This window comes from Flavobacterium sp. (genome assembly GCF_965277525.1).
GTDB lineage: Bacteria > Bacteroidota > Bacteroidia > Flavobacteriales > Flavobacteriaceae > Flavobacterium.
On the sequence record NZ_CBDIDC010000011.1, the window covers coordinates 173015 to 230685 of the forward strand.

General features: G+C 36.0%; 49 protein-coding genes (1 of these 49 cut by a window edge). 30 read left to right on the top strand and 19 right to left on the bottom strand.

What is annotated here, in order from left to right; translation table 11 throughout:
- Positions 1-41: 41 nt before the first annotated feature.
- Complete coding sequence (locus ACQY44_RS21665; protein ID WP_428232354.1) at positions 42-1985, top strand: metallophosphoesterase; 1944 nt, start codon at positions 42-44, stop codon at positions 1983-1985.
- A gap of 248 nt (positions 1986-2233) precedes the next feature.
- On the opposite strand, the gene ACQY44_RS21670 is transcribed toward ACQY44_RS21665, so the two are convergent.
- Entirely contained in the window at positions 2234-3295 is a 1062-nt protein-coding gene (locus tag ACQY44_RS21670) for a phosphatidylinositol-specific phospholipase C1-like protein (RefSeq protein WP_428232355.1), read from the bottom strand.
- 265 nt (positions 3296-3560) lie between these two features.
- Here ACQY44_RS21670 and ACQY44_RS21675 point away from each other — a divergent pair, with 265 nt between their 5' ends.
- From ACQY44_RS21675 to ACQY44_RS21700, 6 genes are all read left to right on the top strand, one after another.
- Positions 3561-4085, top strand: a complete 525-nt coding sequence (locus tag ACQY44_RS21675; RefSeq protein ID WP_428232356.1) for an RNA polymerase sigma-70 factor — start codon at positions 3561-3563, stop codon at positions 4083-4085.
- An 83-nt stretch (positions 4086-4168) separates the two neighbouring features.
- Positions 4169-5092: a FecR family protein gene (locus tag ACQY44_RS21680; protein WP_428232357.1), complete on the top strand. Its 924-nt coding sequence runs from the start codon at positions 4169-4171 to the stop codon at positions 5090-5092.
- A 72-nt stretch (positions 5093-5164) separates the two neighbouring features.
- Positions 5165-8449 (top strand): SusC/RagA family TonB-linked outer membrane protein, encoded by a 3285-nt coding sequence (locus ACQY44_RS21685; protein ID WP_428232358.1) that lies wholly within the window; start codon positions 5165-5167, stop codon positions 8447-8449.
- 3 nt (positions 8450-8452) lie between these two features.
- Entirely contained in the window at positions 8453-10225 is a 1773-nt protein-coding gene (locus tag ACQY44_RS21690) for a RagB/SusD family nutrient uptake outer membrane protein (protein WP_428232359.1), read from the top strand.
- Between the two features lie 547 nt (positions 10226-10772).
- A complete protein-coding gene (locus ACQY44_RS21695) occupies positions 10773-11147 on the top strand; it encodes an STAS/SEC14 domain-containing protein (protein ID WP_428232360.1) in 375 nt (124 codons plus the stop codon).
- 114 nt (positions 11148-11261) lie between these two features.
- On the top strand, positions 11262-11663 hold the full coding sequence (locus ACQY44_RS21700) for a hypothetical protein (RefSeq protein WP_428232361.1): 402 nt from the start codon (positions 11262-11264) through the stop codon (positions 11661-11663).
- Between the two features lie 178 nt (positions 11664-11841).
- Here the strand turns inward: ACQY44_RS21700 and ACQY44_RS21705 are convergent, their stop codons facing one another.
- The 4 genes from ACQY44_RS21705 to ACQY44_RS21720 all read right to left on the bottom strand — a co-directional run bounded on the left by ACQY44_RS21705 (position 11842) and on the right by ACQY44_RS21720 (position 13278).
- On the bottom strand, positions 11842-12123 hold the full coding sequence (locus tag ACQY44_RS21705; protein ID WP_428232362.1) for a PrgI family protein: 282 nt from the start codon (positions 12121-12123) through the stop codon (positions 11842-11844).
- A 29-nt stretch (positions 12124-12152) separates the two neighbouring features.
- On the bottom strand, positions 12153-12551 hold the full coding sequence (locus tag ACQY44_RS21710) for a hypothetical protein (protein ID WP_428232363.1): 399 nt from the start codon (positions 12549-12551) through the stop codon (positions 12153-12155).
- Between the two features lie 192 nt (positions 12552-12743).
- A complete protein-coding gene (locus ACQY44_RS21715; RefSeq protein WP_428232364.1) occupies positions 12744-13109 on the bottom strand; it encodes a hypothetical protein in 366 nt (121 codons plus the stop codon).
- A 22-nt stretch (positions 13110-13131) separates the two neighbouring features.
- Entirely contained in the window at positions 13132-13278 is a 147-nt protein-coding gene (locus tag ACQY44_RS21720; RefSeq protein WP_428232365.1) for a hypothetical protein, read from the bottom strand.
- 373 nt (positions 13279-13651) lie between these two features.
- Here ACQY44_RS21720 and ACQY44_RS21725 point away from each other — a divergent pair, with 373 nt between their 5' ends.
- The 3 genes from ACQY44_RS21725 to ACQY44_RS21735 all read left to right on the top strand — a co-directional run bounded on the left by ACQY44_RS21725 (position 13652) and on the right by ACQY44_RS21735 (position 17417).
- The gene (locus ACQY44_RS21725) at positions 13652-14308 is read left to right on the top strand and encodes a DUF6766 family protein (RefSeq protein ID WP_428232366.1); all 657 of its coding nucleotides are present in this window, start codon (positions 13652-13654) and stop codon (positions 14306-14308) included.
- A gap of 219 nt (positions 14309-14527) precedes the next feature.
- Positions 14528-15139, top strand: a complete 612-nt coding sequence (locus tag ACQY44_RS21730) for a biliverdin-producing heme oxygenase (RefSeq protein WP_428232367.1) — start codon at positions 14528-14530, stop codon at positions 15137-15139.
- Positions 15129-17417: an ATP-binding protein gene (locus tag ACQY44_RS21735; RefSeq protein ID WP_428232368.1), complete on the top strand. Its 2289-nt coding sequence runs from the start codon at positions 15129-15131 to the stop codon at positions 17415-17417. The genes ACQY44_RS21730 and ACQY44_RS21735 overlap by 11 nt, the downstream gene beginning before the upstream one ends.
- On the opposite strand, the gene ACQY44_RS21740 is transcribed toward ACQY44_RS21735, so the two are convergent.
- Positions 17395-17841: a DUF6326 family protein gene (locus ACQY44_RS21740; protein ID WP_428232369.1), complete on the bottom strand. Its 447-nt coding sequence runs from the start codon at positions 17839-17841 to the stop codon at positions 17395-17397. The genes ACQY44_RS21735 and ACQY44_RS21740 overlap by 23 nt on opposite strands.
- 142 nt (positions 17842-17983) lie before the next feature.
- Between ACQY44_RS21740 and ACQY44_RS21745 the strand changes: the two genes are divergently transcribed.
- From ACQY44_RS21745 to ACQY44_RS21755, 3 genes are all read left to right on the top strand, one after another.
- Entirely contained in the window at positions 17984-18382 is a 399-nt protein-coding gene (locus tag ACQY44_RS21745) for a hypothetical protein (protein WP_428232370.1), read from the top strand.
- Between the two features lie 182 nt (positions 18383-18564).
- On the top strand, positions 18565-19044 hold the full coding sequence (locus ACQY44_RS21750) for a TlpA disulfide reductase family protein (protein WP_428232371.1): 480 nt from the start codon (positions 18565-18567) through the stop codon (positions 19042-19044).
- Between the two features lie 3 nt (positions 19045-19047).
- Entirely contained in the window at positions 19048-19662 is a 615-nt protein-coding gene (locus ACQY44_RS21755) for a thioredoxin family protein (protein WP_428232372.1), read from the top strand.
- Positions 19663-19716: 54 nt separating this feature from the next.
- On the opposite strand, the gene ACQY44_RS21760 is transcribed toward ACQY44_RS21755, so the two are convergent.
- From ACQY44_RS21760 to ACQY44_RS21770, 3 genes are read right to left on the bottom strand one after another with little or no spacing between them, the layout of a single operon-like run.
- Positions 19717-20010 (bottom strand): DUF3861 domain-containing protein, encoded by a 294-nt coding sequence (locus ACQY44_RS21760; protein WP_428232373.1) that lies wholly within the window; start codon positions 20008-20010, stop codon positions 19717-19719.
- A gap of 17 nt (positions 20011-20027) precedes the next feature.
- A complete protein-coding gene (locus tag ACQY44_RS21765) occupies positions 20028-20759 on the bottom strand; it encodes a LytR/AlgR family response regulator transcription factor (RefSeq protein ID WP_428232374.1) in 732 nt (243 codons plus the stop codon).
- Positions 20756-21805, bottom strand: coding sequence for a sensor histidine kinase (locus ACQY44_RS21770; protein ID WP_428232375.1), 1050 nt, complete (start codon positions 21803-21805; stop codon positions 20756-20758). Before ACQY44_RS21770 ends, ACQY44_RS21765 begins: the two co-directional genes overlap by 4 nt.
- 264 nt (positions 21806-22069) lie before the next feature.
- On the opposite strand from ACQY44_RS21770, the gene ACQY44_RS21775 reads away from it, so the two are divergent.
- The 6 genes from ACQY44_RS21775 (at position 22070) to ACQY44_RS21800 (ending at position 31157) form a co-directional block, all read left to right on the top strand.
- The gene (locus ACQY44_RS21775; protein WP_428232376.1) at positions 22070-23230 is read left to right on the top strand and encodes an efflux RND transporter periplasmic adaptor subunit; all 1161 of its coding nucleotides are present in this window, start codon (positions 22070-22072) and stop codon (positions 23228-23230) included.
- 7 nt (positions 23231-23237) lie between these two features.
- The gene (locus ACQY44_RS21780; RefSeq protein ID WP_428232377.1) at positions 23238-26405 is read left to right on the top strand and encodes an efflux RND transporter permease subunit; all 3168 of its coding nucleotides are present in this window, start codon (positions 23238-23240) and stop codon (positions 26403-26405) included.
- Between the two features lie 18 nt (positions 26406-26423).
- Positions 26424-27827, top strand: coding sequence for an efflux transporter outer membrane subunit (locus ACQY44_RS21785; RefSeq protein ID WP_428232378.1), 1404 nt, complete (start codon positions 26424-26426; stop codon positions 27825-27827).
- Between the two features lie 209 nt (positions 27828-28036).
- Positions 28037-28543 (top strand): hypothetical protein, encoded by a 507-nt coding sequence (locus ACQY44_RS21790; protein WP_428232379.1) that lies wholly within the window; start codon positions 28037-28039, stop codon positions 28541-28543.
- A 291-nt stretch (positions 28544-28834) separates the two neighbouring features.
- Positions 28835-29353, top strand: a complete 519-nt coding sequence (locus ACQY44_RS21795) for an MEKHLA domain-containing protein (RefSeq protein ID WP_428232380.1) — start codon at positions 28835-28837, stop codon at positions 29351-29353.
- Positions 29354-29447: 94 nt separating this feature from the next.
- Positions 29448-31157 carry a thiamine pyrophosphate-dependent enzyme gene (locus tag ACQY44_RS21800; RefSeq protein ID WP_428232381.1) on the top strand — a complete coding sequence of 570 codons (1710 nt, stop codon included), beginning with the start codon at positions 29448-29450 and terminating at the stop codon, positions 31155-31157.
- A 450-nt stretch (positions 31158-31607) separates the two neighbouring features.
- On the opposite strand, the gene ACQY44_RS21805 is transcribed toward ACQY44_RS21800, so the two are convergent.
- The gene (locus tag ACQY44_RS21805; protein WP_428232813.1) at positions 31608-32354 is read right to left on the bottom strand and encodes an NUDIX hydrolase; all 747 of its coding nucleotides are present in this window, start codon (positions 32352-32354) and stop codon (positions 31608-31610) included.
- Between the two features lie 389 nt (positions 32355-32743).
- Between ACQY44_RS21805 and ACQY44_RS21810 the strand changes: the two genes are divergently transcribed.
- The 4 genes from ACQY44_RS21810 (at position 32744) to ACQY44_RS21825 (ending at position 40953) form a co-directional block, all read left to right on the top strand.
- Positions 32744-35002 carry a TonB-dependent receptor gene (locus ACQY44_RS21810; protein WP_428232382.1) on the top strand — a complete coding sequence of 753 codons (2259 nt, stop codon included), beginning with the start codon at positions 32744-32746 and terminating at the stop codon, positions 35000-35002.
- Positions 35003-35014: 12 nt separating this feature from the next.
- Complete coding sequence (locus tag ACQY44_RS21815) at positions 35015-37327, top strand: glycoside hydrolase family 3 N-terminal domain-containing protein (protein WP_428232383.1); 2313 nt, start codon at positions 35015-35017, stop codon at positions 37325-37327.
- Between the two features lie 260 nt (positions 37328-37587).
- Positions 37588-38475: an alpha/beta hydrolase gene (locus ACQY44_RS21820; RefSeq protein ID WP_428232384.1), complete on the top strand. Its 888-nt coding sequence runs from the start codon at positions 37588-37590 to the stop codon at positions 38473-38475.
- 27 nt (positions 38476-38502) lie between these two features.
- Positions 38503-40953, top strand: a complete 2451-nt coding sequence (locus ACQY44_RS21825) for a glycoside hydrolase family 3 C-terminal domain-containing protein (protein WP_428232385.1) — start codon at positions 38503-38505, stop codon at positions 40951-40953.
- Between the two features lie 83 nt (positions 40954-41036).
- On the opposite strand, the gene ACQY44_RS21830 is transcribed toward ACQY44_RS21825, so the two are convergent.
- Complete coding sequence (locus ACQY44_RS21830) at positions 41037-41909, bottom strand: LysR substrate-binding domain-containing protein (RefSeq protein WP_428232386.1); 873 nt, start codon at positions 41907-41909, stop codon at positions 41037-41039.
- A gap of 110 nt (positions 41910-42019) precedes the next feature.
- On the opposite strand from ACQY44_RS21830, the gene ACQY44_RS21835 reads away from it, so the two are divergent.
- Positions 42020-43261, top strand: a complete 1242-nt coding sequence (locus ACQY44_RS21835) for an MFS transporter (RefSeq protein ID WP_428232387.1) — start codon at positions 42020-42022, stop codon at positions 43259-43261.
- Between the two features lie 11 nt (positions 43262-43272).
- Positions 43273-44010 carry an MBL fold metallo-hydrolase gene (locus tag ACQY44_RS21840; protein WP_428232388.1) on the top strand — a complete coding sequence of 246 codons (738 nt, stop codon included), beginning with the start codon at positions 43273-43275 and terminating at the stop codon, positions 44008-44010.
- A 278-nt stretch (positions 44011-44288) separates the two neighbouring features.
- On the opposite strand, the gene fucP is transcribed toward ACQY44_RS21840, so the two are convergent.
- From fucP to ACQY44_RS21875, 7 genes are all read right to left on the bottom strand, one after another.
- Positions 44289-45590 (bottom strand): L-fucose:H+ symporter permease, encoded by a 1302-nt coding sequence (gene fucP / locus ACQY44_RS21845; RefSeq protein WP_428232389.1) that lies wholly within the window; start codon positions 45588-45590, stop codon positions 44289-44291.
- A 93-nt stretch (positions 45591-45683) separates the two neighbouring features.
- Positions 45684-46160, bottom strand: a complete 477-nt coding sequence (locus ACQY44_RS21850; protein WP_428232390.1) for a MaoC/PaaZ C-terminal domain-containing protein — start codon at positions 46158-46160, stop codon at positions 45684-45686.
- A gap of 298 nt (positions 46161-46458) precedes the next feature.
- Positions 46459-47526 carry a Gfo/Idh/MocA family protein gene (locus tag ACQY44_RS21855; protein ID WP_428232391.1) on the bottom strand — a complete coding sequence of 356 codons (1068 nt, stop codon included), beginning with the start codon at positions 47524-47526 and terminating at the stop codon, positions 46459-46461.
- 113 nt (positions 47527-47639) lie between these two features.
- Complete coding sequence (locus ACQY44_RS21860; RefSeq protein WP_428232392.1) at positions 47640-48866, bottom strand: extracellular solute-binding protein; 1227 nt, start codon at positions 48864-48866, stop codon at positions 47640-47642.
- Positions 48866-50005 carry a CaiB/BaiF CoA transferase family protein gene (locus ACQY44_RS21865; protein WP_428232393.1) on the bottom strand — a complete coding sequence of 380 codons (1140 nt, stop codon included), beginning with the start codon at positions 50003-50005 and terminating at the stop codon, positions 48866-48868. Before ACQY44_RS21865 ends, ACQY44_RS21860 begins: the two co-directional genes overlap by 1 nt.
- Complete coding sequence (locus ACQY44_RS21870) at positions 50002-51150, bottom strand: CaiB/BaiF CoA transferase family protein (protein ID WP_428232394.1); 1149 nt, start codon at positions 51148-51150, stop codon at positions 50002-50004. The genes ACQY44_RS21865 and ACQY44_RS21870 overlap by 4 nt, the downstream gene beginning before the upstream one ends.
- The gene (locus tag ACQY44_RS21875; RefSeq protein WP_428232395.1) at positions 51147-52295 is read right to left on the bottom strand and encodes an ABC transporter substrate-binding protein; all 1149 of its coding nucleotides are present in this window, start codon (positions 52293-52295) and stop codon (positions 51147-51149) included. The genes ACQY44_RS21870 and ACQY44_RS21875 overlap by 4 nt, the downstream gene beginning before the upstream one ends.
- Positions 52296-52622: 327 nt before the next feature.
- Here ACQY44_RS21875 and ACQY44_RS21880 point away from each other — a divergent pair, with 327 nt between their 5' ends.
- The 5 genes from ACQY44_RS21880 to ACQY44_RS21900 all read left to right on the top strand — a co-directional run bounded on the left by ACQY44_RS21880 (position 52623) and on the right by ACQY44_RS21900 (position 57423).
- Complete coding sequence (locus ACQY44_RS21880; protein WP_428232396.1) at positions 52623-53387, top strand: SDR family NAD(P)-dependent oxidoreductase; 765 nt, start codon at positions 52623-52625, stop codon at positions 53385-53387.
- Between the two features lie 139 nt (positions 53388-53526).
- Positions 53527-54381 carry a fumarylacetoacetate hydrolase family protein gene (locus ACQY44_RS21885; RefSeq protein ID WP_428232397.1) on the top strand — a complete coding sequence of 285 codons (855 nt, stop codon included), beginning with the start codon at positions 53527-53529 and terminating at the stop codon, positions 54379-54381.
- A gap of 207 nt (positions 54382-54588) precedes the next feature.
- Positions 54589-55602, top strand: coding sequence for a zinc-binding alcohol dehydrogenase family protein (locus tag ACQY44_RS21890; RefSeq protein WP_428232398.1), 1014 nt, complete (start codon positions 54589-54591; stop codon positions 55600-55602).
- A 187-nt stretch (positions 55603-55789) separates the two neighbouring features.
- Positions 55790-56587, top strand: coding sequence for an SDR family oxidoreductase (locus ACQY44_RS21895; protein ID WP_428232399.1), 798 nt, complete (start codon positions 55790-55792; stop codon positions 56585-56587).
- A gap of 5 nt (positions 56588-56592) precedes the next feature.
- Positions 56593-57423: an amidohydrolase family protein gene (locus ACQY44_RS21900; protein ID WP_428232400.1), complete on the top strand. Its 831-nt coding sequence runs from the start codon at positions 56593-56595 to the stop codon at positions 57421-57423.
- Positions 57424-57615: 192 nt separating this feature from the next.
- Here ACQY44_RS21900 and ACQY44_RS21905 read toward each other — a convergent pair whose 3' ends face one another.
- Positions 57616-57671, bottom strand: partial view of a glycoside hydrolase family 28 protein gene (locus ACQY44_RS21905; protein WP_428232401.1) — the 3' portion only. 1633 nt of this gene lie beyond the right edge of the window; the window shows 56 of its 1689 coding nt (coding positions 1634-1689); its start codon lies beyond the right edge, outside the window; it ends in the stop codon at positions 57616-57618.

Genomic DNA, 57671 nt, shown 5'->3' on the forward strand with positions numbered 1-57671 from the left:
AATTGCAACTTCTCTAAATCCCATTTGCAAAAGCTTAACCTATGATTTCTAAAATTAATTTTGCCTATAAATATTGTTTAGCTATTTTATTTTCCATTTTTTTCAGTTGTACTATTTCAGCACAAAAACAAAAGAAACTGGAAGGAACTCAAATTGCTTTTTTATCTGATGTTCATTTGCAGGATTTATTCGGAACATTTTCTGATAATGATTATAAAGGTATTTTAAATACTAAATCCGGAAAATATACGTTAATGAGAACAATGGCGTCTCAGTTGCATTCGACCCGGATTTTCAATGAAAACTATTTTGCTTTTATTGCGGCTTTAGAAGATATCGCAAAAAGAAAGATAAAATATGTAGCACTTCCGGGAGATTATACAGATGATGGTCAGCCGATTCATGTAAAAGGATTGGAGAAAATTTTAGCTGAATACAGAAAAAAATACAATATCAAGTTTTTCATTACCACAGGAAATCACGATCCCGTTGGACCTTTTGCCCAGGAATCCGGTAAAGAAGATTTTTTAGGAAAGGACGGAAAAAGCCAACCCATTTATAGCAAAGAAGGCCTTTATAAGCCAAATTTAACCATCGAACAGCCCGTTGTTGTAACCGCCGATATTGCTAAAATGGGTTATTTGGGGATTACCGATAATCTGAGAGATTTTGGTTTTTATCCCAATAAAAAATACAAATTCTGGGCAACACCATTTTCAACCTATACGGCTCAAAATTATACTTTCGAAAAAGCCTCTCAGGCCGCATTATTATCCAATAGAGTTTATAATGTAGGGGTGGGTTATGAAGTTCCGGATGTGAGTTATGTTGTTGAACCTGTTGAAGGACTTTGGTTAATGGCGATTGATGGTAACGTTTATATTCCGAAGAAAAACGATGGAGATCCTAAAGATTCTAAAAGTTATGCCGAAGCGAGTACGGGATATAACAATGTACTTTCGAACAAAAAACATCTGATAAAATGGGTGGAAGAAATTGCGGCGGAAGCCAAAAAACAAGGCAAAACTTTGATAGCTTTTAGTCATTTCCCGATGATTGATTTTAATGATGACGCTTCTGCGGAAATAAAAGAATTACTTGGGCCAAACAAATGGCAATTGAATCGCGTTCCGGTTGAAGAAGTAGCGCAGGTTTTTGCAGATGCAGGACTGAAGATTCATTTTGGCGGACACATGCATATTAATGATACAGGAACCAGAACCACTGCAAAAGGAAATACTTTGGTGAATATTCAAACGCCATCGTTGGCAGCGTATATTCCGGCTTATAAATTATTGACGATCAAGAAAGATAATCTGGTCGATATTCAAACCATCACCATTGATGAGGTTCCCGGATATGACGAACTTTTTGATTTATACAAAATGGAATATCAATTCCTGGAAAGCCAAAATACAAAAGACATCTGGAATATTGATATTTTAAAAACTAAAAACTATCATGATTTCACTGATTTTCATCTGAAAGAATTAGTGCGCCTAAGATTCCTTGCCGATGATTGGCCTTCTGCTTTTAAAAATTTTATTCTGAATGTTTCGGCAGAAGATTTATTGGTTTTAGCCAATATTCAATCTGATAAAGATTTTGATGCGATCCTGAAGAATAAAGAAAATTTTAAAAAAGAATGGGCGGAAGCAGAAAATAAAACAGATAAAATCTTAACCGAAAACAATCTCAAAAAGCAAGATTTTAACTGGACAGGTTATGATCTTCTGGTAGATTTTTACCGTTTCAGAAGTGCCGATGAATTGGCTTTGATTGATGTTGGAATAACAAGGGCGAAACAATATAAAGTATTATCCCAGTTATTTTTTGAGAATCACAAAGAAGACACATCAAAAGAAAAACCTTTGCAAAACCAGATGCGATTGTTTCTAATCATCTTTAATAAATTCATGCAAGAAGTTCCGGCAGATCATTTTAGTGTTGATTTGAAAACGGGAGAAATTAAGAACGAAAAATAGTTTCAGGTTTATTTTTGTTTCAGGTTTAAAGTTTTGTTGGAGCGTAATTTAGAACTTGAATTTAACCGCAAAGAACGCAAAGTTTCTTTACATGCAACTTTTATATAAAAACGCAAAGTTCGCAAAGCTAATTGATAAAGCTTTGCGAACTTTGCATTTACTAACCGCAATCTAAAACAAAAAACCTTGCGTTCTTTGCGGTTTAATTTTATCCGCCCCAACCTGAAAACTGAGACTGAGACTGAAAACTACTCAACTCCAGTCACAGGATTCACTCTCACATAACTGCCATCATCATATTTTATCTGATAAGGAGAATTGAAGAATGTACTTGGCAAATAATAATCAGTTGTAATGACTTGAGCCCCGGATTTTTTGGCAGCTTCAAAATGCGTGTAATCATTTTTGCGGGCTTCTTTAGTGTCAGAATCTGCTCTTGTACGGATAATATATCCTTTTTTGACTAAATCCGCAATTTTTAGATCTTCAGAATTGCCTATCATTAATGTGGCAGCTTCTGGTTTTCCCGGTTCTGCGCATATGAAAGCGGCGCGCCCTTTTAACGAAGGATGATTCAAAGCATACATATCTCTTTTGGCTCCGTTGTTATCCAAAATAAATAAAAATTTACCTTTTGCTTTTTTCAGCGTTGGCCAATTGTTGTTTAAAACAGCTTCTTCTAAGGTTTTATATTTTCCACGAACCATATCCGGCGTGATTAGCTTATTGCCTAATCCTTTGCGAAGTTCTTTGTCTAAAGCATCAAATAATTCAGGCGTAAATTTCTCCGCTTTTGTACCTAAGAAACTGTCATCATCTTTTGGTTCCAGCGTAATAAAAACCGGAATGTGATCCGGATTGGCGTCAGACCATTTTTTTAATTCGGCAAGAGCAATTTGTAAAGTATAACAAGAAGTTCTAAAATCAATATCGATCATATGAAAAACTTTAAACCCCGGTTTTTTCATTTCTCCATTCGGATCATAAGCTTCTTGGGATTTTGCCAGGTCCAATCCTTTTGGGTGTGCATATTTTCCGCCTTTAATATCGCCCTGAACATCAATTTCAAGATTTCTTAAGCCTTTATTCAATTGTTCTGTAAGCGGAATATGTGTGTATTGCAGACCTTTTAGGGAACGCGAAGTATCTTTTGCCTGAATCAGATTGTAGAGATCCGGTTCAATATTATGGCGGTAGCTATTGTGCGATCCTATTACCTGTATCTGATTGATTTTTAGATTGTCGTTTTGGGCCTGGGCAGTGTTGTGTATTGCGCCAGCAAGGAATAAGGTAAACAGAATTTGTTTCATGTTTTTGAAAGTGTAATTTTTATTAATACTGAGGACGCAGCACAAGAAAATCACTTTTTTTAGAAAAGACTAAAGTAAAAACCAGATTTGATTTTTATGTTATTTAAAAAAAAAGAAATCGCAATCTGATTATCAATATTGCCTGAAAATAGTAGTATTTCTACATCAAAATAATTCTTTATTTAATTTAAAGATAACGTTCAGGAAAAAAACTTTGGTATTACATTTTATTATTTTACATCACCAAACAGTCCCAAAATAAGTTATGAAAAACCCTGAAAATTTTGAAAAAGCGTATACTGATTACTGGAAAAAGCTCAATGCCTTTTCGTATACGATGACTCAGGATAAAGACTTGGCACAGAATATTGTTCAGGATGTCTTTATTGATTTATGGGAACGAAAAGACGATTTGAATATCAATGCCATCGAACCTTATTTGTTCAGAGCGGTAAAAAATCAGGTTTTCAAACATTATCAAAATAACCGGTTCGATAAGACAATTCTCGAAGATAAATTCGAAGATTATATTATTGATAATTTCAGCTCGATTGATAGTGAAGTAACAGATTTACTTTATTCCTTATTAGACAAACTTCCGGAGAAACGAAAAGAAGTTTTACTGATGTATAAATTTCAGGACATGTCAATTGATCAGATTGCAGATGAACTGGGAATTTCGAAACAAACGGTAAAAAATCAAATTTCATCGGCCTTAAAACAATTGCGCGAAGGCTTAAAAGACCTTGCCTGGCTTGCTCCATTCATTATTTTGAACCAAAAGTTTTAAGATAACTTTCTGTTAATGGTTTCATAATATTTCCCGATAGTACGATTTTACAATTAGGGTACTTACTAGTAATAACAAGTATTATGGTAAAAAGAATCAAACATAGTTTAGAACGTCTTATCGATAAAAGTTCCCGACATAAAACTTCACGAGCAGAAGAAGATCTGCTGAATAATTTTGTTTTAAACGAATATCAAAACTCAAACTGGGAGGAAACTTCAATGGGAAATTCAGATGAAGTTTCTCAAAATATATACGAAAATATTCAACTTAGAATAGGGAAGAAGAAAACCTTCAACCCTTATTTACAATATATGGCAGCTGCCAGTATTCTTTTTCTGGTGGGTTTAGGAATTTTCTATAAACCAAACATTACGGCCGAAAAGCAATTATCATTTAAAACGTCAGATACCCCCAAATCTATCGAATTAAGTGATGGCTCGAAAATTTATCTGGCAGCAAATTCATTATTTCAATATCCTGAAAAATTTAAGGGAGAAGAAAGAAAGGTTTCACTTTTAAAAGGAAATGCATTTTTTGAAATTGCCAAAGACAAAACGCATCCTTTTATTATTACTTCCGGTGAGATTAAAACCAGAGTGGTAGGAACATCATTTCACATTCAGCTTTCAAAATCAAAATGCGAAGTCATAGTCGTAACCGGAAAAGTAAATGTTTCTACAAATGGTCAAAGCATTGATTTGATCCCTAATGAAGAAGCGTTGTTTGAAGCGCAAAAACTGAGTAAACAAATGGCTGATAAATCATTTTTGGTCAATTGGTACAATACAGATGTGACACTGAACCAAACTACCTTAAAACAAGTCATCACCATTTTACAATATAAATACGGAGTTTCATTTCAATATAATAATGAACATGTATTAGCAATGCCATTAACGGTATTCATCAAGAAGGACGCATCATTAGAGAATGTTTTAGAACAAATTAATTACATCACAAACCTAAAATTTAAAGTTTATGGCGAAATAGTAAAAGTAAATTAAAAACAAAAAAGCAGTTGCTGAGAACAACTGCCATTTATAATTAAGTATCGTAAAAAACCAATAACTTAAATCATGTATTTTAAACTTACCTATTTAAATCTAAAGAGAATTGTCTTTTTAGTACTAGCGTTACTGGCCGTGCAAAGTGGCTACAGTAAAACTAATTTCCCTGAAGAACCAAATGTAAAAAATAAAATAGAAAAAGCGACACTTGTTTCTATTTTTTCAAAATTAAGTGCCCAAACTGACTATAAATTCAGTTACGGACAAGCTATTATTGCTGACAATACCATTTACACAGTAAATTATACCAATGAGTCTATCGCTTTGATTTTAAGTGATCTGTCTAAAAAAGCCAATTTCAATTATAACATAAACGGCAAATTAGTTTTAATTCAAAAAACAATAGCGCCTAAAACAGTTACAAATAAAGTAGTTGAAAGAGTGAAGGTAAAAGGAAAAATTCTTGACGAAAACAAAGTACCAATTCCGGGAGCAACCGTTATGGAAACGAGTTCTTCAAACTCAACTGTTACTAATTTTGACGGAGAATTTGAAATCACGGTTGGTGAAGGTAAAACTATCGAAGTTTCGTACATGGGCTATAAAACGAAAACAGTTGCGATTCAAAATAGTTTTATGACAATCCAGTTAGAACCTAATACAGCTGAATTAAATGAGGTTTTGGTGGTGGGTTATGGTAAGCAGTCTAAAAAAGATGTTACCGGAGCTGTTACACAACTTGAAGCGGCAAATTTTAAACAGGGAGTTACTATTTCGCCTGATAATTTATTGCAGGGAAAAGTGGCTGGTGTTCGTGTGGTAAGTACAAGTGGAGAACCGGGAGCAGGAGTAAATGTGACTATACGTGGAGTTGGATCGATCAGAAGCGGAAGTACCCCTTTGTTCGTTGTAGATGGTGTTCCGTTGGCAAATGATGACGTGAGCCCTTCGGGAAGTAATGTAGGTTTTGGATCTTCATCTGCAAAAAATCCTTTGAACTTCCTGAACAGTAGTGATATAGAATCGATTACAGTCTTGAAAGATGCTTCTGCTGCAGCAATTTATGGGGCAAGAGGATCAAATGGAGTAGTATTGGTTACCACAAAAAAAGGATCGAAGGGAGAAGGAACTTTGACTTTTGATACCTATACAGGACTTTCTACTGTGGCTAATAAACTGGATGTTTTAAGTGCAGGCCAATATAGAGGCGCAATTAAGGAACCTGCTTTTGATCATGGCGGAAATACAGATTGGCAAGACGTGATTTACAGAACGGCGGTGACAAAAAACAATGCATTGTCTTTCTCTAAACAAACAGAATCCGGAAACTACTACGCTTCTGTAGCGCAAATGGATCAGGAAGGTATTATCCGCAACAGTAATTTCAAACGTATGTCAGGTAGAATCAATGCTGCCGAATCATTTTTGGATAACAAACGTTTGAAAGTAAAAGTAAATCTTACGGCTAGTGAAACCAAAGATGATGGGGTTCCTACCAGTGATGACGGAGGTTCAAACGGTCAGTTGATTGTACATACTTTGATGGCAAACCCAACGAGATCTGTTTATGATGCTAACGGAAAGTTTACTAATTTCAATATGAACGCGCATTACAATCCGGCTTATTTATTGAGTATCTATGAGGATCAGACGCGTACACTAAGAGTTTTAGGAAATCTTGAAGCTTCTTTAAGAATTGTTGACGGCTTAGAATATAAATTAAACATTGGTATCGATCGTTCTACAGCAGAAAGAAACACAACAATTTACCCAAACGTAACTGATTTAAATCCAAAAGGGAAATATGTTCAAAACAATTTAGATTCGAAAAACTCTTTGATCGAGCATTATCTGACTTATAATTTAGCGCTGGATAAACATAAATTTGAGGTTCTGGGAGGTTTCTCTTATCAAAAATTTGAAAGATCAGGAACAAGTTTTAGTATTGATGGAATCGCTGCACAAGGAGTTGGAATTAAACCGTCTATTAATCCTGGTTTTACAGGAACACAATCCGGAACTACAGGTTATGCCCAGGAAAATGAATTGCAATCTTATTTTGGAAGAATCAATTATACCTTCAATAATAAATACCTTCTGACAGCTTCGATGAGAGCAGATGGTTCGACTCGTTTTGGTGATAATAACAAATACGGTTACTTCCCGTCAGCTGCGTTAGGATGGAATATTTCTAAAGAAAGTTTCTTGGAAAATGTAAGTGCCATAAATAACTTAAAGTTGAGAGCGAGCTGGGGACAAACGGGAAATCAGGAAGTGCAAAACAAATTGACTAAGGCAAGTTATTCCCTATCTGGTCCTGATGGATATTATCTGTATGATGATTTGACTCTGGTAAACGGAGTTTCTGTAACCAGAACAGCAAATCCTGATTTAAAATGGGAAGTAGTTACACAATACAATTTAGGTTTAGACTTCAATTTATGGGGTGATAAATTGTACGGAACTCTTGATTATTTCAATAAAACCACTACAGATGCGATCTTAAACGTTCCGTCAAGTCCTTTAAAACCAACAACAACTGTGTGGACAAATATTGATGGAAAAATTGTCAACAAAGGTTTTGAGTTTATGTTAGGTTCAAAGATAGTAGACACTAAAAATTTTAGCTGGAATATCGATATGAACGGAGCAACCCTAAAAAATAAAATCGAAGACTTACCGGTTTCAGAAATCTTAACAGGAACGATTTCAGGGCCTGGACAATCCGGAGTAAATGCTAACATTTACAAAAGTGGTTACGCGGCAGGTTCATTCTATTTATTAGAACATATTGGGTTTGACAGCAAAGGAGGCAATATTTTTAAAGATCAAAACGGAGACGGTAAAATTGATAACAGTGACAGAATTATTATCGAAGGAGCACTGCCTACTTTTTACTATGGTTTTAATAGCGATATGAGATATAAAAACTTTACATTCTCATTCTCTATCATTGGGCAAACGGGAGGTTATTTGTTGAATAATACAGGATTGAACGCCTTAAACATAAACAACTTAGCTTCTGATCGAAATGTAGCTACAGGGTATTATGAATCTGGTGCAAACCCGACAAATTCACCAATTTTATCGACATTATTCTTAGAAAAATCAGATTTCATCAGATTGAATACAGCTCGTATTGGTTATAATTTTGATCTGAAAGGAGTAAACTGGTTAAACGGACTGACTCTTTATGTTACAGGTCAGAACTTAATTACAATTACGAATTACACAGGTTACGATCCGTTAATCAACAGCCCGAAATCAAGCGGAGGAAACCAATCTATTGGTATCGATTACGCGAGTTATCCAACTTCTAGAACGTTCAGTTTCGGAGCAACTTTAAAATTATAAATCATGAAGACAAAGACATTTTTTAGCATAAAAATTATAACAATATTCTCTTTTATTTTTCTTCTAAACAGCTGTACAGACCTGGACGAAGTAGTATTAGATGAAAAATTAGGAACTGACGCTACAGATCCTGCCGGTGCACTTGCTGCTGCTTATGACAGACTGGGAGACGGAACTTTTACAGATCACGGAGCTGTTTTTGCCATGCAGGAATATACTACAGATGAAGCCATTTTACCAACTCGCGGTAGTGACTGGGGAGATGGTGGAAAATGGAGAGACATGCATGAATTTACATGGAGCTCAAGTAACGCGATTATAGTGGATAACTGGAATTTACTGACGAACGGGATAACACGTTCTTTGACGGCAATTAAGTCAGCACAAGAAAGTACCTTTCCGGAAAAGGCATTATTTTTGGCAGAATCAAAAGCACTTTTAGCCTATTATACTTATACGACATTAGATCTGTACGGACAAGCACCATTTAGAGATCCGCTGAATGTAGATGCACCTTTGCAAATTTTAAAAGCAGAGACTGAAATTGACAAATTAATCACTGATGTTGAAGCTTTGCTGCCAAATCTGGCTGACATTGGCACACAACGAACACACCACGGAAGATTCACCAAACAAGCTGCTTATGCTTTTTTAAGCACCATGTATCTGAATCGTGCCGTATTCAAAGACCGTTACAATGCCACATCTAATTTTAATTTTAATGAACCAGCAGTAACGGGCAGCACAGGAACAGATATGGACCGTGTTATTTATTACACATCATTACTAATCGATTCAGGAAAATATAGTTTAGAAAGTGATTTTTTCAAAAACTTCGCAAGGGACAACGAGAATGGTAAAGAGCTTATTTTTGCTATTTCTCAAAAGATAGATTATATCCGTAACGGTTCTAATAGTTTTGCTTATGTGTGTATGGAGCGTAACCAGCGAACATCTGCTGCAAACAGGGGAACAAATGCTACGTGTACCACTCCTGAGTTTTATGCATCATGGGAAGGTAATCATGATGACCCAAGATTTGAACAACATTATCAATATGCTGATGGCACATGGTTTATGAATGATGGTACTGATGTAAGTGTTCCTGCAACAGACATTGTACCTAAAAGCAGCCCAGCGTTGCCTTGGTTCCATTTTAACAGAGGAATTCAGGCCGGGCTTCAATACGGGCCAATATTATTAGCTTCAGGATCTCTTGAAATGGTAGGTAATCGTATCAAAGTTTCTCCATTAGTTATGGAAAAAAGTACGACTACCAGAATGAATTTTACACCATCATTAACGTTTGCTGATCCTACTAAATCTGTTTTCGCTCAAAACGAAATCAATCAGGGAGCCCGTGTTTTTAAATATGAATTTGATCCTGAAGGAGGAAATGGTAACAGTAATGTGGATATTTCGTTGTTCCGTTTAGGAGGAATTTATGCCATGAGAGCTGAAGCCTATTTTAGAAAAGGAAGCGCAGGTTTAGCGATGATCGATCTTAATAAACTGCGTACCAGCAGAAAAAGAGAATCGTTATTTGCTAATGCTCCGGGAAAAGTCATTACTTCTTTAGACTCAGAGCAATTATATAAAGAATTAGGTTTTGAATTGTATTGGGAATTACAAAGAAGACCACAAAGTATTCGTTTTGGAAAATTTGATTTACCAGGAACTGCAAAACCTGCTTCTCAACCCTTTAGAAGAGCATTTCCAATTCCGCAAACGGTTATCGATCAAAAGGTATTCAAACAAAATGAAGGTTACAATTAAGTTTTTGTGTTAGTTTATTTTTTTTACAAAGAACCTGTTTCGAAAGAGACAGGTTTTTTTTATGTTGAGAATCTTTGAACCTTTGCAACTCTAAACCTTTATTGATTAAAAATAGGGGCGTGCCACCCTCCCGATAAGAGGGCAAAATTACCGTATATATATAGGCCCTCTTATCGGGAGGGTGTCGGGCTTTCGCTGCTACTTCGGTAGCTTAGCTCTATCCCTCACGCAAGCCTCTGTTCGTTTGATACGTTTAGTCAAATTCTACTAGCGATTAGATGTACACAAACTAATCAAAGAAACGCAAAGCGCTGCATCTCCCGTATAATAGGCATACGCCTAATAATGAACCTTTGTCCCTTTGCCACTTTGTTCCTTTGCCCCTTTGTCCCTTTCAAAAAAACCTTTAAATTCTATAAAAACGGAGTGAGATGATATAAGGCTTCACATAGATTCTATGCCTAAATTTGAGAGTGGTTTTTATATTAAATATTGAAAATCAATTGAATAAGAAAAAGCAAATAGCAACAATTCAAAAAAAAATAAAATGATACACCAAATTGATACAACAGACAATATCGTAGCTTTTAGAGCTTTAGCAGAAGTAACCAAAGACGATTTTCTAACAGCAGTTGTTCCGGCTGTAGAACATTTGGTAAAGCAAACCAATGAAATCAACTTTTTATTGGTTTTGGATACCGATATTCAGAATTTTACGGCCGGAGCATGGCTGCAGGATGCATTACTTGGCTTAAAACATCTGGGAAAATGGAAACGAGCTGCCATAGTTACAGACTCTGACGAAATAATCACTTTCACTAACGGATTTAGTTTTGTTGTTCCGGGAGAATTTAAAGGTTTTAAAAAACTGGATTTCAATAAAGCCCTGAACTGGGCCGAAGGAAATATAGAAGTAAAATAATCAACTAACAGACGTTTATAAATTGATTTTGATTGAAGTACCTTAATTCAGATGTCGACTTTAAATTGAGATTGGTTTATGAAATACCCCCTTTATTAATTTAAAATCTATATTATGAAAAATTTATTATTAGTCTGTGTTATGATCCTTTTTGCAGGAACTGTCATGGCGCAGCAAACGCCACAAAAAAAGAATACTACAAAAATAGTGTCAGATCCAACAGCGAATCCGGTACGTTTGGACACCGTTAAAAATACTGCAGCATCTAAGAAAAGTACTGCTCAAAAAGTAGGAAGCGGGAAAAAACAGCCCTACAATACCACAAAAATAGTGTCAGATCCTACAGCAAATCCGGTACGATTAGATACCGTTCAAAATCGTGGGGCTGCTAAGAAAAGTAAAGCTCAAAAAGTAGGAAGCGGGAAAAAACAACAATCCAATACGACAAAAATAGTATCAGATCCTACAGCAGATCCTGTTCATTTGGATACCATAAAAAATCCGGTTAAAAAGTAAAAGTTAGGTCAAACAGTCAGATTACAAAAAAAGTCTATAAAATTAACTATAGACTTTTTTATTTTAAAAATAAGCCACGAATTCACAAATCTTTTATAGCTGATGATGTAGCATAATTCGTGAATTCGTGGCGAACCAATATTTCGTTGATTGTTTCTTTAAAAAAGAAAACACTAAGTTAGTGATTGTATTCGATACCACTACTATCCGTAAGCTCTTTTTTTGCTTTAGATACTTTCGTAAATTGCTTGTAAACTGCTGAGGCTAAAAATGGTAAGGCAAGACCTCCGATAAGAGCAGCAGCTTTATTTTGTCCGGCTTTTTTTAAAACTGCACCCACTATAAGAGAACTTACTCCGGCACAAGCTAATTGTTTAGCAGAAAGATTAGGTATTTTGTTGTTTACTTTTTCGGGTGTAATTCCGTGCAATAATGGATCTATAAAATTTAAATTTTCCATGAGTTTTAATTTATTTAGTTGTACTTTTTTTATGTTAATAGCTTCTCACTATCTGTTTCGTTCTCTATTTTTTCGATTTCTACTTTTTCTTTTTTAATAGCTTGTCGTAATAAGGCAAAAAGACTCATATACACATTAGCCATAAAAACAAGCGAAAATCCTGCCAAAATGTAGCCACGCCAATCATTTAGCAAAAGTTTATAATTACAAAGGATTAAGAAGGCAATTGTAACGTAGTGGCTAAAACAATATTCACACGTAAAGAGATAAAAAACCTTTCGCGATAGAAGGGTTCTGTCGTTTTTAGAATGTTTTACACACCATTCACGAGGTTCTTTAAATATTTCTTCATGCGTGACGGTCCAGCTGATGCAGGCTATGGGAATAGCCAGAACAAATAACCAGACGAGTTGAATTGTGATATCCATGATACAAATACATTTTCTTAATCGTTTTTAATTTGTTTAAAACCAATAATTTAAAATTACTTCATTCACAGTTAGAAAAATTATATAGTTTTGATTTTTTATTATAAAATTTCATATCAGACCTCAATTTACAAAAAATAACCGTTAAGTTCAAATCTTTAACGGTTATCTAAATAAAATATAGTGTAAGAACTAGAAATTTCCGGGATTCGTACTCGGAAAAGGATCATGTGAAACCTCATCTAAATCTTCCTCAATATCTTTCAGATCTTCTTCATCTTCATCATCCGGATCTTTGTCTTTTTCAATAGAATCATCTAAATCTTCCTGATCTTCATCGTTTGTAATTTGATCTTCTCCATTAAGAATAGGCTCTTCGCCCGGATTAGATTCATTTCGGTTATAGTCGTTCGTCTGATGATTGACATCATCTATAAACTCTTCCTGATTTTGATACTTACTATCCTGATTGGCATTTTCTTTATCAATAAGAGTATCTAAGTCCTGATTAAAATCACGATTTTGATGATCGTAATTTTGATTGTTTTGATTTTCCATAGTTAGTATACTTTAGCATTAATTATTTTTTTGCCGAAGGCTTCTTATCATCTTTCGGATTATGTTGTACCTCTCTTTTAGGAGATGTTTCTTTTTTGTCTATTTTTTTATCCACTGACTTTGCACCTGAAGTTGCGGTACTGCTGTTTTTTTGATCTGTATTTTTCATGATACTCAATTTTTAATGGTTTATAATACAAAGCTACTGCCTTACACTGCTAAACTCCTTACAGAAAAATAGGATCTAATTGTATAATTAACAGCAATTTATAATGTAAGTTTTGCTTGTAATACTATAACCAGTATCTACAGAGCAAATTTTATTTTTTCGAATTAAAATTAATGAATTATAACTGACTATCAAATGTTTAAATGATATAACCTTTCAATTAAATCATGTAAGCACTTGGTTGTATTGTCAGCTACATTTGTTGGGCTGGTTAGAGATAATAATTCTCCCCGAATGTTCAATCGTGAATTAAAAGAGAATTAAAAAACTGTTTTTTTTAAACATTTAAAAATCCTGAACAACTATTAAAAAAATGAAAAAATTTCTATATCAAAACAGTTTATCAATTGTGTTTCTGTTGCTTTTTATCGGAGCCTTTTTAGGTCAGATAATTTTTGGTATTGAAGAATATAATAAAGAGCTTATAGAAAACGGTGGTCATGCGGTTACGATGAGTAATTATCTGACCACCGGACATTTTATTGAAGCCACTTTTGAGAATTGGGAAAGTGAGTTTTTGCAAATGGCTTTGTTGGTATGGCTGACTATTTTTCTCAAACAAAAAGGATCCTCAGAATCCAAGGGTTTTGATGGAGAAGAGGAAGTTGACCGGGAACCTTCTCCGCAACGAAAGGACGCTCCATGGCCTGTTAGAAAAGGCGGGATATGGTTGTGGCTTTATGAAAATTCACTCACAATAAGTTTGTTCGTGTTGTTTTTTGCTTCTTTTTGTCTTCATTTTTATGGAAGTTTTAAAGATGAAAATACAGCCAATATTCTAAAAGGAGCTCCAGAACTTTCTTTGTCAGATTATTTTGCCCAATCCCGTTTTTGGTTTGAATCTTTTCAAAACTGGCAAAGCGAATTTCTTTCCGTTTTTGCCATAATCGTATTGTCTATATTTTTACGCCAAAAAGGTTCTTCACAATCTAAACCCGTAGATGCGCCGCACAATCAGACGGGAGAATAATAAAGCGCTTTAAAAAAAGTATTTAGTATAAATCATTTAGTTTCTTTTCTGATAGAAACATGCAATTAAAACAAAGTTTTAATAAGACGATGAAAATTTTTTCCAATTAAAAAAGCTATATTTACCATTATGCCAAATGCTGTTTTTTAGAATTTGTTTAAAATCAGTAAGTAAGAGCATATTGCCTCAATATTAATTTTTATTTACCAGAACCTTACAATGACTAAAAATTTGGATCCTATAACATCCTTTGATTTTTTAGACAGATTAAAAAGTCAAACAACAGCGGCGCACAGAAAACTCGAAAGCCTTCCGCTTTCAGCATCTATACTTTCTCCAAAAATGAAGTTAGAAGAGTATTGCCATTATTTATCTCTTATGTATGACGTGCATTATAGTACTCAGGAAATAATTTTTCCTCTGTTAAAAGACCTTATTCCGGATCTAAAAGAAAGAGAAAAAACACAATTGATTGAGGAGGACCTTTCTTTTCTGAATTGTAAAAAAAGCAAAACGACATCAGTTTTTATAAATCAGGATATTACTATTCCATTTGCACTCGGCATTTTTTACGTGGTCGAAGGATCTTCACTTGGCGGTCGCTTTATCTTAAAAAATTTAGAGACCATTCCGGGATTGGATCAGCAAAAAGGAGTTTCGTATTTTACAGGATACGGGAATAAAACAGGAAGTTATTGGAAAAATTTTCTCAACATTCTGTCGGTCTACAACGAACAGCATAATGCCGAAGACGAAATCATTGAAGGAGCTGTATATGCTTTTGAATGCATCTACAACCATTTTTTGAATACGGTGAGGAATGAAAATTAAAGACATTGTTAATCGCGACAGGGTCACACTAACAAATTGTGAACACGAGCCCATTCACATTCCGGGAAGCATCCAGCCTCACGGTTTTTTACTGGGAATTACACTAGATTGGAAAATTGATTTTTGTACCGCTAATATTGCTGTATTTCTTGATTTGGTTTATGATAAAGTTTTAGGTCATAAATTCAGTGAAATTTTTGGAACAGCAGCACAAAAGCAATTATACGATTATGTGCACAATCATAAAGTCCAAATTGTATTTCCTCTTGAAATAGAACTTAAAGGAACATCGTTTCAGATTAACATACATAAAAAAGGGGATGTTTATATTCTTGAGGCAGAACCGCAATCCAATGGAAAAGAACAATTAGCCAATATATATTCGCAAACCATTCAGTTTGTGTCTAATATGAATAATACGCGTTCGCTAAAGGAACTATGTGCACTTGTTGCCGAAGGAACCCGTGAAATAACCGGTTATGATCGTGTTATGATTTATCGTTTTGATGCGGATTATAATGGGGAAGTCTATGCTGAAAATTGTAGGGAAGATTTAGAACCTTTTTTGGGACTTCACTATCCGCATAGCGATATTCCTATTCAGGCGAGGGAGTTGTACATGAAAAATCAATTGCGATTAATTGTAGACATTGGTTATGAGCCCGTGCCTATTTATACCATTGATGATAAAGAGAATAAAAATCTGGATTTAAGTCTTTCCACGCTTAGAAGTACCTCGCCAATTCATGTCGAATACCTTAAAAATATGGGTGTTGGGGCAACGCTTACCATATCGCTGATTCACCACGATCGTTTGTGGGGACTTATTGCCTGTCATCATTATTCGCCTAAAAATATCTCTCCGGAAATAAGACTGGCAGCCAAGCTTCAGGGACAATTTATTACTTCTCAGATCGATTTAAGGCAGTCGAATGATGAATATGAGATTGCACGTAAAACCAGTAGGGCACTTGAGCGATTAACGGCTTTGAATCTTGCCCTGGAACATGATTCTTTTGATATTATTTGCAGTAATCCGGAGTTATTAAACCTGTGTAATGCGACCGGAGTATCAATTGCTATTGGAGATAAAATTTATAAAAACGGACTTACACCTTCAAACCAAAAGATCGAAAAAATCATTTCGAATATGGATGCTTATGAATATGGGAGAACATTCAATACCCATAAATTAAGCAATTTTGTTCCTGATTTAGACGGATACGAAGAGGTGTCTGGTATTATTTACCATTCGCTGGGCAATGGTAATAACATAATTTGGTACAGACCGGAAACCATTGCAGAGATCAATTGGGGAGGAGATCCTGAAAAGGCCATTATTATTGATCAAAACGGATTGCATCCCAGAAATTCATTTAATTTATGGAAACAAATTATAAAAAATCAAAGTAAAATTTGGCTCCAGCCTGAATTAAATGCAGCAGCAAGTTATGCACATGCGCTACAGAACCAAATTATCATGCTGTTATTGAGTGAAGAAGAAGAAAAATATCGAAATCTAAGTGATGTATTACGCGAGACAAATCTGGAGCTTGAGAACATCAACTGGATCAGTACGCACGATTTACAGGAACCTTTGCGCAAGATTCAGTTTATTGCTTCAAAAGTACTTTCGGATACGAATGAAATTCCTTCGGTAGCGATTATTGATTCCTTGCAGCGCGTAACAAAATCAGCCAACAGAATGCAGAATTTATTGGTTGACATTCTCAAATATACCCGAATAAAGCATACCAAAGATTCGCTTCAAAAAGTTAGTCTTAATTATATTTTGGAAGAAACCTTACAGGATATGAAAGAGATCATTTTGGAGAACAAAGCGACTTTAGAGTGCGAAAATTTACCTGATGTTCATGCAGTTCCGTTTTTGATGAAACAATTGTTTTCTAATATTATGCAAAATTCATTAAAATATGCAGCGTTAGAAAGGCTTCCCGTCATTAAAATTACAGCTTCAAAAGAACCGGAAATAAATGAATACTCTAATAAAGTATATTGTCACTGGGTAACTTTTAGTGATAACGGTATTGGTTTTGAACAAGAATATGCAGAATCTATTTTTAAAATATTCACCAGATTACATACTCTTGAAAAATACGACGGATCAGGAGTGGGACTGGCATTGTGTAAAAAAATAATGCAAACCTGTCACGGAAATATAAGAGCAGTTGGCACCTTGAATGAAGGAACAGAAATTACCATCTATTTTCCTTGTGATCCTATGGATTCACTTATTAGTTCATCTTCTTCTCACTAAAATTTTTAGGCCATTTCCACGCATAAAGTACAATTAAACCCGTAATTATACTTTCGACCACAGCCAGAAAAACATAAAAACTTTTCCAGGGTGTAAGGGAAGTTAAGGCGATTAAAAGCATAATTGCAGTAAAGAATAATCCAAACGAAATGTTTAACAACTTATTGAGTTTGGGTTTTAGGATGATAGAAAGAAATACCATAACCGCAGGAATAGCCAGTAAAACTGCTGCAGAAAGCAGTTTTAAGGGACTATTAAGCAAATTATCGCCACTGATGAGTCCTGCAGTTTTTCGGGGGACATACAATTCAAAATAATCTCCGTATAAATAACACAAAGTTACAGATACCCAAAGAAAGGCAAGTTTAATTTTGATATTCACTTCAAAATCTTTTAAGCTCATGGTATTTTGTTCTGCAGACATGGTAGTGTTTTTTTTTTATAGGTAGCTATTTTTTAATTTTTGTTACAGTTAAAGATATTCTATTGGTCAATTAAATAGTATTTTTGTAAGAAGAAAACTTTCAAAAATAAGTATCAAACAACATTATTAAACCATAAAAATTATGAAAAAGCTATTTTTAATTTTACTGTTGCTATTGCAAATCCCTACAATCTTTGGAAACAACCAGACTCAAGATTCTTCATCAAAAAAAATTGTTGGAACCTGGTATAATGATGCAAACAGAAATACAAGATGGGTATTCACTGCAGATGGAAAAGTTTACAATTATGACAAAGATACTTTTAAGGTAATGTATCGATATACTATTTCACATAGTTGTGGAAATAATTCAGATGATACTATTGAATTTATAACTTTAATGAGTAAAGACGGAGATGAATTTTGTTTTAGAATAAATGCAATAAACGAGAATAAAAACGGCATTTTGTCTCTGACTAAAATGGATAATATGGAATCACTTGTATTCGTTAACAATTTGAATGTAATAATTGCAAGGTAGTATTTTTCAAAAGCTTAGATGTCTTTTCGAGATCAATAGAACGAAACACAATCAATATCAGTAAAGGAAATAGTTGTAGTGTATTGTATTAAATTAATTCCGCATTAAACTTTTATTAACAAAAACTAAATCCTCATTAGTTTATATTTGTAAGGCAAATTTAATTTTAGGTACTTAGGACTATGAAAATCAAGGCTTTTAAAATCTATACTTTTTTATTCTTAACTTTTTCAGTAGCAGGATATAGTCAAAACGTAAAATTGCTTAATATCGATCAGCTAAACGAGAGAATCAAAAAAGGAAAAGACAGCATTTATATAGTTAACTTTTGGGCGACATGGTGTGCGCCATGCATTAAAGAATTACCCCATTTTGAAAAACTGAGTGCTGATTATAAATCAGATAAACTAGCTGTATTATTAGTCAGTGTTGATTTTAAATCAAAATTAAATTCCGCCGTTATTCCTTTTGTAAAAAGGAAAAATATAAAAAGGCAGGTTTTTTTACTGAATGAAGATGATCCGCAAAAATATATTGACCGAATCGACAAAACCTGGTCAGGAAGTATCCCGGCAACCCTTTTTATCAAAGGCGATAAAAGAAAATTTATCGAATCTGAATTTACCTACGAACAATTATTAACTGAATATAAAAAATTATAAATCATGCAAAAGTTCATTACTACAATCACGGTACTAGTATTTAGTATCTTATTTGCTCAGGCACAAACAACAACGCTTAAAGCGGGACAAACTGCTCCGGAATTCAAGCTAAAAAATGTAGATGGTAAAGAAGTTTCTTTTGCCAGTTATCCAAAAGCGAAAGGTTTTATTGTTGTTTTTACATGTAATACCTGTCCTTATGCAGTGGCTTACGAGCAAAGAATAATTGAGCTGGATAAAAAATTCAAACCACAAGGATATCCTGTAATCGCGATTAACCCAAACGATCCTGAAGCTTCGAAAGCAGATGCTTACGATAAAATGCAGCAATTGGCAAAAGACAAAAAATACCCTTTCCCTTATTTATTCGATCAGGGGCAAGTGGTTACCGATCAGTACGGAGCGAAACATACACCACATCTTTTTATTGTTTCTAAAACAGCTAAAGGAAATATAGTAGAATATGTAGGAGCTATCGATAATGATCCGGAAGGAACTAAAACAGAGAAAACAAAATATGCTGAGGATGTGATTGCGGCATTAAAAAGCAGTCAGAAACCCGCTATAACTGAAACGAAAGAAATTGGTTGTACTGTAAAAAGAAAAGCAAAAGCTTAATTTGTATTCTCTTTTGATTATAAAAAATGCCTCAATATTTGAGGCATTTTTATGTTATAAACTTTTTAGCTTTTTCATGAAGACAGGAAAGACTTCATTCAATTCTTCAAAAAGCGGATTCTTGCGATGCTTTAATTTGACTTCGCTGAATAATTTTAATCCCAGTGCAAATTGAGTGGCTTCGTTAGGGTCTTCAAAAATATTTTTCTCTTTTATTTTTTCAATAATGCCAAATATTTCATCGTGATTATCGAATTGTATTCCCAGTTCTTTTGCGGGTTCAGTTTCGCCGTTGGCGTATTCTTTTAGACTTAGTGTCAGATAATATTTATTTGATTTTTTTTCCATTTGATTTTATATTATAATTATTTCAACCATTTCTCAACGATGGTTTTAAAGGTCTCTTTATACTGTTCACCAACAGTTATTTCGGTTTTATTCACGAAGATTGAATTCTTGCTGATAGCATTTATTTTTTCTAACGAAACAATAAAAGAACGATTGATTCGCATGAATTTTGTACTTGGTAATTTTTCTTCAAGGGCTTTTAGTGAGATCAAAGACATGACAGATTTTTGTGTATCCTCGAGATGAACTTTTACATAATCTTTTAGACTTTCTATATATAAAATATCTTTTAATGAAATTCTGACCCATTGATATTCGACCTTCAAAAAAATAAATTCATCATCTGCCGTTACAGAATGATAATGATTGGATGCTTCCTCAGACAATTGCAGTACTTTGTTAGCAGCACGCAAAAATTCTTCGTAGCTAAAAGGTTTTAAAAGATAATCGACCGCATTTACTTTATACCCTTCAATAGCATAATGGTTATAAGCGGTAGTAAAAATAATTTTAGGCAATGGGCCGGGCTGTTCCTGTAAAAGTCTTGCCAGTTCCATACCGGTTAAGTTGGGCATGTTGATATCTAAAAAAACAATATCCGGCTGTTGGTCGCGTATCAGGCTCATTGCTTCAACTGCATTATCGCAACTACAGGCCAATTCTAAGAAAGGAGTCTGTTCTATAAAAGTTTCCACAAGTCTTAATGCAAGTGGTTCATCATCTACTGCTATACATTTTAATACAATCATTGTTCTAAAGTTATTTGCAGATTTACTTTGTATTTCCCACTTTGGTCAATGCCGCAAGTCATAATATGCTGATTCGGATAGATTAAATGCAATCTGCGTTTTGTATTCGTTAATCCAATTCCGCCTTGATCTGTTGTTGCTGTTTTTTCAAAGAAAGTATTTTCAACTTCAAATTCAAGATGATTTCCGTTTTGTCTAAGTTTAATATGTATTTCGCTTTTGTCTGTAGCATGTACGCCGTGTTTAAAAGCATTTTCGACTAAAGGTAATAACAACATAGGAACAATTGGGTAGTCGTGTATTTTTTCCGGGATATCAGTTGTTATCGTCAATTTACTATTCGCACGAAGTTTCATCAAAGCTATAAAATCTTTCATAAAGTCTGCTTCTTTTAATAAAGTAGTTCTTTCGCCTTCTGTGCTGTAAAGTAAATAGCGCATCATACGGCTTAGGGTATGAAGGGCATTACGGGAATCTTCAATATTGGTATAAGTAAGTGAATAAATGCTATTGAGTGAGTTGAAGAAAAAATGAGGATTGATCTGCGCTTTTAGCATGGCAAGTTCTGCCATCGTCTTATCCTGTTCCAGTTTTTGCTTGTGTTGCGCCGCTTTCTGCCAATGTTGTAACATCGCCCAGCTGGTACTAATTCCCAAAACCAATAAACTTATGGTGAAAACATAATTGTCGAAATAATCATTTCTATATTTTTTAAAACCAAGAATTGCAGCCACTTTACTGCGCACATCAGTATTGTAATTGTAGAGATAGGCGATAAGCTGCATCGCAAAAATGATAAAAAGTGCCCATAATAAAAAAGGACTTATGTTATCTTTTATAATCGTTCTGGGAACTATTAGCTGAGCATTAGAATAAAAAATGACAATCATAAAAAACAGCACAATAGATTGCCATAACCAGAAGATTGTTGGCAGGACAATATTCCATGTTAATGGTATGTAAAACAATAGGGTAAACCCTAATAATAACCAGGCAAGTATATGTAATCCGGTGAAAATGTATGGTTTAAAAAAGGTTGGAGACATTTTATTTTTTGATTTTATGACAATATTACACTATATTTATAAAAGATATCAAACCAATCGCCCAAAATAGAATCAGAATCTTTAAAAACCATTTTAGAGCCGACGAGCCTATTTGAAAAAGCACAATCGCGACAGAACAACTTCTATCGGTTCTCATTAGATATCTATCGATTCTCTCTAGGCCTTCGTCTATTGAAAATTTTTTGTTTGTAATATTTTAGTTCTTTTGTTTCTATATAAATTGATAATTACACATTTTTCACAATGAATAAGCAATCCTTTTTAAGCATTCTCGCAGCAGCTATTATCATCGCATCGTGTGGTAATAAAAATGACAAATCGGCTCAGGCCGGAGGTGCACCACAAGTTAAAGAGTATAAAACGCTGACGCTGCAGCCACAATCAGCCACATTATATACAGAGTACCCTGCCAGTATCCAGGGGCAGCAAAATATCGAAATTCGCCCTAGGGTAGAAGGATACATCGATAAGATTTTTGTAGATGAAGGTGCGGTCGTAAAAGCCGGACAACCTTTATTTAAAATCAGTGCACCCGAATATGAGCAGGAAGTTCGCACGGCAACGGCAAGTATAAAAAGTGCGCAGGCAAATTTAAGCACAGCAAAATTAGCAGTAAACAAAGTGAAACCCCTTGTAGAAAAAGGAATCATTAGTAAATATGATCTTGAATCTGCACAATATACCTATGAATCTGCTGTGGCATCGCTTGCTCAGGCAAATGCCGCTTTAGTAAATGCAAAAGTTAACTTAGGCTACACGACAGTAGTAAGCCCGGTTAATGGTGTTGTAGGTTCAATCCCGTTTCGTTTAGGAAGTTTGGTAAGTTCTAACACAGCTGATCCGTTGACTACAGTTTCAAGTATTGGAAATGTTTTTGCCTATTTTGCTATGAATGAAAAAGTGCTTTTGGATTTTACAAAAAGTGCTACCGGAACTACATTAGAACAAAAAATAAGACAATTACCGGAAGTTCTGCTGGTACTGTCAGATGGTTCAACTTATCCTGAAAAAGGACGTATTGAAACCGTAAACGGATTAATCAATACAGAAACAGGTTCGGTAAACATCAGAGCCCGTTTCCCTAATCCAAAAGGGATTATCAGAAGCGGAAGCAGTACAACTGTAAAAATTCCGAAAGATATTAAAGACGGACTTTTGATTCCTCAGAGCGCTACATTTGAACTACAGGATAAGATGTTTGCAGTTACAGTAGGAAAAGATGGCAAAACGAAAAATGCTAATATTAAGGTATTAGAAAATACAGCCGGAAACTTTTATGTGGTAACAAGTGGCTTAAAAGCAGGAGATCAAATTGTACTGGAAGGAGTAGCAGCATTAAAAGAAGGAAGCGAAATTAAAACTCAAAATCAGAAACCGGAAACGGTTTATGGGGACTTAAAATAAGAAAAAAATGTTTAAAATATTTATACAAAGACCTGTACTTTCGACAGTAATATCAGTTATTATTGTTATTCTGGGTGTTTTAGGACTGATTGAGTTACCTATATCTCAATATCCGGATATTGCTCCTCCTACGGTAAACGTTGCAGCGAGTTATACAGGTGCCAATGCTGATGTTGTACTTAAAAGTATCGTAATTCCGCTTGAAGAGCAAATTAACGGGGTAGAGAACATGACCTACATGACTTCTACAGCGACCAATGACGGAAATGCATCTATAAAAATATTCTTTAAAGTAGGTACAAATCCCGATCTGGCAGCGGTAAACGTTCAGAACAGGGTTTCCAGAGCTACCAGTTTATTACCAGTAGAGGTAACTCAGGCAGGGGTAACCGTAACGAAGAGTCAGAGTAGTAACTTGTTGATTTTCTCTTTATACAGTGACGATCCGGCTTACGATCAGACTTTCCTTCAAAATTATGCAAAGATCAACCTTGTTCCTCAAATCCAGCGTGTGGTTGGGGTGGGAGATGTGACCGTTTTTGGTGCAAAAGATTACTCTATGAGAATCTGGCTGAAACCGGATATTATGCAACAATACAAATTGATTCCAAGTGATATATCGGCTGTTTTGGCAGAACAAAATATAGAAGCCGCACCAGGTAAATTTGGTGAGAACGGAAATCAGGCATTTCAATATGTAATTAAATATAAAGGGCGTTTAACCAGTGCTCAGGAATTTGAAGATATTGTCATCAAATCTGTTGGGAACGGACAAATGTTACGATTAAAAGATGTTGCCAAAGTTGAGCTAGGATCTCTAAGTTACTCTTCAACAATTAAGACAAACGGTGTAGAATCAGCAGCGATGGCCATTAGCCAGACTCCGGGATCAAATGCCCGTGATGTAATTAACAACTCAAAAGCACTTATTGAAGAAGCTGCAAAAGATTTTCCAAAAGGAGTAAAATATACTATTCTTGTGGATGTCAACGAAAACCTGGATGCCTCTATCGAAAAGGTAATTCATACTTTGGTTGAAGCTTTTATATTAGTTTTCATCGTAGTATTTATTTTCCTTCAGGATTTCAGATCGACGTTAATTCCGGCAATTGCCGTTCCGGTGGCGATTGTAGGTACCTTTTTCTTCCTGAACTTGTTTGGGTTTACGATCAACTTACTAACGCTTTTTGCAATGGTTCTGGCCATTGGTATTGTGGTCGATGATGCGATTGTCGTCGTCGAGGCAGTACACGCCAAACTGGATCATGGTTATAAATCGTCTAAGAAAGCGACAATTGATGCGATGGATGAAATTTCAGGTGCGATTATTTCGATCACACTGGTAATGTCTGCTGTATTTATTCCGGTTACTTTTATTAACGGATCTACCGGGGTTTTCTACAAGCAGTTTGGTATCACATTAGCCGTTGCGATTATTCTTTCGGCGATTAATGCCTTGACTTTAAGTCCGGCATTGTGTGCTTTACTTTTAAAACCGCATGCTGACGATCACAAACATAAAAGCTTTATTCAGAGATTTTATACTTCGTTTAACGTTGCATTTGATAATGTAACAGGCAGATACAAACGTTCGGTTCAATTTCTTTCGGTTAAAAAATGGATCGTATTAGCAGCTATTATCATTGCCGGTGCATCATTATTTTATATGATGAAAACCACACCATCAGCTTTCGTTCCTGCGGAAGATCAAGGGGTTGTTTTTGCCAACATTAGTTTACCACCATCAGCTTCTATGGAACGTTCTGATGTAATAGCCAAGAAAGTAGACAGTATTGCGCATACCATTCCGGGAGTTAAGAATACACTGCGTATTATTGGACAAAACTTTACGGCAGGTGCGGGAAGTGCCTACAGTATGGTAATTGTAAGACTGGAAACATGGGATAAACGTGATTTGAGTGTTAATGATGTTATTGGTCAGCTTTTTGCCAAAACAAGCGGTATTCGGGAAGCGAATATATTCTTCATTTCTCCACCAACCATCTCAGGATTTGGACAAAGTGGTGGATTCGAATTTCAATTGCAGGATAAAGGAGGTCACTCAACAGCAGATTTCTTTAAAGTAAATACCGAATTTTTAGAGAAGTTGTCAAAACGCCCTGAAATTCAATATGCAACAACGCCATTTAATCCCGGTTTTCCACAATATTTGATGGATATTAATCTGGCAAAAGCGAAAGATGCAGGAGTTTCAATCAATACAATTTTATCGACGATGCAGGGGTATTATGGTGGTTTGTATGCTTCGAATTTCAATAAATTCGGAAAACAATACCGTGTTATGATTCAGGCTTCACCGGAATTCCGTACGAATACAGAAGGACTGAACAAAATTTTTGTTAGAAACGTTGCCGGAAATATGGCTCCAATAACAGAATTTGTAAAAATGACCAGAGTTTTCGGGCCGGAATCTATTTCAAGATTTAACCTTTTCTCTTCTATTTCCATTACGGGAGCTCCAAACCCGGGATTTAGCTCGGGAGATGCTATTAAAGCCATTCAGGAAGTTGCCGCAGAAGAATTGCCGGCAGGTTATGGCTATGAATTCTCCGGATTAACGCGTGAAGAATTGGCTTCAGGAAGTGAAACGATATTTATCTTTATATTATGTCTGGTATTCGTGTATTTCTTATTAAGTGCACAATATGAGAGTTATATTTTGCCTTTCGCCGTATTATTATCGATTCCTTTTGGATTGGCAGGAGCCTATTTGTTCTCGATCATATTCAAGTTAAACAGTAATATTTATTTACAGATTTCCTTAATCATGCTGATCGGATTGCTGGCGAAGAATGGTATTTTGATTGTCGAATTTGCTTTGGAAAGAAGGCGAAAAGGAATGCCGATTGTACAATCAGCAGTTGAAGGTGCCGTAGCGCGTTTACGACCAATTTTGATGACTTCATTCGCTTTTATTTTAGGACTGGTTCCTTTGATGTTTGCTTCGGGAGCAGGAGCTGTTGGAAATAAATCAATTGGTACAGGAGCTGTTGGAGGTATGTTAATCGGAACTGTTTTAGGAGTATTTGTTATTCCGGTATTGTTTATCATTTTCCAAACGTTACAGGAAAAAATTAGTGGTCCGGCAAAAGAGGGATATGATGAAGGAGATGATGATGAGGAAGTACAACTAATCGAATCTCATAAAGAGTAATAATTTAATTAAGAAAAAATGACTCATAGTTCAAATAAATATATTCTAATGGTAGTCGCAGTCACACTTTTGAGTGGCTGTGTTGCCAAGAAATACGAACGTCCTTCGGCAATTTCGACGGATAAGTTGTATCGTGATCAGGCTTCTGCTGATTCGACTACGATTGCCAATATGCCCTGGCAGACTGTTTTTAAAGATCAAAAACTGAATGCTTTAATTCAAAAAGGATTAGACCAAAACATCAATTTAAAAAATGCGATAGAAAACATCGTTCAGGCACGTGCGACTTTGCGCCAGACCAAATTGGCGTATTATCCAAATTTGGAGTTTGATGCTAATGCAACGCGTAATAAGCAATCTAAAGCAGCATTAAATTTCCCGGCCGGAATTAATATCAATACACTAACGACGACTTATAAGTTAGGTCTGAGTACGTCTTGGGAAGCGGATATCTGGGGAAAATTAAGCAGTTCGAAAAGAGCCGCTTTAGCAACATATCTTTCTACAGATGCTGCTAAACAAGCGGTACAAACACAATTGATTTCTGATATTGCCAACAATTATTTTTTATTGTTAGCGTATGACAGACAATTAGAAATTACAAAAGCAACATTAGAAAGCCGGATCAAAAATGTTGAAGTTATCAAAGACCTAAAAGAAGGTGCAATAGTTACCGGAGCAGCAGTAGTGCAAAGTGAAGCCAATCAGCATGCAGCCGAAGTATTGATTCCGGACCTGAAAAGAAGTATTCGTGAGACTGAAAATGCTTTGAATATTTTATTAGGACAAGCTCCCGGACCAATTGAAAGAGGAACGCTGGGATCTCAGATAGTTCCTGAAAAGATCGACATAGGTTTGCCTGCTCAGTTGTTAGAGAATCGTCCTGATGTTCGCCAGGCTGAATTTGATTTCAGAACAGCTTTTGAGACCACTAATATGGCTAAAACTTATTTTTATCCAAGTTTGACACTTACTGCAAGTGGTGGTTTGTCGACTTTAGAATTGAAAAATTTCTTTGATCAGTCTATTTTTTATTCTATAATTGGAGGATTAACACAGCCTATTTTTAATCAGGGACTTAATAAAGCCAGATTGACAAACGCACAATCCAGACAAGTTCAGGCTTTTAATAATTTCCAACAAAGTCTTTTGGTTGCGGGTCAGGAAGTTTCAAATGCTATGTATGCGTATGAAATGGCAGTCGAGAAAGAAGATTCGAGAGCAAAACAAATTGATGCTTTAGAAAAAGCGGTTGATTATACACAACAACTTTTAGAATATAGTTCAGCTACTAATTATACAGATGTATTGACATCAGAACAAAATCTTTTGGCAGCTCAATTGAGCGGTGTAAACGATAATTTGCAGAAATTGCAAGCTGTTGTTGATTTGTACCGTGCTTTGGGTGGTGGATGGAAATAGGTTTCAGATTAATTGCTGTTGATTTTTAAATTGTTACAATGAAAACGCCTCATATTCTGAGGCGTTTTTTTTTATTGATAGGTTTTGTCGGTTAAGAAGTGCTATACGTCGATTGGTTTTGCCTTTCTGTATAATGAATGCGTAGAAAGGAAAACATTGGCACTACTTTCGCTCTGTTTCAAATCAATTAATACTTAATACCACAAAAAATGAAAAAATTAGGAATTGCACTAATGCTCCTGATGAGTGTTTTTGCCCACGCACAAGTTTCGATCAATGTTAATATTGGTACGCCTCCGAGTTGGGGACCACAAGGTTATGACGATAGCAGATATTATTACTTACCTGATATTGATACTTATTATGATATTACCCAGAAACAGTTTATCTATGACAATAATGGCAGATGGGTTCGTGAAAGCAGATTACCGGCACAATACAGACAATATGATCTTTATGGAGGCTATAAAGTAGTTTTAAATGATTACAGAGGAGATGCTCCTTATTCGTATCACAAAAAACACAGAGCCAGTTATCCAAAAGGATATCATGGTAAACCTCAACAAAACAGAGGAAACAGACCTGATAAAAATAATAAATATGAGGGTAAACAAAAGCCTCAAAATGGAAACGACAGAAAGGATAATTCAAATAAATCCAGAGGAAATAGCAATAAAGATAAAGATAAAGATCACGGACATGATGACCGTCACTAAATAAACATGACTAAATTTGAAGAGCGCCTCAGTAATGAGGCGTTTTTTTGTTTTAATATTAAATTATAGAAAGCAGTGTTATCAGGATGTGATGTAAATAATATTGTAAAAATGATAATTTAATCATTTATTAATCAGTTATTTAGTAATTTTTTGTACGAATTTTTATATTTTTATTTCATTGAGTTTTAATTATGGTTTGTATCTTTATTAGTATCAAAATTTGATTAGTTAAACTCATTATCTTATTACTGTATATAAAATAATTCACTTCTTAAAAATTTATATATCATGAACTCAGAAGAAAAATACCAACTGATTAAACAAATAGATGATTGTTTTCTTGCCCTTAACGGAACGCGTCTTCCTTGTCCTGAAACGGTTCAGGATCGCTATAAATGGCTACATGAAAAAGCAAATTATAGCATACTTGCAGTAGATAATAGTACGGATTCTTTTTTTATTTATGCCAATCAATATGCTTTGTCCTGTTTCAAATATACGTGGGATGAAATACTTTTAATTCCTTCAAGATTCAGTGCTGCAGCTGCTGACAGAGAGGCACGCGCACTATTATTCGAAAAGGTTAGTAAAAACAAGATTGTTTACAATTATTCAGGTCCCCGCGTTGATAAATATGGAAATAGTTTTACTATTAATGAAGCAATCGTTTGGGAATTACAAGACAAGGATAATAACGCTTGGGGGCAGGGAGCACTTTTTTGGACAATAGAAGAAATACAAAAAAGGCAATCGGACAATAATCTCTTTGAAAACAGTAAGATTTGGTTTACCAACTTTCCTTTGTAAACTTATTTTGAAGGTTCTTTTAGTTTTGATAGACTGTCAAAAATGCTGTTATAGTATTATTTGTGCGTTGTAAAAGGCAATAATTTAAAATCACATGAACAGCAACAAACTAATCATAGATACACTTAAAAGTTGGGGAGTTTCTCTTTATGCAGGTGTAATGGGTGGAGGAGTAATTCATTTTCTTAAAAATATTGATCCTTATACCGGTAATTCGTCTAATGAAATTGAGTTTTTAAATTTTGGAGAATACAATGCAGGTTTTGTTCCTTTGGGATATTATCTCGCCAGCGGAAAAATAGCGGCTGCAATTGCGACAACAGGAGCAGCTACAAAACTCATTAGTTGCGGATTAAGCGATGCTAAATTACATGATATTCCGGCTATTTATATTGTTCCTGTTTCCGGTATCAGCGCAGTTGGTTTTTCGCCGTTACAAGATTCTACACATCATGGCAGTAATATACTACTTCAACTAGAGGCAGAGTTACCGGGTTCTGTGTTTGTACTCAATAACCAATTAAGTTTAACAGAGAAACTGGCTCAGGCAAAAAATCAATTAGACCATTCGAAACCTGTTGTGCTTGTTCTGGATAATGAGCAATTGATGATCGCGCACGATGAAGTTCTTGAACCTGTACCTGAAGAAAAGAGCGATAATAAGGAAGAAATTGATCTGGAAAGCTTTCTTACCAGTTTCAGAAAAGAGATAAAAGGCAGACGTTTAGTGATTCTGGTTGGCGAAGAAATGGTGCGTTATGATGATGCCATTATGCTAACCTCTAAGATTTCAAGACAATTGCAGGCAGCAATGGTTTGGAGCATAAATGGTGCAAATGCTGTAGCTCGTGACAATCCTTATGGATACGGCTATATTTCCTTTGGAGGAAATGATCGCGCTTTATCACTTTTTAATTCATTAACAGAAACGGATGTTTTGCTTATTTTGGGAGCATGTCCGGATGAATACACCGTTAATTTTAATAAATTTTCGGCAGCAGCTACATTTTTCGTTGGTAATATCCCTGATGCATACGGATTAGTTGATAATAGTTTAGAACATTTTGCAGAAGGACGTTATTATCATTTTAAAGCTCCATTAGATATCTTATTAAAATCAATAATCGAATCCTCCATACAAAATCCGTTTCGTAATATTTCAGCCAAATTAGCACCACAAAATTTAAATGATAAACCTTTTCATAGTGCCCGCAAAAATTATGTAAATATGCCTGTTTTATACCAGGAACTGGATAAATGGTGGCCTGCTGATTCAATTGGTATCGATGATATTTGTCTGGCTTATAAAGACCGTCAATATGTGGTGCAGAGACCTAACAATAATATTAAGTTTTACTCGCTGTATCGTGGTTCGGCTATGGGCGGAGCTTTTGGAGCAGCGGTTGGAGCAAAATTAGCAAGTCCCGAAAAAGATGTATTTTTATTTACGGGAGATGGTTGTTTTCGTTTGTTTTCCGGTACAATGGCAGAAGTGAGTGATCTTGGGCTTGTGGTGTTTTTATTCAATAATGAAACATTAGGAATTGTAGAGCAGGGATTGGGTAAAATTATGCCTCATGTCGCAAAAGCACATTATCATGCAAAACTTAAATCGATTGATTATTGTGGAGTTGCAAGAGCCCATGGCTGGGATGCCAAATATCTGAATCCCGATTTGAATAATTTAGCTACTTTGCTGGATAGATTAAGTATTAAAAATAAAGCATCAAAATCTTTACTGATCGAAGTTCCTGTTGATGCTATGCAATTGTTAGGTAGTAATCCCAGGCTTAAAAATTTATAAAATAGCCTGAAATGAATTCATAAAAAAATAGCAGTTGATCCAACAAATAGTGGATTTTTTTTTACAGAAGAAGAAAAACTGAGAAAAATCATTGGTAATTCATTAAAAAAGATTTAGCACAAAAAGACATAGATGTAAGAATGAAATAAGTATCGTTATGGTAACTCATGATTTTTTCGCATAGATTGATGAGATTTTATTTTTACTCAAAATATTTTTTTAAGTAGTCTGTGTGCTAAAAATAATTCTCGAGACATTTTAGGCTGCTAATGCTGTAAAAACGGGCAAAAGGATGAGGTATTTTACAGCCTGTTTTTACAACGATTTTGCTGTTTTTGAGTAAAATCGTATAAAATGTTTATGTAGTCAGAAACATAAACAACTGCTTAAAAAAGAAACAATAATGTAAATCTATTTTAATTTTTTAAGGGCAGATAAAAGAGGTCTAACTTACCAGCTTCCTTTTAAACCTTCTTTTAAGGCTACATTGTATTTTTCTAAATCAAAACGATATAGATCCGGTGCTTTATGGGCGCCACCTTTTCTGGATTCATCGAGTTTAGTGAGAATATCATATCTCAAAATCTTTCGGTAAAAATTGCCGCGATTGAGTTTTTTTCCTAAAATTATCTCATACAATCTTTGAAGTTCCGGCATTGTAAATTTCTCAGGAAGAAGATTATATCCAATCGGGTGATTGTTTAATTGTTCCCGAAGAGTGAGTAATGCTTTATCCAGAATAGTCCTGTGATCCATCATAAAGGGAGGTAAATCTTCGATAGATTGCCATTCACAAGCCGAAGAATATTCATCAATATCCAGATTCACGTTATTGTGTTCAGCCAGAGCGTAATAACCTATAGAAACAAAGCGTTGTTTGTTCCATAAACTGTCATCGTATGCTTCAAATGCGCTTTCAGAACGTTTCAAATTACCAAAAGTATAAAACTGCTGTAAGTAGACATTTTCAGTTCCCGTTCTGTCTTTCAGGATTCGGATTGCCGCATCATCCACATTTTCCTCTTTTTTTACATAGCCCCCCGGAAGTCCCCAGGAATCCTGATCCTTCATTTTCAAAGTTAAGACCTGTAGTACAGTTTCATGAAAGCTAAAAATTACACAATCAATAGAAAGTGTAGGAATGTATTTTTTCCATGACTCTTCAGATTGTTTTTCAAGTATCTTTTTGAATTCCATTTTATTCATTTGTTTTCAAATTTAATCTTTTTGATGCGTATAAGTCAAATCTGTTCAATTTTTTCTGACATTTTTTTCCAGTAATAAAAAAAATAATACTTCTCGACTTTTGGGATTTTAAGCCTTTTTCTATTTTGAATCAAGTTGCTACTGAAACCATTTTTCTCAATAATTCCGATACTTTACGCAAACGTGATAGTATTTTTTGCGCTAATTTTTGACTTCTTACTGATATTTATCATTTGTTGGTTTTATGAAATTTACAGGCTGATAATAATGCGATTATGAAAATATTTTGCTGAATTATTTGTTGATATGAGAAATTGTAATTAATATTGCTTCATAATGAAGCAATGAAAATTTGCGATAACTGAACTAACATACCACTTATGAAAAAAATCCTAATCTCAGCAATCTGTATAGCTATTTTTCCCACTTTGGAAGCCTATTCTCAAGACGAAAAAAAGCAGCAAAAAGCAACAGATTCAATTAAACCGATTACTAAAATTGTAGAGACCGACACTAAAGAAGAAAAAAATAGAAATGTAATGCTTAACGCAGCGAATAACTCAGGTCCCCGTGACGTAAATATTGGTTTGCCATCAACAGTTGGCGGAATCACCATTCAGGAGAATGATTTGCCTGTCGTGTATTATTTTTGGCCTGAATTGCCCAACAGAACCTGGAGACAAAGCAAAAGTTTAGGGCGTACCGGTTTGCTTAAAATTGGAGAAGCTGCCATAACCACAGGAGATTTAGGTTTTGCAGTAAACTCATATACCAAACTGGGAACTGATAAATTAGAAGTTGTGGGTAACTTTTCCGGTTCGAGTTTCGGATGGATGAAAGGAGATCTTAATGTTTCCGGACCATTGTCAAAAGGCTGGTCATATACCATGGGCGCTTATGCCAATTTCGACCCGAACTCTTTCGATTTAAAATTTGCCAAATACTCAGACCGAACTCAAATTTACAGAGCCGGACTGACTAAGAAATTCAATAACGGAAAAGGACAAATTAGCTTTACATACAAATATGCCAACTCGGCTTCTTTAACCAATTATGCTGTTTTCAGATATAAAGAAGGTGGAAAAGTGGAGGAATATAACGACTTTAAAATTGGACGTGATTCGTATATAGTCAATGACGGAATCATGAAATTCAAAGATATTCTTACGGGAGAAACCAAGTTTGCCGATATGGGCGGAAGTGATGCCGCTACAACCTCGCATACCTTTGATATCCTGGGAAATTATGATTTGGAGAATGATTGGAAATTTACTTTTTCAACTCGTTTTCATACCGCCAAAGCTTCACAGTTAATAGCGATTCCACTGAGTATTTTTCAGGGAACTGCAGCAGACAATTTTACGTACGAAGCTACAGGTCAGCCTTATGTAGGAAATGTAAATTCGATGTTGGGATTATACACAGACGGAACACCAACAACAACGGTTTTGTCCCGATTTGAAATCAAAAAGAACATCGAGAAACACAAATGGAGATTTGGGTTATTAGAATATTACTATAATGTCGATCAGTTTACCTCAAGTCGTTCGTTCTTTAATCAAACCGTAAGTGCAAATCCGGATAAATTAGTTCGTAATACTCCCGGAGGAACGTCAAACACAGATGCTGACGGATTTTACAATTACAATGTGGGTGGCGAATACCATAACGGTTTCGAAAACAAATTATCGGGATATTTCTCTGATAACTGGACCGTTTCGGATCGTTTGAGTTTGGCTTATGGTATCAATTTAAGATACCACAAACTAAAAGGAGATTATTACCAGACACCAAGAACACCCAATTTGGTATTTGACCCAAGTCAGAAATCGTACTTTGATAACAACTGGTTTCATTTAGGAGGTTCAATCAATGCCGTTTATAAAGTAACCAAAAGTGCCGGAATTTTGGCTGATTTCACTTATACAGAAAAAAATGGTCAATTAGAAAGTTATTCAGGATCTGTTGCACCAAATCTAACGAAAACAAAAAGTCCATTAGCGGCTTTTGGTTTGTATTACAATCAGGATAAATTCAGTGTGGTTTCTCAGGCAACCTATCTGACAAGAAATAATTATCAGGCAAGATTAAACCTGGTAAATCCTGCCAATGCAAGTCAGTCAGAAGTAGCAACTGTTTTCTACGATATTCAGACTTTAGGCTGGACGACAGATATTGTGGCAACTCCGTTTAAAGGATTCAACCTTCACTATTTGATTACGTTCCAGGATCCGGTATATAAAAATTATGATTTCTCTGCTTTTGGAAATAACTATTCGTATAACGATAAAAACGTTTTGGAAATTTCTAAAGTACTGATGGAAATTGATCCAAGTTATACGTACAAAGATTTCAAGGTATGGGCCAGTTTCCGTTATTTCAGTAAACAATATGCAAACCTTACCAATGCGTTGTTCTTTGCTCCAAGATGGGAAACATTTGGTGGGGTCAATTACAAAATCAACGATCATTTTGATATTGGTTTAACAGCAGTAAACTTCTTAAACCAAACGGGTGCCAAAGGTGCGATCAGCGGAGCAGAATTAATTACAGATGCTTCAGCTTATTACGATCAGCTTTTGGTAGGATCTTATATCCGTCCGTTTACGTTAGAGGCTTCGCTTAATTTCAGATTTTAAATTTTATGTAATATGAAAAGAATTATTATCACAGCCGGTTTTGCTTTTTTGATAAGCGTTACGCTGCAAGCCCAACAAGAAAATTTTACGATTGTAAAAAATAATAAAGGCGCAGATTTGGGATATTCTCCTGAATCGGGCATTAAAATTTTAACGGTTAACGGAAAGAAATTTAAAGATTTAAATAAAAACGGAAAGCTGGATAAGTACGAAGACTGGCGCCTTTCAGCAGACGAAAGAGCCAAAGATTTAGCTTCAAAAATGACCGTAGATCAAATTGCAGGATTGATGTTGTACAGCCGTCACCAGTCTTTACCGGCAGGAGTTGCCGGGTATAATGCAGGAACTTATAACGGGAAAATTTTTCCGGAAAGCAATGCCAAAGCATATGACTTAACAGATCAGCAAAAAGCTTTTTTGAAAGAAGATAATCTTCGTCATGTTTTGATCACTAATGTAGAAAGTCCGGAAGTAGCTGCTTTATGGAACAATCAAATGCAGGCGTTTGTAGAAGGAATTGGTTTAGGAATTCCGAGCAATACCAGTACAGATCCACGTCATAATGCAACTGTTACAGCAGAGTTTAATGCAGGAGCGGGAGGGAAAATCTCAATGTGGCCGGATGGATTAGGGATGGCAGCTACTTTTGATCCAAAGATTGTCGAACAGTTTGGTCAAATTGCAGCAAAAGAATACAGAGCTTTAGGAATTGCAACTGCTCTATCGCCTCAAATCGATTTAGGATCAGAGCCAAGATGGTACAGGATTTCAATGACTTTTGGCGAAAGCCCCGCTTTGACCACAGACATGGCACGTGCTTATATCGACGGTTTTCAGACTTCTTACGGAAAAGATGAAATCAAAGACGGTTGGGGATACAAAAGCGTGAATGCCATGGTAAAACACTGGCCAAGCGGTGGAGCAGAAGAAGGTGGTCGTGACGGACATTGGGCTTACGGAAAATTTGCTGTCTACCCGGGAAATAATTTACAGCAGCATATAGATCCATTCATCAATGGGGCTTTCAAATTAAAAGGAAAAACAGGCAAAGCTTCGGCAGTAATGCCATATTACACCATTACTTTTGATCAGGATAAAAAATACAAGGAGAATGTAGCCAATGGTTACAGTAAATATATCATTACCGATTTATTAAGAGACAAATACGGCTATGATGGTGTGGTTTGTACTGATTGGTTAGTAACTGGAGACGAAGGAAAAACACCTAATCTTTTTGCCGGAAAACCATGGGGAGTGGAGCATCTTTCGATTGCAGAAAGACATTATAAAGCGATTGTTGCCGGAGTAGATCAGTTTGGTGGTAATAACGACAAGAAGCCAGTTCTGGAAGCCTACCAAATGGGAATAAAAGAATTTGGTGAACCTTTTATGAGAGCACGTTTCGAAAGATCTGCCGTTCGTTTACTGAAAAACATTTTCAGGGTGGGACTTTTTGAAAATCCATATTTGAATGTAGCCGAAACCAAAGCTATTGTTGGAAATCCTGAGTTTATGAAAGCTGGTTACGATGCACAATTAAAATCAGTTGTATTGTTGAAAAATAAAGCTTCTGTTCTTCCATTAAAAGAAAAGAAAACGGTTTTTATTCCGAAGATTTATACCGCTTCAACCAAAGACTGGTGGGGTGTTCCGAGCCAGCCAAAATTAGAATATCCGGTAAATCTCGATCTGGTAAAGAAATATTACAATGTAACCGAAGATCCCACAAAAGCTGATTTTGCGATTGTTTTTGTAACGAGCCCGCAAAGTTTAGAAGGTGGTTATGACTTAAACGACAGAAAAAGTGGCAGCAATGGTTATGTCCCTATTTCATTGCAATATAGAACATACACCGCAACAGAAGCCAGAGCCAAAAGTATTGCTGCCGGAGATCAGGTGATCGATCCAACGATTACAGACAGAACTTATAAAAACAAAACGGTTACAGTAGCCAACACCATGGATTTGAGAACGATCCTGGACACCAAAGACATGATGAACGGAAAACCGGTTATTGTTTCGGTTACAGCTTCTAAACCAATGATTTTTAATGAATTTGAAAGTAAAGTTGACGGAATTGTCTTAAATTTCGGTGTTGCTACACAAGCAGTTTTAGATATTATTTCGGGAAAGACAGAACCTTCAGGATTATTACCGGTTCAGATGCCAGCCAATATGGAAACGGTAGAAAAACAATTGGAAGATGTTCCTTTTGATATGGTTTCGCACAAAGACAGCGAAGGAAATGTTTACGATTTCGCTTACGGATTGAACTGGACAGGGGTTATAAAAGATGCCAGAACGCAGACTTATAAGAAGCAATAGTCTTAATCTCGCTTAAGATATAAAACCCGATAATATTTGTCAGACTGAGCGGAGTCGAAGTCCCGCAAAGTTTTAAACACAAAGAAACTCCGCAATACTGTCATTCCGACGAAGGAGGAATCTCCGGTGCAAGATCGACAAAGATTGACACTTTTGATTGTGCAGTTACTTGTGGAGATTCTTCCTTCGTAGGAAAGACAAAATGGAGAAAAGACAAATTGAGAAAAAAATAAAGACATATTAATGATACCACAAATAACATGAAAAATAAAATCACATTCCTATTTGCTTTCATGATGCTTACAGGCACAACGATAAAAGCTCAGGAAACCATAAAATTATATGCCGGGAAAGCACCGGGATCTGAAAACTGGACCCAAAAAGAGGCCCAAATGTACTCTGATCTTTTTAAGACTGAAGTAGTTTACAATGTTACAGATCCTTCATTATTGGTGTATCAGGTTCCAAAAGGAGTGAAGAACACCGGAACGGCAATCATAATCGCCCCGGGCGGAGGTTTCCAGAGTTTGTCCATCAACAGAGAAGGAAAAGAACTGGCTGAGATCCTGAGCCAAAAAGGGATCACGGCTTTTGTTTTGAAATACCGTCTGAACAAAACTGAAACCAATGATCCGGCAAGAGAAATGATGGAGAAATTGAAAGACAGGGCCACTTTCGAAAAAAATTCTTTGGGCACTATAAAATTAGCGGCACAAGATGGGAAAACAGCTTTAAAATATGTTCGTGATAATGCTTCAAAATACGGAATAGATACTAAAAAAGTGGGTGTTATCGGGTTTTCGGCAGGCAGTACTGTAGCAATGGAAACCGTTTTGGATAATGCAGCAGATCAATTACCAGATTTTGTAGCCAATATTTACGGAGGTCCAAGACCGGAACTTCTCACTGTAGCAACTCCGGAGAAAAAGATCCCAATGTTTTTATGTGCAGCCAGCGACGATCAGTTAAAACTGGCTCCAAGAAGTATCCAGATGTATAATAAATGGCTGGAAGCCGGACAATCTGTAGAATTACACATGTACTCAAAAGGCGGACATGGTTTTGGGACTGGAAAACAAAATCTACCTGTAGATTCATGGGAAGTCCGTTTTGAAGAATGGCTGACATTACAAGGATTTCTAAACTAAAAGAGACTATTTTAAACTATCTATATTATGAAGCAAACAATTATAAAAACTGCGAGAGTATCACTTTTGACCGCTTTAGTGCTTTCGAATGTATCCTGGAATACCATTCCAAATGACGAAACGAATCCGCCAGTTCTAACCATTAAAGGTTTTACTTTTAAAGATTTGAACAGAAACGGAAAATTAGATACTTGGGAAGATACGCGTCTTACTGTCGATCAAAGAATTGATGCGATCATCAAACAAATGACCAATGCAGAAAAGGCTGAACTGCTTATCGGAACCGGAATGCCGGGAATCGAAGTGCTCACCGGTCCTGTAGGCGATTCTAAACAAGGTTTGGTTCCGGGGGCTGCGGGTGGAACTGCTGCTTTTGAAAGATTCGGGATTCCTGCTACTGTTGTGGCTGATGGTCCTGCGGGTTTAAGAATTGCACCAACAAGAGAAAATGACTCGAAAACCTATTATGCCACAGCATTTCCGGTAGGAACAGCTTTAGCATCAACCTGGAATAAAGCACTTTTAGAAGCCGTTGGAAAAGCAATGGGAAATGAAGTTAAAGAATATGGTGTGGATGTTTTATTAGCACCGGCTTTAAATATTCAAAGAAATCCTTTGAACGGCAGAAACTTCGAATATTACTCTGAAGATCCGTTGATTTCAGGAAAAACGGCAGCTGCAATCGTAAACGGAATTCAGTCGCAGGGTGTGGGAACTTCTATCAAACACTTTGCTGTCAATAATGAAGAAACCAATCGTTTGACAATCAATGCACACGTTTCTGAAAGAGCGATTAGAGAAATCTATTTAAAAGGTTTTGAAATCACAGTAAAAGAATCGCAACCCTGGACCGTAATGTCATCTTATAACAAACTGAATGGTGAATATACTTCTGCCAGAAAAGATTTACTGACTCAGGTTTTAAGAAATGAATGGGGTTTTAAAGGAATTGTAATGACGGACTGGTTTGGAGGTTTTCCGGGTTTTGAATCAATACAAAAAGGTTCAAGCTCTGATGTAGTACAACAAATGATTGCCGGAAATGATCTTTTGATGCCGGGAATTCCGGTTCAGAAAAAAGCATTGTTAGAAGCTTTAAACTCCGGTAAATTATCTCAAAAAGTAGCCAATACAAACGCCAGAAGAATTTTAGAATATATCTTTCGTACTCCCACTTTTGCCAAATACAAATACAGTGACAAACCCAACCTTACTAAAAATGCCGAAGTAACCAGAAACGCTGCAGCAGAAGGAATGGTTTTACTTAAAAATGACAATAATGCATTGCCATTTGCCGATAAACAAAAAGAAGTTTCCCTGTTTGGTGTTACCTCTTATGCCTGGATTACCGGTGGAACAGGAAGTGGAAGTGTAAACAATAAACATACTGTTTCTCTTTTAGAAGGTCTGAGTGCAGCAGGTTATAAATTAGATAAAGAATTGGTTGATCTGTACAAACCGCACGCTGAAAAAGAAGTGGTGGCTGAAAAAGAAAGAAGAAAAGCAAGAGGAATTTTAGCTTTGCCGGAAAGACTTCCTGAAATGAAAATGGATGATGCTTTTATTGCTAAAAAAGCAGCAAGCTCTGAAATAGCCTTTGTGACTTTAGGAAGAAATTCAGGAGAAGGCGGGGACAGAGTGGTTAATAATGACTTTAATGTAGCCAATGAAGAAATCGAAATGCTGGATAAAATTTCAAAAGCTTTTCACGCAAAAGGAAAAAAAGTAGTCGTTATTTTAAATATTGGCGGTGTAATTGAAACAGCCTCATGGAAAGATAAAGTAGATGCTATTTTATTAGCATGGCAGCCAGGTCAGGAAGGCGGACATTCTGTTGCAGATGTAGTTTCAGGAAAAATAAATCCATCCGGAAAACTGACGATGACTTTCCCAGTGAAATATGCAGATACACCTTCGGCAAAAAACTTCCCTGGATTTCCTGCTGATAACCCTAAAGAAGTAACATACGAAGAAGGCGTTTATGTTGGCTACCGTTATTACAATACGTTTAATGTAAAACCATCTTATGAATTTGGTTTTGGAAGTTCGTATACCACTTTTGATTATACAGATGTAAAATTGAGCTCACCGATTTTCAATACTACATTGACAGTTTCTGTAACAGTAAAAAATACAGGAAAAACTGCTGGAAAAGAAGTAGTAGAATTATACCTTTCTGCACCATCAAAATTGATTGATAAGCCAAAAGAAGAATTGAAAGCTTTTGGTAAAACCAAAGAATTAAAGCCAGGCGAAAGTGAAACGTTAAAACTGACTTTATCCCCAAAGGATCTGGCTTCATTTTTAGAAAACAAAAGCGCCTGGATTGCCGAAGCCGGAAACTATAAAGTTTTGGTTGGCGCATCGTCTTTAGACATCAAAAAAACAGCAGAATTTTCAGTAGCAAAAGAAATTACGGTCGAAAAAGTAAAGAAAGCTTTTGAATTAGATTCAAAGTTTACAGAGCTTAAACCGTAAGTTTTAGTTAATCGTTGTTAGTAAAAAAGCCTTCTAACGGATGTTTGGAAGGCTTTTTTTATGCTCTGTCTTTTTTGGGAATTCTAAATTAAGGACCTCAGCGTATCTAAAAATGCTTTTACCGTTTTCTTTTCATACGCTTCTTTGATCGATATGACCATAGCAGTTCGTATCATGTTTTTTCCATCAATTGGAATACTGTAAATACCTTTTTCATTCTTAATAGTAGTCTGTGTAAGAATGGTATACCAGTTTCCGCTTCGAACAAGTTCTAAAAGTGTTGGAATGTCATTGATTTCAATGGCAATTTTAGGGTAGAGCCCTTTTTTAATAAAAGCATCATTAATAAATTGAGCAGTGTTATATCCTTTGGCAGGAAGAGCAAGAGGCAGCTCGCTTATTTCCTGTAATGATATAGAAACCCTGTTTTTTAAATCAGATTGGGTTGATGTTACGAGAGTCATAGGAGACGTAAAAAGAGCCTCATATTTAAAAAGATTTTCCGTAATAATCTCTTCAAATGTCAGTATAACATCTAATTCAAAGTGATTTAGTTTTTCAAGCAATTCTTTAGAAGTTCCAAAAACAATTTCGAATTGAATTTTAGGATATTGAGGAGCAAATTCAATCAGTGTCCGGGTGACGATATCTCGTAACGCGTAAGTGACCCCAATCGAAATTTTTCCGGTATTCAGATTGTTTAAATCTTTTAATAGCTGAAGACCATCATTAGCCTTGTTAATACTTTGCAAAGCATAAATAGAAAATAATTGTCCTGCTTCTGTTAGTGTAATTCGCTTGCCTATTCTGTTAAAAAGAGGGATTTTTAGTTCTTCCTCGAGTTGCTTAATTTGTTGCGATAAAGTACTCTGGCTAATATGTAAACTGTTAGCGGCTTCTGTAAAATTGAGTAATTCTTTGGCTTTAAGGAAATATCTGAGCTGTCTGAGTTCCATTCTAAATCGGTTTTATCGATTGATTTGATAGAAAAATAACGTTTTACAAATATAGAATTATTATTGAAATTTGTAGTACTAAATTAATAGAGGCTCCTGCCTTAGTGGTTATGAATATTTTCAGATCTTTAAAGTACAGAAATTTTAAGTTATTTTTTTATGGCCAGTCCATATCCCTTATGGGAACCTGGATGCAGAAAACCGCAGTAAGCTGGTTGGTCTATCGCTTAACAGGATCGGCATTTTTATTGGGAGTAGTAACGTTTTTGAGTCTGATCCCTTCTTTGGTACTTTCGCCTTATGCAGGAAGTTATGTCGATCGCCATAACCGATTTAAGGTCATGGTTAACAGTCAGATTATTTCGATGCTTCAGGCGGGAGCTCTGGCGGCTATGCTTTATTTCAGGTTCTACAGTATGACAGGCATCATATTGTTGAGTCTTTTACAGGGAATCGTGAATGCTTTTGATGTAATCTGCCGTCAGACATTAATGATTGATATGGTCGACAATGCCGGGGATTTACCCAATGCAATTGCCTTAAATTCAACTATGACAAATCTGGCAAGAGTAATTGGCCCTGCCTTAGCCGGAATTGTATTGAGTACTCTTGGTGAAGATTTTTGTTTTATAAGCAATTTCATGAGTTATATACCGGTTTTAATATGTCTGTACCTGATGAAAATGAAAGTTGTAGTCAATGTAAAACCACAGACTAGTTTATGGGAGGAATTAAAAGAGGGGTTTGAATATATTTCGACTGAGAAAGATCTGATGAGCCTTATTGTCCTCCTGTCGGTAAGCAGTTTTTTTGTACTGCCTTTTAACACTTTAATGCCCATTTTTGCCAAAGATTTGTTTCATGGTACAGCAAAAACGTTTAGTCTTTTTGAAAGCGCTATGGGTTTTGGTTCTGTATTAAGTGCCATTTATTTAGCCAACTTAAAATCTAACAATCATCTTGTTAAGACTATTATTATATCAGGTTTTCTTTTTGGTGTAAGTGTTTTATTATTGTCTTTTTCAAATGTTTTACCTTTGGCTTTATTGTTTATGGTGATAAGCGGAATAGGGATGATGGCACAGTCGGCGGCAATTAATACCTACATTCAGGCAAATGCCGCGCCACATATGCGGGGCAGGGCAATCAGTTATTACATAATGGCCTATCAGGGTGTTATGCCGGTGGGAAGTTTATTAATAGGACTTCTTGCCGAGGTCCTGGGTCCAAAAGAAGCAGTAGCGATATCGGGATGTATCGGAATTTTATCCGTTTTGGTGTTTATTTATTATAAGAAGCGTTTTTTTGCCCGCTCCGTACCATTAACAACATTAGAAATTAAAAAACTTTAAAGCCATTTCAGATGAAAATTATTCCCCTAAATCATGGTATTTATGCTGTGAATAAACAAAAAATATTTAGTTCTTTTTCGATGGAAAATGCGAATGAAGAGCAGTTAAAAGGACTAAAGATTGCGATATGTCCGTTTTTGGTCGTATTAAAAAATGAAATAATTCTTTTGGATACCGGGCTTGGTTTTGTAGAAGATGATGTTCCGATGCTTTTGCATCTTATAGAAAAAGCGGGCTATAAGGCAAATCAAATTACAAAAGTGCTGATTTCACATTTTCATAAAGATCACATTGGAGGCATTGGCTTTTTTGATGAACAGGATGAATTTGTACCCAATTTTCCAAATGCGGTTGTTTATATGCAAAAGAGGGAATTGGATTTTGCTTTAGAACAAAAACAAAGCCCTTCGTATGATTTTAAAATACTCAATCAGTTAAAATCATTGCCAAATGTAATGATGCTTGACAATGATAAAGGCGAAATTACAAAGGAAATCTCTTATGAAGTTTCTAAAGGGCATACACCATTCCATCAGGTTTTCGGGATTAAGGAAGAAGATAAAATTGCTTTTTACGGAGCCGATGATTTGCCACAAAAAGCCTATTTAGAAATTCATGCTGCTTATAAAACAGATTACGATGGAAAACATGCTATGGAATCAAGAAAAAAATGGGAGAAGGAAGCCAAAGAACAACACTGGAAAGTGCTTTTGTATCATGATATGAAAACGCCTGTTTTGGAATTTTAGGTTTTTTAAGAGGAAAGAGGAAAGAGGAAAGCGGAAAGAGGATAGAGGATAGAGGATAGAGGAAAGAGGAAAGATGAAAGAGGAAAGATGAAAGAGGAAAGAGGAAAGATGAAAGAGGAAAGAGTTGGAGATTATGTAGGATAGATTTACGGCTTAAATCAGCAGAAATAAGATACTTACTTTTAAAATTTTTCTAAATAGGATTTAAATTAAAAAAGGTTTGAATCAGAAAATATCCGATTCAAACCTTTTTTGTAAAATATCAAAAAACGAATAGTTTATTTAACCGTTTTTACTTTATGTCCATAAACTCCAAAAGATAAAATAATAACAAAACACAACAGCGGAATAATATATCCCGACTGAATATCATCGTGTTTCATATCAATCAAAGTCCCCATTCCGTACGGAAGGATTGCACCGCCAACAATCGACATGACCAACCATGAAGAACCCGTTTCCGTATTCGATTTTAAGCCCACAATGCCCAAAGAAAAGATCGTTGGAAACATAATCGACATAAAGAATCCGATTCCGCCAAGTGCGTAGATTACGTAAATTCCGGTTCCATAGATCGCTACCAAACATAATAAAATACTGCAAACGCAATAGATCGAAAGCAAAACATAATCTTTAATGAATTTTAAAAAGAATGTTCCAATAAAGCGTCCCGCCATAAACAAGAACCCATAAATACCAAGATAATATCCGGCTGTTTTTTCGTCTAATCCTCCGCCTTGCTGTGCAATTCTGATAAAGAAACTCGTAATACAAACCTGGGCACCAACATAGAAAAACTGCGCTGCCACAGCCCAGCTTAAATGACGAAATTTTAATACAGAAAAGAATCCCGGTTTTACTTCAACTTCTGCATGTTGTGCTTTCATTGAAGGCAAATGCATGAAATAAAATAAAATAGCAACAAAGACTAGTACAGTTCCCAGAATAATATAAGGCAATTTTACTGATGAAGCTTCTTCCAGCAAGTAGGCTGATCTTGCAGCGTCAGACATTGCGGCCATTTGTTCCGGTGTATGATTTTTTCCCGAGAGAATAAACAAAGAACCCACAATAGGAGCGACCATTGCTGCCAAACCATTAAAAGATGCTGCTAAATTCAGTCGTTTAGAAGAAGATTCCGGAGGTCCTAAAATCGCAGCATACGGATTTGCACTCGTTTCCAGAATCGTTAAACCGCAGCCAATGACAAACAAAGCAAACAAGAATAATTCGTAAGTTCGGGTATTTGCCGCAGGAACAAACAGAAAAGCACCTGTTGCGAAAACCAATAATCCGGTAATAATACTGTTTTTATAACCAAAGCGTTTGATTAACATTCCTGCCGGAATAGCCATTACAAAATAAGCGAAAAAGACCGCCGTGTCAATCAATGTCGATTGACGATTGTTTAATTCGCAAGCCTTTTTTAAGTGCGGAATTAAAATAGAATCCAGATTGTGTGCCATTCCCCAAAGGAAAAATAAGCTGGTAATTAATATAAAAGGCAAAAGGTATTTTGTTCCTGTTCCTTTTTCTGTAGCGACCTCATGTTGATCGCCAATTTGGTTGGTTATTTGCATAGTTAGTTTTTTTAGTTTAATAGGTTAAAGATGCATAGTTATAAAGGTTCAAAGGCTCAGAGATTCAGAGTTGCAAAGGTTTTAGGTTCAAAGTCAGAAAACCTTTGTCTCTTTGTCCCTTTGTCCCTCTGAACGTCTGTTAACCAGTAATAAATGGTCACAAACGAGAACAACTTCCCCTCTCTGATTTATAATTTCAACGTGTTCCGTGACAGTTCCCATATCTGGTTTTTTGGCTTCTCCTTTTTCTGAGATTGTAATTTCAGAGTGAATGGTGTCACCAATATGTACTGGTTTTACAAATCGCATTCTGTCATATCCTTTAGAAAAAGCTTCCGGATTAATTTCAGATGCGGTCAGGCCAATACCGATGCTAAAAACCATGGTACCGTGGGCTATACGCTGTCCAAAAGGTTGTGTTTTACACCATTCCTCATCCATATGATGCGGAAAAAAATCTCCCGTATGACCGGCGTGAACCACAAAGTCGGTTTCGGTTATCGTTCGTCCAAAAGTGACGCGCTTGTCACCAATTTGATACTCTTCGAAAAATGTTGATTTGAAATACATATATTTTTTAGTTTGATAAAGGTTAGAGTTTAGGAGTTAGAAGCAAGATTTGAGATGCAAGATTTTTAGATGCAAGATTTTAAGATGAAAGATGAAAGATGCAAGATGCAAGATGAAAGATGTTAAAAGTGAAATGGAAATAAAAATTATTTAATATCAATTGTTTCAAAATAACGATCAACTAAAATCCTATATCTCACATCTTTCATCTCACATCTTTCATCTTTCATCTTTCATCTTTCATCTTGCATCTTTAATCTTTCATCTTGCATCTCACATTTTGCATCTTTCCTCCAAATTATAATTCACTCAGGGAAACCCCTCCGTTTTTATTACTGATATAACACGCTTCAACGACTTTCATAGTGTCGAGGACGTCTTGTACACTTGCCAGTAATTTGGTATCAGAACCTTCTTTAAAACGCATTAGATTGGACATTGTTCCTATAAAAGCTTCGGGAAACCAGGAGCCCTTGAGTTCAATTTTTTTCCATTCGTATTCGCCGTTTTCATTTGGTATCGAATATTCAAATTCGTCCGGCAATCCGTTCGGATAATTCATTAATAAACCCATTTTGGCTTTTATGGCGCCTTTTGTTCCTTCCCATTTAATGTAGCTTTCTTCATGCTTAGGGCCAAAATGATGATCATGGTTGGTATTGATCACGACATGTTTGTCTTCTCCATAATCTAAAATGATGGTAGAGCGGCAGGATGATAATTTCTTTAACGGATGTTTGGCCGTTTTTGCCATCACACTCTTCGGATTTCCCAAAAACGATCTAATGCAATCGATATAGTGAACACTATGAAAAAGAATTTCCAATCTGGGGTGTTCCTTAATCAACGGGAACAATTCCCAAGGCGTGTTTACAGTAACTTTAAATTCAAAATCGTACAATTCGCCAATAATCCCTTCATTGATCAAATGTCTTGCAGTGCTTACAAAAGAAGCAAAACGAAGTTGAAAATTAATTGCGGCAACCAGGTTTTTGCGTTCGCAAACTGCGACGATTTCGCGTGCCTGAACGAGATCATTTCCCATTGGTTTCTGAATCAAAACTGCGGCTCCGTCAGGCAGTTGTTCCAATATTTCGATGTATTGATCGGGTAGAACCGTAATGTCATAAACAGCGTTTGATGGCGCATTTTTAACCGCATCGGCTACGTTCTCAAAAACATGGGTAATCTTGAATTGTTTCGCCAGATCGTATGCTTTAGAAATCGTTCTGTTGGTAATACCAAAAACAGTAAAACCGGCCATTTCATAAGCAGGCAAATGCGCATCTTTTACAATTCCGCTTGCTCCGATAATGATAATTGGTTGGTTGGTTTCAGGTAATTTAGGTTGATAAGGAATATTCATAATTTTTTAGTTTAAAGGTTCGAAGCTGCTAAGGGACTGAGTGGCTAAGTTTTTGAGCATCCTTGTTCAACTTTGTCAAAGATTTAAACTTTGACAAAGTTATAGCAACGTATCTAATGCGTTAATTTTTCAATCTTATGCTGAGTTTCTTCTAATAGTTTTTCAGAGGAAATATCACTTTCAATCGCCTTCAAAACCATTTGATCAATTAATTCGGCTATTTTTGGCCAAATAGGGTTTTGAGGTAAAGTCAAAGCATTTTCGTGCAACATCTCAAGCTTATGATAAAACGGAATGATATTGTTGATTTCTTCATCATTCCACGTTGATTTTCTACAGCCAATTCCGCCTTCAGCAGTTAATAATTTATCACTTTCCGGAGTAGTGGCAAATCGTAAAAAATCGTAAGCCAGTTTTTGATGTTTACTTCCAGAACCAATGGTATATAGCCAATACACATTCAAAGAAGCAGTTTTATGATTAGGATCAGAAGGTAATGCCGTAATATCAATTTTCCCTTTTACTTTTGATTCCTCGATCACTTCACACATCGAGGCAAATCCGAACCAATTGATAGACATTGCTGCTTGTCCTTCGGCGAAAGCCATTCCCGCTTCAACCGAACCAAATTCTTTCGACCTGGGATGAACGGCATTTTTGTCATTTACGATTTTTCGATAAAAATCTAAAGCCTGAACCGCTGCGTCACTATAAATAGAGATTTGATTTTTCTCGTTGATTAAAGATCCGCCACGAGTCCACAACTGCAGGCAGAAATCAAAAACCATATTGTGCCCGTCTGGATAATTGGCAAAAATGCAACCGTATAGATTTTGTTCGGGACGGTTAAAGAATGTTGCAATTTCTGTAAATGCTGCCCAGGTTTTCGGAGTAGAAAGCGCGTAACCAAACTGCTTTTTGAAATTCTCTTTCTCAGTTTCGTTCTCGAATAAATCCTTTCTGTAAATTAAACATTCCGGTCCATCGTGAAAAGGAAGTCCATACGTTCCATTATCCAGTTGCTGTAAATGCAAAAGCGATTTGTGCCAGCCGTAAGGATAACTTTCAGGAGGATTTTCTGCTATGAAAGAATACAAATCAAGAACCGCTTTTTCGTGTACGGCATCAAAAATCCAATCGGTATTGAGGTGTGCAATATCCCATTTTCCTTCTTTTAAACCTTTTTTTAAAATGGTCGTTTCATAAAGTTCGTGCAATTCGAGCGGAACCATTTCGGCTTCTACCTGAATATTATTTTTAATACAAAACAAATCCCATAGCTTTTGCAGCGTACTTTCGAAAGGATCAAATTTGCGGACAGCGATTCTTATTTTCTTCATTATATAGCTATAAATTCTTTAATAATTTTCTCGTTGTCTTGTCCTAATTTTGGAGAACCTTTACTGGAAGTCAGATATTCGCCATCAATTTTAATGGGACATCTTGTCGTTTCATAGGAGTAACCATCCAGCATTGTTACCTTTTGTATAAAGTCTAAAACTTTGAATCCTTTTTCGGCAAAAAGCTGTTGATAGTTTAAAACTCCGGCACACCAAATGTCTGCGGGTTCTAAAATATTCAGCCAATGATCAGTATTCTGAGTTTGCAAATGTGTCGCGAGAATATTTTTTATTTCATCTCTTAAAATGAATTTGTTTTCAGGAAATGCTAAAAGCGCATCACATTTTAAAAGTGAAGCCAGAACCGGAATAGAACCCATTGCCAAGGCCAGAAAGCCATTTTTGGTTTTGTAAATTCCATAAGGCGCACCTAAATAAGCGTGAGCATTATTCGTTTTAGTCCGGACAGGCAATTCACCCCCATCATTAAAATAGGTCGTGATGGTTTCAAACTGAAAATCAAAAGCCGATTCTAACATGCTGACCTGAACCGAAGCACCAATAGTATGAGTTGCTTTTCGGTATAAAGCCGCCAAAATTCCCTGAGCCAAATGTGCACCCGCCAGCATATCGACAATCGATAAACCCATTGGAACCGGACCATCTTCCTGATTGCCGCTCAGCCAGGTTAAAGCCGTTAAGGATTGCAACAGTAAATCCTGACCCGGTAAATCTTTTAAATCCGGATGCACGCCAAAACCTGAAATCGAAGCGTAAATAACATTCGGATTAAAAGCTTTAACAGCATCATAACTTAAACCAATGCGTTCCATAACTCCGGGTCTGAAATTATGCATCACGACATCGGCTTTAGCCAATAGTTTTTTTAATTTTTCAAGTTCCTCAGGTTCTTTAAAATCTATGGCAAACGATTCTTTATTTCTGTTAATGGTATGAAAAACAGAAGATTCACCATTCATAATCAGATCTGATGTATATAAAGTCCGGCAGATATCGCCTGTTCCCGGTTTTTCAATTTTTATCACGCGTGCCCCCAGATCAGCCAATCGCAAACTCGCTGAAGGGCCGGAAAGAAACTGGCTAAAATCTACTATTAAATAATCCTCTAATGGTTTCATGCGTTGTTTAAAAATTGTTCGTGTATTTTTGAATTGTCTTCTCCAACTTTAGGAGCTGCTTTTGTGCTCTTTAAAATTTTTCCGTCAAGCTGAATGGGGCTTCGGGTTGTGACCAAAGTTTCTCCATCAGAATTTTTGACGGTTTGTTTCAGTTCTAGTTCTTTTACAAAAGGTTGGCTGTCGAGTTCTTCATAATTGAATACTTTTCCGCACCAGATTCCTTCTTTTTGAAGTAATGTTGTCCAATAATCAGCTGTTTGAGTTAGGAGTTTTCCGGCTAATATTGCTCTGATTTCATCTCTTTTTTCAAACCAAAGATGTTTCTCACTATATTTTTTTAAATCAACGCCAAGCGTATTTCCAATAAAAAGCAAATCGCCCATGGCCAAAGAAAGAAAACCTTCCTGAGTTTGATATACGCCGTAGGGAGCACTCAAAAAAGCATGTGCACTTCCTTTAATATCGCCTCTTTCCGGCAACTGACCTCCATCATTTAAGAAAGAAGTAAGGGCTTCAAACTGTACATCCAAAACAGACTCCAATAAACTTACTTCGACCAAAACCCCTTTTCCGGTTTTGACTCTTTTGAGTAATGCCGCTAAAATACCCTGAACAAAATGATTGCCGCACATTAAATCGGCCACAGCCAAACCAAACGGAACAGGTTCCTGACTTTTTCTGCCGCTTAACCAACTCAATCCGGATAAGGATTGCAGTAATAAATCCTGTCCCGGTTTTTTTGCCCAAGGACCAATAGTGCCGTAACCTGTAATGGTTCCGTAGATTATTTTGGGGTTGATGGACAATGTTTCATTAAAATCCAATCCTATTTTTTCCATGACGCCCGGCCTGAAATTATGCGTCATAATATCTGCCTGAGCGATTAGTTTTTTAATCAAAATTAAATCTTCAGGATTTTTAAGATCAGCTGCAAAAGATTCTTTATTTCGGTTAATGGTATGAAACAACAAACTGCTATCGTCGACAAAAAGATCTTTGATGCTCAATTGTCTGCAGGCTTCTCCTTTTACGGGACGTTCGATTTTGATCACTCTTGCACCTAAATCAGCCAATTTTAATCCTGCGGACGGACCTGCTAAAAACTGGCAAAACTCCAATACAACTAATCCTTCAAGTGGTCTCATGTGGTCTGCAGGTTTAGCGATTTTGCATAAAGCGAATTCAGGACTTCTAAAACCAATTCTTCATCTCCGCCATTCATCAGATAATCACGAACGACATCGCCTGCATGATCCTGAAAATACATATGTCCGGAATATCTTGGACGTAAAAAAGCACGTTCTAAAGCAGGTAAGGTATTTTTGAAATAGTCATGTGTTAAAGCATTAATTCGGTCACTTTTCCAGGCTTGCAGATGTCCGGGCTGTCCGCCATTATCGGCAAATATATTTTGCTGAATGTGAGATGATCCTGTAAATTCAGCATAGGCAATAGCTTCCGGAATATGTTTACTGAAAGAAGAAACGGCTAAACCGGTTCCGCCCAAAGAACTAATCATCGGGTTAGTATTCAAACGGACCAAATCATAAAAATGAAGTAAATTTTTGCTGTAACCCATTCTCGAATAGTTAGAATATCCGTAGGCGAAAGGGCAGTAGGCAATTGCATCAGAATTAACCATAGCCTCATAAACCTGAATTGGATTTCTGTTAAAATTAGCAGGATCGATTAACTGTGCCAATTCGCGGAACATTTGTAAAGCCTTTTTTCCAATTTCTACTGAGATTACTTTTTCATCAGACTGAAACGGAGCCTCGCCCAAACTACAGCAATACATATAAAAACTCATCAAAACATCAACCGGAATTCCGGCAAAAGCCACTAATCCTTTTTTAGCCAGAGCCAATACATCGTCATAGGTCTGAGGTACTTTTAAACCTTGTTTTTCTAAAATATCCAAGCGTGCAGCTGCAACCGGAGTCGCAGCATCAATTGGTAATGCCCATAATTTGTCGCTAAAAACGTAACTTCCGTACGAACGTCCAACTGTATTGAGTTCCTGATCTTTTATATAGTCAGCAGAAAGGTGATCAGAGAGAGGAAGAATAGCGTTTGTGTCTGCGCCAAAACCTGTCCACGGATGGTCGATCACCAGTAAATCAAATTTTTTAGCCAAATCTTCAATCGATGCATCGGCAAATTCCTGCAGACTTCTTTTCTCCCAGGTAATTTCAATATTTGGATGTAGTTCTGTAAAACGCTGTGCTGTAGCAACCATTGGTAATAAACCTCTTGTGTGATTCCAGGTTATCCCTTTTAGTATCGTCATTTTGTATAATTTAATGGTGATGATTTTGATTGAAGAAATAATAAATGTAAAAAATACAATTACAAAAATAGAAATAAGATTGAATTGCGCAATGAATGAAGCATTTATTAACAGTGGTTTTTTGCAGTATCTGAATCCCATGTCTTATTTTTTTACAAATGATATAAAAAATGTTATAATATCTTATACTATGATCATTTTTTGAGTAATTAAAGAAAATATTTATCAGAATATTGAGATTAAAAATTACATTTGTAATTGTGTTTTTTACATTTATTAATTTTAGAACACTATATCGATATAATAAAGACTAAATACGAATAAAACATGTTTTCATTACAAAATAAAAAAGCTGTAGTAACAGGAGGAGGTAGCGGAATTGGCAGGGCAATTGCAAGCCTTTTTGCCAAACAAGGAGCAGAAGTGCATATCATAGATCTAACGCTTGAAAGTGCTCAGGAAGCAGTTGAAGATATTAGGAAATTAGGCGGCAATGTTTTTTCGCATGCCTGTAATGTGGCGAGTCAAAAGGACGTTTTAGCCACATTTGAAGCCATTGGTAATATTCATATCCTGATCAATAACGCCGGAATTGCACATGTAGGTAAGGTAGACACCACACCTGAAGCTGATTTTGATCGTGTCATGGAAGTAAACGTAAAAGGAGTTTACAATTGTTTGTTCGCAGCAATCCCACAATTGAGACTTTCAAAAGGTGGTGTTATTATCAATATGGCATCCATTGCGGCATGGGTAGGCATCCCGGATCGATTTGCTTATTCTACTGCAAAAGGCGCGGTTATGGCCATGACTTTATCTGTGGCAAAAGATTATATCAAAGATAATATCCGTTGTAATTCGATTTCTCCTGCAAGGGTTCATACGCCATTTGTAGATGGTTTTATTTCGAAAAATTACGCTGGAAAAGAAGCTGAAATGTTCGAAAAATTATCACAATCTCAACCAATCGGACGCATGGGAAAACCGGATGAAATTGCCGCTTTGGCTTTGTATCTATGCAGCGACGAGGCAGGGTTTATTACCGGAAGCGATTACCCAATCGACGGAGGATTTATTAAATTAAATAATTAAATAAAGGTACTGAGGTTCTGAGTTACTAAGTTTCTAAGCTAAAAAAAACTTAGAATGCTAGCGACTCACAAAAATAGACGCCAAAAAAACTTAGCCACTTAGAACCTTAGCCACTTAGTAACTCAAATAAAAAAAAAATATGAAATTAATACGTTTTGGAGAAATTGGAAAAGAAAAACCAGGAGTTTTAATTGGTGAAAAAAGATATGATGTTTCGTCAATTGTTTCAGACTTTAACGAAAGTTTTTTTGAAGAAAACGGTTTAGAAAAATTGCAAAAAGCATTAGACAGTAATCCAGCTTTACCAGAAGTAGATGCGAATGTGCGTTTAGGATCTCCGGTGGCAAGACCATCAAAAATAATCTGTATTGGTTTGAATTATGTAGATCACTGCAAAGAAACCGGTGCACCAATTCCAACAGAACCTATCATCTTTTTTAAATCAACCACTTCTTTATGTGGCCCTGATGATGATGTCATTATTCCAAAAAATAGTGTAAAAACAGACTGGGAAGTAGAACTGGCATTTGTTGTAGGGAAAAAAGCGAGTTATGTCGAAGAAGCTGAAGCTCTTGATTATGTTGCGGGTTATGCTTTATTGAATGATTACAGTGAAAGAGAATTTCAGATCGAGCGTGGCGGACAATGGGCTAAAGGAAAAGGATGTGATACATTTGCGCCTTTAGGACCGTTTTTGGCTACGAAAGAGGAAGTACAGGATGTTGATAATTTGTCGATGTGGCTAAGCGTAAATGGTAAAAAGTTCCAGGACAGTAATACCTTAAATTTAGTTTTTAAAATACCGTATTTGCTACATTATTTAAGCCAGTTTATGACCCTGCTTCCTGGCGATATCATTAGTACAGGAACACCCCCGGGAGTTGGATTAGGAATTAAGCCGGATCCAATTTACTTAAAACCGGGTGACGTTGTAGAGCTTGGAATCGAAGGTTTGGGTACCAGTAAGCAAACTGCTGTCGCATACCAAAAGTAATTATAAACTCGTTGGGCGTAATTGTTTAACACATAAGGACATAGTATTCATAGTCTAAAAAGGCGTTTCACTTATTTAAATGCACATAGTGAGGTGAATGATGTATCATTTAATTGATCTTCTTAAAAAAAGAAAAAATCCATGTTGCTATGTGTTTAATGAAATTTTTACAAATTGAGCTCAATAGATTAGTTAAAAAAATTGAAGATGAAATTTATTGTATGTGAGAAACCACAGGAATTCAAATTAAAAGAAAAAGAAATACCCGAACCAAAAGATGGCGAAGTATTATTAAAGATAAAAAGAATAGGGATTTGCGGCACTGATATTCACGCTTTTGGGGGAACCCAGCCTTATTTTGAATACCCCAGAATTTTAGGGCATGAACTGGCTGCAGAGTATATTAAAGGAAATGCGAAAGGTTTTGAACCAGGTGATAAAGTAACTTTTATTCCGTATTTCAATTGCGGGAAATGTGTCGCTTGCAGAAACGGCTTAACCAATTGTTGTGTCAATATCAAAGTATTTGGCGTTCATATTGATGGCGGAATGGCCGAATACGTAACAATTCCGGAGCAATATTTATTGCACGGACAAGGATTAGATTACGATCAGCTGGCATTGGTAGAACCGTTGGCAATTGCTGCGCATGGTGTTCGAAGAGCCGCTGTTGGACCTAATGATACTGTTTTGGTAATGGGCGCCGGACCCATTGGTATTGGACTGATTCAGTTTGCGAAAATTGCAGGGGCAAAAGTGATCGTAATGGATATTAACGAATACCGATTGGGTTTTTGTAAAAACGAACTCAATGCCGATGAAACAATCAATCCGTTAAACGAAAATGTTACAGCAAAACTGGCTGAAATCACCAATGGCGATATGGCCAATGTGGTTATTGATGCCACAGGAAATAGAAATGTAATGAATGATGCTTTCAATTATATTTCGCATGGAGGAAGATTTGTTTTAGTTGGACTTCAAAAAGGCGAATTAACGTTCAGCCATCCTGATTTTCATAAAAGAGAATCGACTTTGATGAGCAGCAGAAACGCTACCATTCAGGATTTTGAATATGTAATGGAATGTCTTAAAAATGGAAAAATTGATCCTAAAAAGTACATTACGCACAGAACTCGTTTTAGCGATATGATTGACAATTTTGGAAAGTTAATTGATCCAAAAAATAATGTGATCAAAGCATTGATCGAATTAGATTAGTATATAATTTAAATAAAGTTTTTACGTAAAGTTTGTCATTTCGAGGAACGAGGAATCTTCGCGGGAAACTCTTCAAAGATTGGCGAAAAAAACATAGATTTTAAAGTTGAATTTATAATCGAAGGAAACCTAACAGGTTTTAAAAACCTGCTAGGTTTAGCTAGATAACCTCAAATAACCACAAAAAATGGATTTAAATTTAAAAGGTAAAATTGTTGTCGTGTCGGGTTCGGCAGGCAAAGAAGGAAGTATAGGAGAAACGATAATCAAAAGGCTGGCAGATGAAGGCGCAATTCCGGTACTTGTCGATCGAAATGACAGAGGTTTTGGCTATGCCGAAGCACTTCAGAAAAGAAATATAGATTCATTATTCGTCAAAACAGATGTCACGGATCCTGTTGAAATAGAAAATGCGGTTAAAAAAATCATTGCAAAATACGGTAGAATAGACGCTGTAATCAATAATGTTGGCGTGAATGACGGAGCAGGTTTAGATGCAAGTTATGAGGACTTCATGAATTCATTGAAACTGAATGTGGTGAGTTATTTTTTATTGACAAAATATGCGCTTCCATACCTGAAAGAATCAAAAGGAAATATCCTGAACATTGGTTCAAAAGTCGCTTTAACAGGACAGGGAGGAACCTCAGGTTACGCTGCTGCCAAAGGTGGAGTTTTAGGATTAACCAGAGAATGGGCAGTTGATTTAATTCAGTTTGGAATTCGTTCGAATGCCATTATTATTGCCGAAAGTTTTACGCCTGCCTATGATGATTGGTTGAAAACACTTCCCGACGGCGAAACGGTTTTAAAGAAAATCAACAAAAGTATTCCGTTTGAAAGCCGAATGACCAAAACAGAAGAAATTGCAGATACAGCACTTTTTATCATTTCAAACCGGTCGTCGCATACAACAGGACAATTTGTTTTTGTTGATGGTGGTTACGTGCATCTGGATCGTGCCTTAATCAGTGATGTAAATTAATACAAATGAGTAATCGTATTGATTCACATCAGCATTTTTGGAAATTTGATTCCGTAAGAGACAGCTGGATTGATGATTCGATGCAAAAGATTCAAAGAGATTTTTTGCCCGAAGATCTTTTGCCATTGCTTCAGCAGAATCAATTTTCAGGTTGTGTAGCCGTTCAGGCCAGTCAGTCTGAAGAGGAAACTAATTTTCTTTTAGATTTAGCTTCTAAAAATGATTTTATAAAAGGAATCGTGGGTTGGGTTGATTTAAGAGCGTCAAATATAGAAGAGCGTCTGCATCATTTTTCTTCTTTTAAAAATATAAAAGGATTTCGTCATGTTGTACAAGGCGAAGCCGATGATTTTATGTTTCGACAGGATTTTCGTAACGGAATTTCGGCTTTAAAAAAGTTCAATTATACCTACGATATTCTTATTTTTCATCATCAGTTACCCGCTGCAATAGATTTGGCAAAACATTTCCCGGATCAGCCTTTTGTAATCGATCATATTGCAAAACCGGATATAAAATCAGGTAATATTACTTCATGGAAAAAAGGAATTCAGGAAATTGCAAAATATCAAAAGATAAGCTGTAAAATCTCAGGAATGGTTACAGAAGCCCATTGGAACTCCTGGAAACCGTCTGATTTAAAACCGTATTTAGATGTAATTTTCGAAAATTTCCCTGCCAGTAAATTAATGTTCGGATCAGATTGGCCCGTTTTGAATGTTGCTTCAAATTACTCCGAAGTAGTAAAAACATTAGAAGATTATATTTCGCAGCTTTCAGTCGAAGATCAGAATAAGATTTGGTTGGGGAATGCGAGTTCTTTTTATAATGTATAAATAACCGCAAAGTTTATTATCCTGATTTCTGCAGTTAAAATCTATCGGGTTTTATGCTGGAATAAAACACAAACTAACCAAACAATTTCTCTTTCGTCAAAATGACAAAGAAACTTAATGCAAAAAGTAGGCTTTCCATCGGAAGGCCTACTTTTTGCATTTTACATCTCACTTTTAACAGGCAACAATTTTTTAAAACTTCACAGCCCCTTTAGGAACAGTTTCTCCAATAGTAGTTTTCTTTGCAA

Bases quoted from the DNA above. Each gene is read 5' to 3' on its own strand.
- ACQY44_RS21665 (WP_428232354.1), top strand. From the start codon at position 42: ATGATTTCTAAAATTAATTTTGCCTATAAATATTGTTTAGCTATTTTA.
- ACQY44_RS21670 (WP_428232355.1), bottom strand. From the start codon at position 3,295: ATGAAACAAATTCTGTTTACCTTATTCCTTGCTGGCGCAATACACAAC.
- ACQY44_RS21675 (WP_428232356.1), top strand. From the start codon at position 3,561: ATGAAAAACCCTGAAAATTTTGAAAAAGCGTATACTGATTACTGGAAA.
- ACQY44_RS21680 (WP_428232357.1), top strand. From the start codon at position 4,169: ATGGTAAAAAGAATCAAACATAGTTTAGAACGTCTTATCGATAAAAGT.
- ACQY44_RS21685 (WP_428232358.1), top strand. From the start codon at position 5,165: ATGTATTTTAAACTTACCTATTTAAATCTAAAGAGAATTGTCTTTTTA.
- ACQY44_RS21690 (WP_428232359.1), top strand. From the start codon at position 8,453: ATGAAGACAAAGACATTTTTTAGCATAAAAATTATAACAATATTCTCT.
- ACQY44_RS21695 (WP_428232360.1), top strand. From the start codon at position 10,773: ATGATACACCAAATTGATACAACAGACAATATCGTAGCTTTTAGAGCT.
- ACQY44_RS21700 (WP_428232361.1), top strand. From the start codon at position 11,262: ATGAAAAATTTATTATTAGTCTGTGTTATGATCCTTTTTGCAGGAACT.
- ACQY44_RS21705 (WP_428232362.1), bottom strand. From the start codon at position 12,123: ATGGAAAATTTAAATTTTATAGATCCATTATTGCACGGAATTACACCC.
- ACQY44_RS21710 (WP_428232363.1), bottom strand. From the start codon at position 12,551: ATGGATATCACAATTCAACTCGTCTGGTTATTTGTTCTGGCTATTCCC.
- ACQY44_RS21715 (WP_428232364.1), bottom strand. From the start codon at position 13,109: ATGGAAAATCAAAACAATCAAAATTACGATCATCAAAATCGTGATTTT.
- ACQY44_RS21720 (WP_428232365.1), bottom strand. From the start codon at position 13,278: ATGAAAAATACAGATCAAAAAAACAGCAGTACCGCAACTTCAGGTGCA.
- ACQY44_RS21725 (WP_428232366.1), top strand. From the start codon at position 13,652: ATGAAAAAATTTCTATATCAAAACAGTTTATCAATTGTGTTTCTGTTG.
- ACQY44_RS21730 (WP_428232367.1), top strand. From the start codon at position 14,528: ATGACTAAAAATTTGGATCCTATAACATCCTTTGATTTTTTAGACAGA.
- ACQY44_RS21735 (WP_428232368.1), top strand. From the start codon at position 15,129: ATGAAAATTAAAGACATTGTTAATCGCGACAGGGTCACACTAACAAAT.
- ACQY44_RS21740 (WP_428232369.1), bottom strand. From the start codon at position 17,841: ATGTCTGCAGAACAAAATACCATGAGCTTAAAAGATTTTGAAGTGAAT.
- ACQY44_RS21745 (WP_428232370.1), top strand. From the start codon at position 17,984: ATGAAAAAGCTATTTTTAATTTTACTGTTGCTATTGCAAATCCCTACA.
- ACQY44_RS21750 (WP_428232371.1), top strand. From the start codon at position 18,565: ATGAAAATCAAGGCTTTTAAAATCTATACTTTTTTATTCTTAACTTTT.
- ACQY44_RS21755 (WP_428232372.1), top strand. From the start codon at position 19,048: ATGCAAAAGTTCATTACTACAATCACGGTACTAGTATTTAGTATCTTA.
- ACQY44_RS21760 (WP_428232373.1), bottom strand. From the start codon at position 20,010: ATGGAAAAAAAATCAAATAAATATTATCTGACACTAAGTCTAAAAGAA.
- ACQY44_RS21765 (WP_428232374.1), bottom strand. From the start codon at position 20,759: ATGATTGTATTAAAATGTATAGCAGTAGATGATGAACCACTTGCATTA.
- ACQY44_RS21770 (WP_428232375.1), bottom strand. From the start codon at position 21,805: ATGTCTCCAACCTTTTTTAAACCATACATTTTCACCGGATTACATATA.
- ACQY44_RS21775 (WP_428232376.1), top strand. From the start codon at position 22,070: ATGAATAAGCAATCCTTTTTAAGCATTCTCGCAGCAGCTATTATCATC.
- ACQY44_RS21780 (WP_428232377.1), top strand. From the start codon at position 23,238: ATGTTTAAAATATTTATACAAAGACCTGTACTTTCGACAGTAATATCA.
- ACQY44_RS21785 (WP_428232378.1), top strand. From the start codon at position 26,424: ATGACTCATAGTTCAAATAAATATATTCTAATGGTAGTCGCAGTCACA.
- ACQY44_RS21790 (WP_428232379.1), top strand. From the start codon at position 28,037: ATGAAAAAATTAGGAATTGCACTAATGCTCCTGATGAGTGTTTTTGCC.
- ACQY44_RS21795 (WP_428232380.1), top strand. From the start codon at position 28,835: ATGAACTCAGAAGAAAAATACCAACTGATTAAACAAATAGATGATTGT.
- ACQY44_RS21800 (WP_428232381.1), top strand. From the start codon at position 29,448: ATGAACAGCAACAAACTAATCATAGATACACTTAAAAGTTGGGGAGTT.
- ACQY44_RS21805 (WP_428232813.1), bottom strand. From the start codon at position 32,354: ATGGAATTCAAAAAGATACTTGAAAAACAATCTGAAGAGTCATGGAAA.
- ACQY44_RS21810 (WP_428232382.1), top strand. From the start codon at position 32,744: ATGAAAAAAATCCTAATCTCAGCAATCTGTATAGCTATTTTTCCCACT.
- ACQY44_RS21815 (WP_428232383.1), top strand. From the start codon at position 35,015: ATGAAAAGAATTATTATCACAGCCGGTTTTGCTTTTTTGATAAGCGTT.
- ACQY44_RS21820 (WP_428232384.1), top strand. From the start codon at position 37,588: ATGAAAAATAAAATCACATTCCTATTTGCTTTCATGATGCTTACAGGC.
- ACQY44_RS21825 (WP_428232385.1), top strand. From the start codon at position 38,503: ATGAAGCAAACAATTATAAAAACTGCGAGAGTATCACTTTTGACCGCT.
- ACQY44_RS21830 (WP_428232386.1), bottom strand. From the start codon at position 41,909: ATGGAACTCAGACAGCTCAGATATTTCCTTAAAGCCAAAGAATTACTC.
- ACQY44_RS21835 (WP_428232387.1), top strand. From the start codon at position 42,020: ATGAATATTTTCAGATCTTTAAAGTACAGAAATTTTAAGTTATTTTTT.
- ACQY44_RS21840 (WP_428232388.1), top strand. From the start codon at position 43,273: ATGAAAATTATTCCCCTAAATCATGGTATTTATGCTGTGAATAAACAA.
- fucP (WP_428232389.1), bottom strand. From the start codon at position 45,590: ATGCAAATAACCAACCAAATTGGCGATCAACATGAGGTCGCTACAGAA.
- ACQY44_RS21850 (WP_428232390.1), bottom strand. From the start codon at position 46,160: ATGTATTTCAAATCAACATTTTTCGAAGAGTATCAAATTGGTGACAAG.
- ACQY44_RS21855 (WP_428232391.1), bottom strand. From the start codon at position 47,526: ATGAATATTCCTTATCAACCTAAATTACCTGAAACCAACCAACCAATT.
- ACQY44_RS21860 (WP_428232392.1), bottom strand. From the start codon at position 48,866: ATGAAGAAAATAAGAATCGCTGTCCGCAAATTTGATCCTTTCGAAAGT.
- ACQY44_RS21865 (WP_428232393.1), bottom strand. From the start codon at position 50,005: ATGAAACCATTAGAGGATTATTTAATAGTAGATTTTAGCCAGTTTCTT.
- ACQY44_RS21870 (WP_428232394.1), bottom strand. From the start codon at position 51,150: ATGAGACCACTTGAAGGATTAGTTGTATTGGAGTTTTGCCAGTTTTTA.
- ACQY44_RS21875 (WP_428232395.1), bottom strand. From the start codon at position 52,295: ATGACGATACTAAAAGGGATAACCTGGAATCACACAAGAGGTTTATTA.
- ACQY44_RS21880 (WP_428232396.1), top strand. From the start codon at position 52,623: ATGTTTTCATTACAAAATAAAAAAGCTGTAGTAACAGGAGGAGGTAGC.
- ACQY44_RS21885 (WP_428232397.1), top strand. From the start codon at position 53,527: ATGAAATTAATACGTTTTGGAGAAATTGGAAAAGAAAAACCAGGAGTT.
- ACQY44_RS21890 (WP_428232398.1), top strand. From the start codon at position 54,589: ATGAAATTTATTGTATGTGAGAAACCACAGGAATTCAAATTAAAAGAA.
- ACQY44_RS21895 (WP_428232399.1), top strand. From the start codon at position 55,790: ATGGATTTAAATTTAAAAGGTAAAATTGTTGTCGTGTCGGGTTCGGCA.
- ACQY44_RS21900 (WP_428232400.1), top strand. From the start codon at position 56,593: ATGAGTAATCGTATTGATTCACATCAGCATTTTTGGAAATTTGATTCC.